General features: G+C 41.6%; 27 protein-coding genes, 2 tRNA genes, 2 rRNA genes, 1 pseudogene and 1 CRISPR repeat array. Of the genes and pseudogenes, 18 read left to right on the plus strand and 14 right to left on the minus strand.

The genetic code is table 11. The features are described 5' to 3' along the window. The first annotated feature begins 552 nt into the window (after positions 1–552). From purL to CZ367_RS07010, 4 genes are all read left to right on the plus strand, one after another. Positions 553–4296 (plus strand): phosphoribosylformylglycinamidine synthase, encoded by a 3744-nt coding sequence (gene purL, locus CZ367_RS06995; RefSeq protein WP_077196209.1) that lies wholly within the window; start codon positions 553–555, stop codon positions 4294–4296. A gap of 92 nt (positions 4297–4388) precedes the next feature. Next, positions 4389–5000: a chromate transporter gene (locus CZ367_RS07000; RefSeq protein WP_077196210.1), complete on the plus strand. Its 612-nt coding sequence runs from the start codon at positions 4389–4391 to the stop codon at positions 4998–5000. Beyond that, positions 4997–5572, plus strand: coding sequence for a chromate transporter (locus tag CZ367_RS07005; RefSeq protein ID WP_077196211.1), 576 nt, complete (start codon positions 4997–4999; stop codon positions 5570–5572). Before CZ367_RS07000 ends, CZ367_RS07005 begins: the two co-directional genes overlap by 4 nt. 877 nt (positions 5573–6449) lie before the next feature. Continuing rightward, positions 6450–7073, plus strand: a complete 624-nt coding sequence (locus tag CZ367_RS07010) for a hypothetical protein (RefSeq protein ID WP_077196212.1) — start codon at positions 6450–6452, stop codon at positions 7071–7073. 128 nt (positions 7074–7201) lie between these two features. On the opposite strand, the gene CZ367_RS07015 is transcribed toward CZ367_RS07010, so the two are convergent. The 4 genes from CZ367_RS07015 to CZ367_RS07030 all read right to left on the minus strand — a co-directional run bounded on the left by CZ367_RS07015 (position 7202) and on the right by CZ367_RS07030 (position 16037). Beyond that, entirely contained in the window at positions 7202–9052 is a 1851-nt protein-coding gene (locus tag CZ367_RS07015) for a glycoside hydrolase family 13 protein (RefSeq protein WP_077196213.1), read from the minus strand. 19 nt (positions 9053–9071) lie between these two features. Next, positions 9072–10985 (minus strand): type I pullulanase, encoded by a 1914-nt coding sequence (pulA, locus tag CZ367_RS07020; RefSeq protein ID WP_077197389.1) that lies wholly within the window; start codon positions 10983–10985, stop codon positions 9072–9074. 87 nt (positions 10986–11072) lie between these two features. Continuing rightward, positions 11073–13268: a glycoside hydrolase family 97 protein gene (locus CZ367_RS07025; protein ID WP_077196214.1), complete on the minus strand. Its 2196-nt coding sequence runs from the start codon at positions 13266–13268 to the stop codon at positions 11073–11075. Positions 13269–13343: 75 nt separating this feature from the next. Next, positions 13344–16037: a 4-alpha-glucanotransferase gene (locus tag CZ367_RS07030; RefSeq protein ID WP_077196215.1), complete on the minus strand. Its 2694-nt coding sequence runs from the start codon at positions 16035–16037 to the stop codon at positions 13344–13346. Between the two features lie 715 nt (positions 16038–16752). Between CZ367_RS07030 and CZ367_RS07040 the strand changes: the two genes are divergently transcribed. The 8 genes from CZ367_RS07040 to CZ367_RS07065 all read left to right on the plus strand — a co-directional run bounded on the left by CZ367_RS07040 (position 16753) and on the right by CZ367_RS07065 (position 23226). Then, positions 16753–17937: a phosphatase PAP2 family protein gene (locus CZ367_RS07040; RefSeq protein WP_144006022.1), complete on the plus strand. Its 1185-nt coding sequence runs from the start codon at positions 16753–16755 to the stop codon at positions 17935–17937. Further along, on the plus strand, positions 17876–18058 hold the full coding sequence (locus tag CZ367_RS15395; protein WP_154669300.1) for a hypothetical protein: 183 nt from the start codon (positions 17876–17878) through the stop codon (positions 18056–18058). The genes CZ367_RS07040 and CZ367_RS15395 overlap by 62 nt, the downstream gene beginning before the upstream one ends. 118 nt (positions 18059–18176) lie before the next feature. Next, positions 18177–19061, plus strand: coding sequence for a YicC/YloC family endoribonuclease (locus CZ367_RS07045; protein WP_077196218.1), 885 nt, complete (start codon positions 18177–18179; stop codon positions 19059–19061). A 57-nt stretch (positions 19062–19118) separates the two neighbouring features. Further along, positions 19119–19691, plus strand: a complete 573-nt coding sequence (gene gmk / locus CZ367_RS07050; RefSeq protein ID WP_077196219.1) for a guanylate kinase — start codon at positions 19119–19121, stop codon at positions 19689–19691. A 245-nt stretch (positions 19692–19936) separates the two neighbouring features. Beyond that, positions 19937–20659 carry a nicotinate (nicotinamide) nucleotide adenylyltransferase gene (gene nadD, locus CZ367_RS07055; RefSeq protein ID WP_077196220.1) on the plus strand — a complete coding sequence of 241 codons (723 nt, stop codon included), beginning with the start codon at positions 19937–19939 and terminating at the stop codon, positions 20657–20659. Between the two features lie 119 nt (positions 20660–20778). After that, positions 20779–20997 (plus strand): hypothetical protein, encoded by a 219-nt coding sequence (locus CZ367_RS14920; protein WP_144005949.1) that lies wholly within the window; start codon positions 20779–20781, stop codon positions 20995–20997. Positions 20998–21101: 104 nt separating this feature from the next. Then, positions 21102–21803 (plus strand): response regulator, encoded by a 702-nt coding sequence (locus tag CZ367_RS07060; RefSeq protein ID WP_077196221.1) that lies wholly within the window; start codon positions 21102–21104, stop codon positions 21801–21803. Positions 21804–21813: 10 nt separating this feature from the next. Further along, complete coding sequence (locus CZ367_RS07065) at positions 21814–23226, plus strand: sensor histidine kinase (protein WP_084793491.1); 1413 nt, start codon at positions 21814–21816, stop codon at positions 23224–23226. A 544-nt stretch (positions 23227–23770) separates the two neighbouring features. Here the strand turns inward: CZ367_RS07065 and CZ367_RS07075 are convergent. The 10 genes from CZ367_RS07075 to cas12a all read right to left on the minus strand — a co-directional run bounded on the left by CZ367_RS07075 (position 23771) and on the right by cas12a (position 38519). Then, positions 23771–26017 carry an inorganic phosphate transporter gene (locus CZ367_RS07075; protein ID WP_077196224.1) on the minus strand — a complete coding sequence of 749 codons (2247 nt, stop codon included), beginning with the start codon at positions 26015–26017 and terminating at the stop codon, positions 23771–23773. Between the two features lie 497 nt (positions 26018–26514). Further along, positions 26515–27378 carry an OmpA/MotB family protein gene (locus CZ367_RS07080; protein ID WP_077196225.1) on the minus strand — a complete coding sequence of 288 codons (864 nt, stop codon included), beginning with the start codon at positions 27376–27378 and terminating at the stop codon, positions 26515–26517. 538 nt (positions 27379–27916) lie between these two features. Beyond that, the gene (tnpC, locus tag CZ367_RS16225) at positions 27917–30196 is read right to left on the minus strand and encodes an IS66 family transposase (protein WP_077196226.1); all 2280 of its coding nucleotides are present in this window, start codon (positions 30194–30196) and stop codon (positions 27917–27919) included. A gap of 63 nt (positions 30197–30259) precedes the next feature. Next, positions 30260–30604, minus strand: coding sequence for an IS66 family insertion sequence element accessory protein TnpB (gene tnpB, locus CZ367_RS07090; protein WP_077196227.1), 345 nt, complete (start codon positions 30602–30604; stop codon positions 30260–30262). Positions 30605–30721: 117 nt separating this feature from the next. Further along, positions 30722–31401: direct repeats of the CRISPR family, unit length 36 nt; unit sequence ATCTACACAAGTAGAAATTAATTAAGTCTTATAGAC. A gap of 187 nt (positions 31402–31588) precedes the next feature. Then, positions 31589–31861 (minus strand): CRISPR-associated endonuclease Cas2, encoded by a 273-nt coding sequence (gene cas2 / locus CZ367_RS07095; protein WP_077196228.1) that lies wholly within the window; start codon positions 31859–31861, stop codon positions 31589–31591. A 3-nt stretch (positions 31862–31864) separates the two neighbouring features. Further along, a complete protein-coding gene (gene cas1, locus CZ367_RS07100; protein WP_077196229.1) occupies positions 31865–32845 on the minus strand; it encodes a type V CRISPR-associated endonuclease Cas1 in 981 nt (326 codons plus the stop codon). After that, positions 32832–33188, minus strand: coding sequence for a type V CRISPR-associated protein Cas4 (gene cas4 / locus CZ367_RS07105; RefSeq protein ID WP_317041824.1), 357 nt, complete (start codon positions 33186–33188; stop codon positions 32832–32834). Before cas4 (CZ367_RS07105) ends, cas1 begins: the two co-directional genes overlap by 14 nt. Before the next feature lie 12 nt (positions 33189–33200). Then, positions 33201–34148, minus strand: coding sequence for an IS30 family transposase (locus CZ367_RS07110; RefSeq protein WP_077195399.1), 948 nt, complete (start codon positions 34146–34148; stop codon positions 33201–33203). Between the two features lie 162 nt (positions 34149–34310). Next, positions 34311–34553 carry a type V CRISPR-associated protein Cas4 gene (gene cas4 / locus CZ367_RS07115; protein WP_077196230.1) on the minus strand — a complete coding sequence of 81 codons (243 nt, stop codon included), beginning with the start codon at positions 34551–34553 and terminating at the stop codon, positions 34311–34313. A 3-nt stretch (positions 34554–34556) separates the two neighbouring features. After that, a complete protein-coding gene (gene cas12a, locus CZ367_RS07120; protein WP_161942329.1) occupies positions 34557–38519 on the minus strand; it encodes a type V CRISPR-associated protein Cas12a/Cpf1 in 3963 nt (1320 codons plus the stop codon). Between the two features lie 213 nt (positions 38520–38732). Between cas12a and CZ367_RS16745 the strand changes: the two are divergent. The 6 genes and pseudogenes from CZ367_RS16745 to CZ367_RS16645 form a co-directional block, all read left to right on the plus strand. After that, a pseudogene (locus CZ367_RS16745) lies at positions 38733–39587 on the plus strand (hypothetical protein). Between the two features lie 601 nt (positions 39588–40188). Beyond that, a 16S ribosomal RNA gene (locus CZ367_RS07140) occupies positions 40189–41719 on the plus strand. A gap of 169 nt (positions 41720–41888) precedes the next feature. Beyond that, positions 41889–41962 (plus strand) — tRNA-Ile (locus CZ367_RS07145). Between the two features lie 284 nt (positions 41963–42246). After that, positions 42247–42320, plus strand: a tRNA-Ala gene (locus tag CZ367_RS07150). A 209-nt stretch (positions 42321–42529) separates the two neighbouring features. Continuing rightward, a 23S ribosomal RNA gene (locus CZ367_RS07155) occupies positions 42530–45015 on the plus strand. Together the 16S and 23S rRNA genes with 2 tRNA genes alongside form the textbook arrangement of a ribosomal RNA operon. Further along, a partial coding sequence (locus CZ367_RS16645) for an IS66 family transposase (RefSeq protein WP_202613118.1) occupies positions 45004–45131 on the plus strand: 128 nt, incomplete at its 3' end. The genes CZ367_RS07155 and CZ367_RS16645, both read left to right, overlap by 12 nt.

Below are 45131 nucleotides of genomic sequence, written 5' to 3' on the forward strand. Positions count from 1 at the left end.
TCATTGGTTTCGCTCTGTTTTATAAAATCACCTTAAACCCAAATCGTCATTAAGATTTAACAATGATGCAGACAAACATTTATTGGCTTTGCAAGATGCTATAAATGTATAAAACATTTTGTTCTGTTTTTCCTATACCCAACAAACGTTTTCTTAACATCAATCTTTCGCCTGCAAAACATATATGTTTGACAAGGTCAAAGTTCAACTTTGGGAGGGTGAAACATATATGTTTGAGGAGGTAAAACATATATGTTTTGGAAGTGGTTTGTAAATGGTTTGTTGTCAATGAGTTACGGATTACATTTTTAATGCTTTGCTTTTGGCAATGATTGTTCTATTTGTCGGTTGTGAAAGACGTAATCAATTGTTCCAACCGATGAGCGTTAATAATTTATTTATAGCATATAGGGTACGCCTAACAGACCAAAGGAGAAAGATACATTTGAAAATAAATAGAGAAAGCACTGTCTTTTTTTTGTGTTTTCCACGAATTAGTGTATCTTTGCACTTTAATAATATACACCTAATTATTTAAGAAAGAACATCAAAATGATTCTATTTTTCTTAGGCTTAAGCAACACTGTGATTGCGACTGAGATAGACCATCAGCCCAATCAAGAGGAAATAAGTAAGCTATGTTGGCTCTATGGAGACGCTAAACTAATAGACGATAAGCAATTGTCGGGTTATTACATAGGTCCACGCCGTGAAATGATAACACCTTGGAGTACAAATGCCGTTGAGATAACTCAGAATATGGGTCTTAACGGCATTTTGCGTATAGAGGAGTACTTCCCATCTAAGTCGATGGAAGACAATCCTGACAGAATGATATTCCGTAACTATGACGGATTAGACCAAGATGTTTTCACTGTTTCCCACGAGCCTGATGCTATCAAGTTGGTTGACAATCTGGAGCAGTTCAACGAGCAGGAAGGATTGGCACTTTCGCCTGAAGAAATGGAATATCTCCACTCGGTGGAGAAAGCAAATGGACGCCCATTGACCGACTCTGAAGTCTTCGGCTTTGCTCAAATCAATTCAGAACACTGCCGCCATAAGATTTTCGGTGGCGAGTTTGTTATCGATGGCAAGGTAATGGAGAGCAGTCTCTTTGCTATGATTAAGAAAACAACCAAGGAAAACCCAGGGAAAATTCTTTCTGCATACAAAGACAATGTGGCTTTTGCACAAGGTCCAGAGATAGAACAGTTTGCTCCAAAAGACCAAACTACGGCAGACTATTTCCAAGTGAAGCCTATCGAAAGCGTTATTTCACTGAAGGCTGAAACTCATAACTTCCCTACAACCGTTGAACCGTTCAATGGTGCAGCTACAGGAACAGGTGGCGAAATTCGCGACCGTATGGGTGGCGGTGTAGGTTCGTGGCCTATTGCAGGTACAGCGGTTTATATGACGGCTTACCCAAGATTGAAAAACGATAGCAACGAAAGCCCTGTTTTCCGCGACTGGGAAGACATATTGCCTGTGCGTGAGTGGCTTTACCAAACTCCTCAACAAATTCTTACCAAGGCATCGAACGGCGCAAGCGACTTCGGAAACAAGTTTGGACAGCCATTGATTACAGGCTCTGTTCTTACTTTTGAACACCAAGAAAACAACGAGAAGTATGCTTACGACAAAGTGATTATGCTTGCGGGTGGCGTAGGTTATGGTGCTAAGCGCGACTGCTTGAAGAAAGAGCCACAAAAGGGCAATAAGGTTGTTGTGGTTGGTGGCGATAACTACCGCATTGGGTTGGGTGGCGGTTCTGTGTCGTCAGTAGATACAGGTCGCTATTCTAATGGTATTGAGCTCAATGCTATCCAACGTGCTAACCCTGAAATGCAGAAGCGTGCTTACAATTTGGTGCGTGCTTTGGTGGAAGAAGACAACAATCCAGTGGTATCAATTCACGACCACGGCTCTGCAGGACACCTCAATTGCTTGAGCGAGTTGGTGGAAGAATGTGGCGGAACAATAGATATGGCAGCCTTGCCTATCGGTGATAAAACCCTCAGTGCTAAGGAAATCATTGCCAACGAGTCGCAAGAACGTATGGGATTGCTTATCGATGAAAAGCATCTTGACCGTGTTCAGAAGATTGCCGAACGTGAGCGTGCACCAATGTATGTAGTGGGTGAAACCACAGGCGATGCACACTTCTCTTTTGTTCAGAAAGATGGCGTGAAGCCATTCGACCTTGATGTGGCACAAATGTTTGGACATTCGCCAAAGACAATAATGAAAGATGAAACCGTTGTGCGCAAGTACGAAGATGTGTCATACGATATTAATAAGGTAGAGGAATACACCCAACGTGTACTTCAGTTGGAGGCTGTGGCTTGTAAGGACTGGTTGACAAACAAGGTAGACCGCTCTGTTACGGGTAAAGTGGCACGCCAACAATGCCAAGGCGAGTTGCAATTGCCATTGTCCGATTGTGGTGTGGTTGCTTTAGACTACCGTGGTTACAAGGGTATAGCTACTGCTTTAGGTCACGCACCTCAAGCTGGATTGGCTTCACCTGAGGCTGGTGCGGTACTTTCAGTTGCAGAATCGTTGACCAACATTGTTTGGGCACCATTAGTAGATGGAATGGACAGCCTTAGTTTGTCAGCCAACTGGATGTGGCCTTGCCGTTCACAAAAGGGCGAAGATGCACGTTTGTATAGTGCAGTCAAGGCTTTGTCTGACTTCTGCTGCGCTATTGGCGTTAATGTACCTACGGGTAAGGACTCGCTTTCATTGACCCAACAATATCCTAATGGTGAGAAAATCATTTCTCCAGGTACAGTTATTGTTTCCAGTGGTGGAGAGGTGAGCAACGTTAGACAGACCGTTTCGCCCGTATTGATCAACGATGAGGCTTCATACATCTATCACATCGACTTCAGCTTTGACGAACAACGCCTTGGCGGTTCGGCATTTGCTCAGAGTTTGGGCAAGGTTGGCTCTGATGTACCTACTGTGAAAGACCCTCAATACTTCTGCGAGTGTTTTGATGCGATACAGACTTTAATTCGTGAAGGGTACATTATGGCAGGTCACGACATCTCGGCAGGCGGTATGATGACCACCCTTTTGGAAATGTGCTTTGCAAATACAAAGGGCGGTATGGCTATCGATTTGAGCCGAATGGGCGGTAATGACACCGTAAAGAAGCTATTTGCTGAAAACCCTGGTGTTATCATTCAGGTGTCAGCACAGCACAATAGTGAAGTGAAAGCCTTCTTAGAAGACAGCTTCATTGGGTTTGCTTGTCTCGGACAACCTATTTCCGATAAGCGTACGCTCGTAATAGAGGACGGCAAGTTTAAGCAATCGTTCGATATAGATGCACTGCGTGAAGCTTGGTACGAAACCTCTTACCTCCTTGACCGCAAGCAGAGCTTTGGCGGAATGGCAGCTGAACGCCACAACAACTATAAGGTACAACCTGTGGAAATGAAGTTTAATGCTGACTTCAAGGGCACGTTAACACAATACGGCTTGAACCCTAATCGCTGGAAGAACAGCGATAGCGAGGCAAAGGCTACAGTTCCTAAGGCTGCAATCATCCGTGAAAAGGGTACAAACGGCGAACGTGAAATGGCTTACAGCTTGTACCTTGCAGGCTTTGAGGTGAAAGATGTTACGATGACCGACCTTATTTCGGGTCGTGAGACCTTAGACGACATCAATATGATAGTGTTCTGTGGCGGCTTCTCTAACTCGGATGTACTCGGTTCGGCTAAGGGTTGGGCAGGTGCTTTCTTGTACAATCCAAAGGCAAAGGAAGCATTGGACAAGTTCTACGCTCGCAAAGACACCCTCTCATTGGGTATCTGCAACGGCTGTCAGTTGATGGTAGAGCTGAACCTCATCAATCCTGAACACGAACAGCGTGCACATTTGGCACACAACAACAGCCACAAGTTTGAGAGCAACTTCCTTTCGCTCGCTATTCCAGAGAACAATAGCGTAATGTTTGGTTCGCTTTCAGGCAACAAATTGGGTATTTGGGTAGCTCACGGAGAAGGAAAGTTCGTGCTTCCACAAGCCGAAAACACCTACAATGTTATAGCTAAATACAACTACGACGCATACCCTGGCAACCCTAATGGTTCAGACTACAATGTGGCAGGTATCTGTTCAGCAGACGGCAGACACCTTGCTATGATGCCCCACTTGGAACGTGCAATCTTCCCTTGGCAGAACGCTTGGTATCCGTTAGACAGACGCAACGAAGAAGTTACGCCTTGGATTGAAGCCTTTGTCAATGCTCGAAAGTGGGTAGAAGAAAGATTATAAGACGATAACTATAAAAGAGTTGTGGTGCAAAGCCTCGAAGCTAAGTACCTCAACTCTTTTTTTTATGGGTATAAACGCCCTTATGTTAGACGATGATAGATAAAGATAAAGACTCCTATTCAGGAAATAATAGCAAAAGCGCATTGAATAACGACCTCGCCATATATTGGGAATCATTCAAAGTATTCTTCAAGATTGGTGCATTTACCTTAGGCGGTGGCTACGCTATGATACCTATTATAGAAAGCGAAGTGGTAGACAAAAAGCAATGGATACCCAAAGACCAGTTTCTCGACCTTATTGCTGTGGCGCAAAGTTGCCCTGGCGTTTTCGCTGTAAACATTAGCATTTTCCTCGGTTACAAACTACGTAAGGTGAAAGGCGCATTGTGTACCTGTTTAGGAGCGGTACTACCATCGTTTCTTACCATTCTTGCCATAGCCCTGTTTTTCCACCAGTTTATGGAAATAGGGTGGGTGGCAGCAATGTTTCGTGGCATACGTCCTGCCGTGGTAGCCCTCATCGCTGTACCCACATTCAACCTTGCTAAGAGTGCCAAGATAAATCTTGCCAACTGCTGGATACCTATTATTACAGCACTGTTGATAGCCGTCTTGGGTGTCAACCCTATTTATATATTGTTGGCAGCAGGCATTGGCGGATTTGCGTATGGTAAATATCTAAAACCAACGGAGGAACTATGATTTACTTAGAATTATTCTACACCTTTTTTATAATAGGTCTTTTCGGATTTGGGGGTGGATATGGAATGCTCTCGCTGATACAAACCGAAACTGTAATCAATCATCATTGGCTTTCGTCAGCAGAGTTTACCAACATTGTTGCCATATCGCAGATGACCCCTGGCCCTATCGGCATCAACTCTGCCACCTATTGTGGCTATACAACTGTTCACAATGCAGGCTATAGCGGAGCAATGGCAGTGTTGGGAAGCGCCACAGCAACGTTTGCCCTTGTGTTACCTTCGCTCATCTTGATGTTGCTTATCAGCAAACTGTTCTTAAAGTATATGAATACCCCTGTGGTGCAATCCATTTTTGGCGGACTACGTCCTGTGGTAGTAGGTTTGCTTGCAGCGGCAACATTACTGCTGTGTAATGCCGAAAACTTTTCATCTCCTGATGTCAATATGTGGCAATTCTGCATTAGCATCTTTCTATTTGTTGCAACCTTTATCGGCACAATGTGGCTCAAAATCAACCCCATTCGTATGATTTGTTATGCAGCTGTGGCAGGATTGGTATTGCTCTATTAGGCACGAGCGATAAAACCTAATAGCGGAAAAATAGACCAATGGGGAATGATACTTGTTTTTATAAATTCAACTCCGCAATCTATTGATAATAAGCTATTTATAAGCGTGTTGTGAAACATATATGTTTTACCCTCCCAAACATATATGTTTTACCCTCCCAAAGTTCAACTTTGACAACCCCAAACATATATGTTTTGCAACGTCAAAGCAGAACTATTGATTGTAAAAAGTTATCTTAGGAAAAATAGAACAATAACTATAGTTTTGTATTATACCTAAAAACTTGGCGAAAAACTATCCTTACAAGCCCCATTATAACATTAAACCCAAATCGGTCGTTAGACTTCTTCGAGATTTGCGAGCTTATTTTGAGCTATTTTTGGTTGTTTTTGAAGACGTTTAGCGAGCTAAACAACTGAAAAAAACAAACGAAAAGAGCCAAAATAAGGTGCAAAGACGAAGAAAAGCATAACGTCTAAACGCTTTAAAAAGCCTTTGCGGGCTAACAACCGATTTGGGTTAATATAAAACACGTTGCGCAATAAAGTAAAATAGCACAGTTAATGTTGTAAAACACATTGCTTATTCAGACGATACATCGTCTTCAATATTTGTAAACACTATACTATAAAATATAAAGTTGCGGTACATCATTATCAAAACTTTATAATTTGTAACTGATTGGTAGTCTTGAAAAAGATTACCAATTGTTGTATAAAAATACAGCAAGTAATCATAAAAATGCCTTGTGTAAGATTTTTTAGCATCAAAGTGTTAAATTTATGTCTGTTTATTTATTATTTCGTACGGTAAATATTTCTTTGTTTAACGACAAATGATTAAATTTGCATATTCAATCATAAACCATAGTTATATTATGTTCAATTCAATAATTTACAAAAACAAGACAAGCTATCTCTTAGCTTTTGTTCTTCTTATCTTTCTCTCTGCTTGTAGCAAAGATGAAGAGAGCATTATTGACTATACCCCTAAAGAGGTTGGAAAAGATAAGATAGTAGACTGTGGAGATAAGATTTCGGCGATAACCGACTTCTCTAAAGTCTACAAAGTATCGGTTGAACAGGTGCAAGACTATGTAAAAGAACGCGACATAGTGGTAGTTTGCGAATATGGAAACGAAACTTCTAACTCCACAGAGGTAGCGGTAGCTACTTGTAGAGCAGAAGGAGTTGACATCCTTTTAATCTCTGATGGCGGTGGTGGACTTCCTCCAAGGGCAAGTAATGTACCATTACTGATGGTTGATACCAATGCAGACAATACCAAAATAAAGCTAAAATACAATCGTTTCTTCTTCGAACGCTTGTTAGGCGTATCCCTAAAATCAATAAATTATGCTCCTTATCACGTCTTTGTAGATGGCAAGTATGTAACGAGTTGTTCTACATTGGAGAAGGTTGCGAAGGTGTTGAAGGAATATAAAAGGAAAAAACAACCAAAAATAACTCAAAATAAGCGCGCAAATCTCGAAGAAGTCTAACGACCGATTTGGGATTAATGGGAAAGAGATGAGAAATGGTTGATGCGATAACTATTTGCTGTAAGTAAGGCAAACTGTGCGCATCAACCATTTTTCTGTATATAAGGAATGTGTTCTTGTGTGCTAGCTTAGAACTCTAACACCATTGTTTGACGAGGCGAAAGGGTAAGGTCGGTTGATAGGTCAATGGTCTTATCTGTGGTGATGTCAATGGCTTTCGTTGAGTTGCCAATTACTTCGGCATAGCGTTTTACGTCCATTTTGCCCATTTTATTTCGCCCATTGAGAATGGTAAGCACCGTTTTGCCTTTGTGTTGCCGAGCTAAAACGTAAATGCCGTGATAAGGAATAAACTGGGTTTGCTTGCCTTGGGTTATCACCTCGTTGCCTTGTCGCCAATGGAGGAGACGTGAAGTGAAGCGGAACATTGCGTTTTCGTCAGCTGTACGACCTTCTGGGGTAAACTTGTTCACTGCATCGTCTGCAAAACCTCCCGGGAAATCTTTACGCACATTGCCATCAGTTACTTCTTTTGTGCCGTTCATCAAGATTTCTGTACCATAATACAGCTGTGGTGTACGGTTCATTGTGAGCAGAAGAGCAAGTGCCTGTTTCAGAGCTAAGGTGTCTTTGCCGTTGCCAAGGAAGCGGTCGGTATCGTGATTTTCGATGAAAGCCATCACATTTGATGGGTTGGTGTAGAGGTAATCGAAGCACAACGAGGTATAAATACGGTTCAAACCTTTCCACCAATCGTCTGTTTCTTCATTTTTTGCCATCGAAAGGCGGTCGAAAAAAGCAAAATCCATTACGGTTTTGAGGTAGCTATTCTCGTCAGATAGTTTGCTATCCTTTTGCCAAGCAGCGGTATAAGCAGGCTCTGTAACCCACGTTTCGCCTACGGTGTTGAAGTTAGGGTACTCGGTATCGAGGCGTTTCATCCATTGTGCCATTGCCTTGCGGTCGGCATAAGGATAGGTATCCATACGAATGCCATCGATGCCTACTGTCTCTATCCACCAAATAGAGTTCTGAATGAGGTACTGCATTACGTGTGGGTTGCGCTGATTGAGGTCGGGCATTGAGCTAACAAACCAGCCGTCTACCGTTTCAGCCATATCTACCTTGCTTGCGTAAGGGTCGAGTACAGGGGTGAGCTTATAAGACGTTTGCAATCCATAGTTAGGGTTGTTAAACCAGTTCTTTGAAGGCACGTCCTTGTTCCATGCGTGATAATCGCCACAGTGGTTGAAAATCATATCCATTACCACCTTCATTCCTCGCTGATGGCACGCAGCGATAAGGGCTTTGTAGTCGTCGTTTGTTCCGAAGCGTGGGTCTACACGATAGTAATCGGTGGTGGCATAGCCGTGATAGGTGCTGTGCTTGCCTCCATCGGCAGGGCGGTCGTTCTCCAGAACAGGGGTAAACCAAAGAGCAGTAACGCCTAAATCGGTGAAGTAGTCAAGGTGTTGCATAATGCCAGCAATGTCGCCTCCGTGTCGCAAACTTGGTTCGTTGCGGTTGCAGAGTTGGTCTTGCATACCTTTGATAACATCGTTCTTAGGGTTGCCATTGGCAAAACGGTCGGGCATAAGCATATAAAGCACATCCGAATTGTCGAACCCTTTGCGGTCTTCGCCACGCATAGCACGGTTGAGCAGACTATACTTTACGGTTGTCTTTTGCTTTCCTACCTTGAAATCAATGTTCATTGTACCTGCTTGGGCATCTTTCAAGTTGAGATAGATGAGCAGATAGTTGGGCGAATCCAAACGTACAAGCGAGTCGATACGAACACCTTGGTAATTAATATTGACTTCGGCATCGCGAATGTTTTCGCCATAAGCCATCAACTGCAACGAAACGTCTTTCATACCCACATACCAAGTGGTAGGTTCGAGCTTCTTAACTTCAATCTTGGCACTCGCACAAAGTGCAATAAGGCAAAGCGAGAGCAATAAGGTTATCCTTTTCATTGGTTTTTATATCTAATTTTTAATCGTGTAAAATCAAAGCGTTTTGTCCGTCAATCATAACTTCTCCGCCTTCCATCTCGCCCAATCCAGCCTCATTGGCTTCACCATTATTGGCAACAATGGTATATTTACCTTGTGGCAGATTGATAGTGCGGAGGTCTCTATTGCCATTGAGAATGACGTAAATATTGTTCCACTTGTCACCACCTGCGTGGTTCTTCAGCTTAAAGGCTACCACACAATCCTGCACAGGTAGAAATTCGAGGTGCTTTCGCACAAGGTCGGCATTGCCAAGACGGAATGCAGGGTGCTGCTTACGAATGTTGATGAGTCCTTTGTAGTAAGCAAAGACTTGTGGATAGACATTTAAGTTGTTCCAATCCAAATGATTGATTTCGTCAGGCGAGTTGAAAGAGTTGTGTACCCCTTTCTTATCACGGAGCATTTCTTCGCCAGAGAGCATAAAAGGTATGCCTTGTGAGGTGAAAACGGCTGTTTGTGCAAGGAGATTTAAGCGAATAATGGCTTCTGTATCGTAGGTCGCTTCGGGGATAGAGGCTTTGATGCGGTCGACAAGACACATATCGTCGTGGCAGCTAACATACGAAATCATCTGTGTAGGCTGGGTTGCCCAAGGCTCTTTAGCGTAGTTTACCTTTGTATAATCTACTTGTGGGTGAGCTATCATACCTGTAATTCCCGCCTTGATGCTTTCTTCAAAACCTGCAATACCACCGAGGAAAGCTGCTTGTTTGTCGTCAGAGAATGGCCCACGGAGGGCATCACGAAGTTCGTCAGAGAAGGCTGCAATACCTGGCATTTGTTTTACATTAGCCTTGAGTGCGAGTTTTTCGGTAGGATAAGCGCACGAGCCAGCACTCCAACCTTCGCCATAGATGAACACATTTGGGTCGATAGCACTGATTTCTTTGCGAATAAGGTTCATTGTTTCTATATCGTGAACGCCCATAAGGTCGACACGGAAGCCATCAATGTGGTATTCGTTCACCCAATATTTCATACTTTCGAGCATAAACTGTCTCATCAATGGGTGTTCTGATGCAGTTTCGTTGCCACAACCAGAGCCGTTACTGGGCTTTCCGTCGGCAGTATAACGATAGTAAGCCTTAGGGTATGTGCGTTCAAAATTGCTTCCTGCAATATCAAACGTATGATTGTAAACTACGTCAAGAATAACTCTGATACCTGCTTTATGGAGAGCTTGCACCATTTGCTTGAACTCTAAAATACGTTGGCTTGGGAGTGCGGCATTAGTTGCATAGCTTCCTTCAGGTACGTTGTAGTTCAATGGGTCGTAACCCCAATTGTATTGAGGAGTTGAAGTGTTGGTTTCGTCTACCGAAGCATAATCGTAAGAGGGCAAAATATGGACAGCATTGATGCCAAGGCTCTTTAAATGTTGGATAGCCTTTGGCTCGGTTAATGCAAGAAACTTGCCCTTGTTCACAAGTTCTGATGAGGCATCAATAGAGAAATCACGATGGTGCATCTCGTAGATAATGAGGTCGGCAGGGCTTTTTAAGGTTAGTCGGCTATCGTTTTCCCAACCTTTGGGATTTGTGGTTTGCATATCTATCACTGCTCCACGTTGTCCGTTGATACCAACAGCTTTAGCAAATACTCCTGGGGTTTCTCCCTTTCCTATGTCGAAGGTGTAAAACTTGCCTTTCAAATCTCCGCTCACGGTAGTTTCCCACACGTTGTTTGCGGTTTTTTTCATCTTCATTTTCTTTTCTACCTTTCCACCTTTTCCTGCATTATAAATGCGTAAAAGCGGCTTAGTTGGTGCGTTTAACTTGAAGACAGTGCTATTGGGCGTGTATTGCACCTCGTTAAATTGAGTCTGCGCAAGTGCTGTTTGTGACATTAGAAATGCTCCAAACGCAAGTGCTGAATAATATTTGGGTTTCATAAGCATATAGGTTTTTATATGTGAAAGGGTGAGGAATGGGCAGTCTTTTCTATACTTACCGTTCCCCACCCGTTATCTTTTTATACGTTACTTCTGAACTTTTATTGCAGGATTGATGCTTTCTACTGCCTTTAAGCTGATAGCAAAACCTCCACCAGGTGCCATTGTAAGTTTCAAGATATCGCCTTTCTTCACTCTCTTATGTGTAATCTTGTATGCCTTTGGATTGGTCTTGTAATCAGCATTCTTTGTATCGGCATAGATTGTGCAGTCGTATATACAACCATCAAGAAGGAAGTCGAGCTTGATATTGCTCCTGTGTCCGTTTTCGTCACATTTACCTCCGATGTACCAATCATTTGAGTTCTTGTCCTGACGAGCCACTGTGATGTAGTCGGCAGGCTCTGCTTCCAAGTAAATACTTTGACTCCAATCGCAAGGAACGTCCTTTATGAACTGGAAAGCATCGTAATATTTCTTGTAATTTTCAGGCAAATCGGCTGCCATTTGCAACGGACTATACATTGTAACATAGAGTGCCAATTGTCCTACAAGCGTGGTATGTACGATGTTAGGGTTATCGCTCCAAGTGTTCAATTGGGTTTCAAGAATACCAGGGGTGTAGTCCATAGGTCCACCTTGTAGTCGTGTAAACGGCAAAATAACAGTATGGTCGGGCTTACTGCCGCCAAATGCTTCATATTCTGTGCCACGTGCACTTTCGTTACCTATCATATTTGGATATGTACGACACAATCCTGTTGGGCGAACTGCCTCGTGTGCATTCACCATAATATGATGTTTCGCCGCTTCTTCTATAACGTGCATATAATGGTTGTTCAATGTTTGCGAAAAGTGATATTCACCTCTTGGGATTATATCGCCCACATAGCCCGTCTTAACAGCATCGTATCCGTACTTATTCATCAAGTTGAAAGCCTTTTCAAGGTGACGTTCGTAGTTCTGAGTACTTGATGATGTTTCGTGATGCATCATCAATTTCACGCCTTTTTCGTGTGCATACTTGTTCAAATATGCTATATCGAAATCTGGATATGGCGTCACGAAGTCGAAAACATAATCCTTTGAGTGTCCAATCCAGTCTTCCCACCCTATGTTCCATCCTTCTACAAGCACTTGGTCAATACCATTTTCAGCTGCAAAGTCGATGTATTTCTTCACGTTTGCAGTCGTTGCGCCGTGCTTACCATTAGGTTTTGCTTTGCTGTAATCGGTTTCACCAAGTTTTACAGATGGAAATTCATCTGTGTAATTCCAACTGTTCTTACCTGCAATCATCTCCCACCAAACGCCAATATACTTGGTTGGGTGAATCCAACTTGTATCTTCTATTTTGCAAGGTTCGTTCAAATTAAGAATTAAGTTGCTTGAAAGCATCTCACGAGCATCATCGCTCACAAGAATAGTACGCCAAGGAGACTGACAAGGGGTCTGCATATAGCCTTTCATACCTGTAGCATCAGGTGTCAACCAACTCTCAAACACCATATATTTATCGTCTAAATTGAGGTGCATCGTTGGATAATTCACACACGCAGCTTCGTGTAGATTGATGTAAAGCCCGTCGTTTGTCTTCATCTGCAATGCAGTTTGAACCCCCGTTTCAGAAAATACTGCCACTGAAGAATTGCCCCAATTCACTGCATCGTGAAACTTTGAGCGTATTTCAGACAATTTGCTCTCCTGTGTCTCTTGCTCTTGTGTGTCGTAATCACCAGGCAACCACCACGCTTTATGGTCTCCAGCCATTGCAAACTGTGTATGTTCTTCTTTGATAATGAAATAATTGAGTTCCTTCTGTTGTGGAAACTCATAGCGGAAACCCACTCCATCATCATAAACACGGAAGCGTACAATCATTTCACGATTGGTTTTAGGTTGCTTTAACGTAACTGCCAACTCGTTGTAATGGTTTCTTATCGCTGCAGATTCACCCCAAACAGGTTTCCAAGTTTCATCGAAAGTTGTTGTCTTATCATCTGCCAACACAAAGCCGTCCATCAAATCGGTTTCGCCCATTCCCTTGCTGGCGTGCTTGCTCTTAGCCAATTCCAAACCAAGGAACGACTTTTTCACAACGTCCTTATCTTTATAAGCCACACGATAACAAGGTTTGCCATTCTGAATACTAAATGCTAAACACACTTTACCTTGTGGAGAATTGACAGACTTAATAACATTTGGCATACCATTTTGCATTTCTTGCGCCACTGCTATTACGGAGCAAACAAGCAAGAAAGCTATCAACTTTATTCTCTTCATAATACCTGTTTTCTATACCTTGATATATACGAGCAGTGGGACACAGCCTCGCTGCGCCCCATTGCCCAATGTTGTTTATCGTCCAGACTGAGAAATCAAATCTGTTATATTGTTGTTAAAATCTACATTATCCATCAACTGTTCTATGCTAACGTGCATTCGGTATCGCCAATAATGTTTTGGATTAGCCGGAATATTAATTCGCTCGGCATCGGCATCAGCCAATCGCAAACGCTCGTCAATGCTCATCCAATCCTGAATGCCCAATACGCAAAGCATACTTGGAGAGGTAAGATGTCTGTTGACAACCTCTCGTGCCAACCACCCCGGTAATGGGTGCGGAGCAGGACCACCTTGATGCAACATACTATTGAAGTAGTCTTGTGTTCTATCCCAATCCTCGTCCCACCACTGGCGCAACGTTGCCATATCGTGGGTAGAGATAGTGCTCACACTGCGATAAGGATTAGTGTTCAAATGTCCGAACTTCACCTTTGGGTCTTTCGGCATACTCTGTATTTCAAGGCTCAATATCTTTAGCTCGTTCATCACCCAAGCCACACAGTCGGGTACCATTCCCAAGTCTTCAGCACACACCAACATACGTGTGGCATTGACAAGTTTAGGAAGTTTCTTCATTGCTTCTTGATACCAGAACTGATTGTTGCGGCGATAGAAATAGTCGTTATAAAGACGATTGAAGATAGCTTTATCGCTGTCGTACAAGCTCTCGTAAATGAAATCCATCTGAACCGTGATGCGTGGGTGGAACTTGTTAGGGTCTTTATGGTCGCGAACAAAGAGTACATCACTAATCAAGGCATACAAGCCGTCACGTATCCAAATGTCTTTCTCGGTTGTTCGTCCCTCAAACACGGCTTCCACCTTACGTTGCGTATCATATTCAGGGCGCATACGATAACGGTCGCCCCACGTACGTTCAAGATAGGTGTTGCGCACTTCGTCAGCGTGTTCACGGAAAATGCGTTCTAACACCCAATCGGTGATGAAAGGTTCGGTGAACAATTCTTCTTGCCAGTGCAATCCGTAACCTTCTATCTCCTCACGACTCATTCCCAATGATGGTGAGAACTGTCCTAACAAGCCGTGAACCGAATGTACAGGAATTTCCCAAATACGGAAGAAACCCAACACGTGGTCGATGCGGTAAGCATCAAAATAGTTTGCCATATTTTGGAAGCGACGTATCCACCATTGGCAACCATCTTTTACCATCTCATCCCAATTGTATGTAGGGAAGCCCCAGTTCTGTCCGTTCACAGAGAAGTCGTCAGGAGGTGCGCCCGCTTGACCATTGAGATTGAAATAACGTGGTTCGGTCCACACATCGCAGCCGTAACGATTTACGCCGATAGGTATATCGCCCTTTAGAATTACACGTTTGGCAGTAGCATACTCGTGTACCGCCTTGAGCTGACTACTGAGAACGTATTGTACGTAGTAGTAGAACGCCACGTCCTTGTAAGCCTTTGTACGTGGCGAAGTCAGTGCAGCACGTTCAGCCTCGTCCCATTGGTTGTGGTCTGCCCACTTTGAGAAATCAGCAGTGCCATTCACCTCACGCAAGTAGCTATATTGAGCGTAAGGTACAAGCCAACTTTGGTTTTCTATGAAGAAGTTTTTGAATGCACTACTTGCCATAGCACCCTTACCTTCCTGTTCGAACAAGAGGCGGAGATATTCGTTTTTAGCTTCATTCACACGTTCGTAGTCTATTTGCGACAAGGCATTAAGCTCTTTACGCAAAGCCTCAAACTTGTCTCTCTGTGCCTTATCCTTCAATGCTGGCAAACTATTGAGGTCAGCATATTGAGGGTGAAGGGCAAAGATAGAGATGCACGAATAAGGATAAGAGTCTGTCCACGTGTGTGTGATAGTGGTGTCGTTGATAGGCAATATCTGTAAAATGCGCTGACGGGTATGGCTAACCCAGTCTACCATCTTTTTCAAATCGCCAAAGTCGCCCACACCAAAGCTCTCATTTGAACGCAACGAAAATACAGGAACAAGCGTACCAGCCACACGCACAGGAGGTAATGTGAAGTAGACTTCAGAGAGCTCGTAAACTACCACATCGCCTTCGTCCATAATGGGCAACTCTATGGTGCGGTTGTTGCTGTTTTCCCATATAGGTAAATATTCTTTTTCTGTATTTTCTATTAAGAATTTGAATTCCAACTTTCTATCAGCCAACTTTGCAGCGTCAATGCACACCGCCCACTCGTTCACACCTTGCTGCACCATTTTTAGTGCCTTGCTTTCTTTCCATGCACCCATCAATGGGTCGCTACCAGCTATGCAAAGCGTATCGCCTTTGCTCAGCTGCGGTGCTTGCACCTTTATGCAAACACACTTGCTGTACATACGTGCAGAAGGTTTATCAACCTTAGTGCCTGCTACACAGTCGGTAATGGCTGCTGTGTACAAATAAGCATTTTCGGGAATGTTGCGCCAGTGGTCGAACACCTTGTACGAGCGTGCCTCTTTGGCATTGAATACAAGGCGGTGTGGAACTACTGTCCATTCCGTCATCTGTTCGGTGTCGCCTACGTGAATGCTGTAATAATACTCCAACTGTGTCCCTGGCTTCACTTCTTTGTCGATGTCTACCATCCAATGAAGTCCGTCTACAGTGTGCATACGGTATTGAGCTGTGTCAGTTTCACTACCACGTTGTCCTGTTACAATATTAAGGACGAAATCTTGTCCATAATAGGTCTGATATTCTATGCAAAATTCTATCTTCATAGAGCTTATTAGTAATTTTTCCTCAAAGATAAGCATAAAAAAGTAATGCTACACTATAAATAGAGATGATTTATATCAATTATTGCGCAAACGTTTACATTTTATTGCAATATTCATTTATAACTACTTGTTTAACGATAAAATATCAAACGTTTTAGGTAGAAAAATAGGTTATGCGCAAATAGTTTCGCTAAATTCGATTTGTCTTAAGGCTTTGATACAATGCTTTAGGAAATAGGGGATTATTGTTCTATTTTTCCTCACTCCATCTTTCCAATCTAATACATCAATCTTTGAAAAGCAAAACATATATGTTTGGGGTTGTCAAAGTTGAACTTTGGGAGGGTAAAACATATATGTTTTGGGTGGTAAAACATATATGTTTTGGAGGTAAAATATAACTCTTTGAAAACCAATGAATTAAGTAGGGATTTAAAAAGGATAATGAAAAAACGGTGATTGTTCTTTATTTCTGTTGCTAAAATTTGCCCTCGTACAAATAAATGTGTAATTTTGCGCTCCGAAAAGGCGAATTGCACCTTGGCATATATATAATAAGGTGAACCAATACGCATAACGAATAAAACTAATGCAGATATATAGTATCTTTCGAAACATAGCCCTTGCAAGCGCATTGATAATTGGGAGTGAGGTTAAAGCACAAAGCGAATATGTTGTGGACAGCCTCAATAGCGAAGGTAATACAACCTACGTTATGGACAGTTTGCAGTTAATGCCCGATACAACGGAAAGAAAAGAAGCGGACAATCCCGTCTTGGAAAAACTTTCTAACAATAAGTTTGCACGAATAGCTTATACCAGTGCACCGCTTATAGCAATGGGACTTATTGTGAAAGGCCAAAATAAGCATTTTAGAAGTTTAAGGAACGACTATTTGCCTAAGTTCCGCCGACACGTAGACGACTATCTGCAATATGCACCAGCAGCAGTGTTGTTGGGTATGAAGTCGGCTGGTGTAGAAAGCCGAAGCAGTTGGGGGCGTATGCTAACCTCTGATGCTTTTTCGGCTGCATTGATGGCAGGAATGGTCAACTCGTTGAAATTTACCACAAAAGTAAGACGCCCAGACGGTACAGACCGACATTCGTACCCTTCGGGGCACACTGCCACCGCTTTTATGACAGCTACGATGCTCACTAAGGAGTATGGTCATAAAAGTCCGTGGATAGGAATTGGCGCATACGGAGTGGCGTCGGCTACGGGGTTGATGCGTATGGCAAACAACAAACATTGGTTGAGCGACGTGCTGACAGGGGCTGGAATAGGCATTTTGTCAGCAGAGGTGGGTTACTATTTTGCTGACTTGATTTTTAAAAATCGTGGTTTGCGACCTACTAACGAGATGGAAGTTTTTCGCAAGTATGATAAGCCATCGTTCTTAAGTTTGAATTTTGAAATTAGTATTCCCATCAGCAACTATGAAATAAACGAAAACTCTGAATTAAAAACTTCATCGGGTAGCATTGTATCGGTAGAGGGTGCTCACTTCTTCAGTCCATACATAGGTGTTGGCGGACGACTGTCGGCAATGCGCACTGCTATCATTGTAGACGAAAAGATAGCCGAGGACGATTCGTTTGATGCGCTGAAAATGGGTGTAGGTGCATACTTCTCTTATCCGCTATCAAGTCGTTGGCTCATAGGGAGTAAGATTTTGGCACAATACGTACATTATCCCGACTTACAGCTTACAAGTTATGTTATTGACTCGCGCAGTAGCGCAGGACTTGGAACAGGACTATCGGTAACGTTTAAAGCACGCCAACGCTATGGATTTCGCCTATTGGTAGATTACGATCTACTACCCTATCACAGCAGTGGCAGCCGTAAATATATGCACTCGCTCACATTGGGAACGGCATTTCTTATCAATTTTTAACCCAAATCGGTCGTCAGACCAGTCCGACTTGTCCGACCCGTCCGACTTGTCAGACTTGTCCGACCCGTCCGACCCGTCCGACAAGTCTGACCAGTCTAATGACAGATTTGGGTTTAAATAATAATAGCACCTAAAGTGCAAACAGAATGAAAGTGGCAATATCCTTAGTATTTCACTATTACTTTGGTATTGTCACACCTTTTTTGTACATTTGCAGTGGTTAAAAAAGTTATTAGCTAATGATACTATCAATGACAGGCTACGGCAAAGCTGTGGTAACCTATAAAGAAAAGAAAATCAACGTTGAAATAAAATCGCTGAACAGTAAGAATTTAGACCTCTCAGCTCGTATTGCTCCGCTCTATCGAGAGAAGGAAATGGAGATACGACAACTTATTTCGCAACGTGTAGAACGAGGAAAGGTAGACTTTTCACTATGGGTGGAGAAGGATACACTCTTAGATGCAACGCCTATCAATACACAGTTGGTAGAAAATTACTACCACCAAATAAAGGCTATTTCGGAACAAACGGGGATAGAAGAACCTAAAGGCAGCGAATGGTACAAGATATTGTTGCGCTTGCCTGATGTTACCACAAAAACCGAAGTGGACGTGTTGGAGGAAGAGGAATGGAAGTATGCCCTCGAAGCCATAGAAGAGGCGGTGGCTCGACTTATAGCGTTTCGCACGCAAGAAGGTGCGGCATTGGAACGTAAATTCAATGAAAAGGTGGACAATATTGAACGTTTGCTTAAAGAAATTGAACCTTACGAGGAGAGTCGTGTGCCTAAGATAAAAGAACGCATCATAGAAGGATTGAAGCAAATTCCAACTATCGATTACGATAAGAATCGTTTGGAACAGGAACTCATTTACTATATAGAGAAATTGGATATAAGCGAGGAGAGGCAACGATTGACCAACCACCTGAACTACTTCCGTGAGACAATGGCAGAGACTGCACACGGCGTGGGCAAGAAGTTGGGTTTTATAGCACAAGAGATGGGACGCGAAATCAACACAACTGGCTCGAAGAGCAACCAAGCAGAGATGCAAAACATTGTTGTGATGATGAAAGACGAGTTGGAACAGATAAAGGAACAGGTGCTGAACGTGCTCTAAGAAGGGCTGAAACGTTGTAAACAGGCACACTATTTCTCAACTAAAACAAACAAACGAATGAACGGAAAATTGATTATCTTTTCAGCTCCATCGGGCGCAGGCAAAAGCACGATTGTGCAATGGTTGATGAAAGAACACCCAGAACTGCAATTGGCTTTCTCTATCAGTTGCACCACACGTGCACCAAGAGGTACAGAGCAGCATGGGGTGGAATACATCTTCCTTTCGCCAAACGAATTTAAAGATAAGATAAAGGCTGACGAATTTTTGGAATACGAAGAAGTTTACGAAGACCGTTTTTATGGTACGCTGAAGTCGCAGGTCGAAACGCAGGTGGCTAAAGGGCAGAACGTAATCTTTGATGTTGATGTAAAAGGCGGTTGCAACGTCAAAAACTTTTACGGCGAAAAGGCTTTAAGCCTCTTCATACAGCCTCCTTCGATTGCCGAACTTAGAAAGCGATTGGAAGGAAGACAAACTGATACAGCGGAAGCTATAGAAAACAGAATAGCAAAAGCTGAATACGAACTTACCTTTGCACCAAAATTCGACCATATCATAGTGAACGATGATTTGGAAAAGGCTAAGGCGGAAGCCTACGAAGTGATACGCAATTTTATTGAAAAATAAACTATAATGCCTCGTTCAACCTGTGTTGGGCGAGGCTTCTTTAACCCAAATCGGTCATTAGACCAGTTTAGGTGCTTACTTTATTATTTTTGAAACTTATGAGATGTCTTTTGTCTTATTTTGACTTTATTTTACCTATATCTGCAGTCACATAGCCCGCTATGCTCCTTTGATATATGCAAAATAAATCTCAAAATAATCGCAAAATACATTCTCATTCTAACGACCGATTTGGGTTTAATAATATGAACATCGGAATATACGGCGGCTCATTCAATCCTATACATAATGGACACATTGCATTGGCAGAGACATTCCTCCAACAAGCAATGTTGGACGAGGTGTGGTTTATGGTGTCGCCCCAAAATCCTTTTAAGATTAACGACAAACTCTTAGACGATAAGTTGCGTTTGCAGCTTGTTAGAAAAGTATTAGAAGGGTATCAACACTTTGTAGCGTCCGACTATGAGTTCCAGTTGCCCAAGCCTTCGTACACGTGGGATACACTTCAAAGTCTTTCTCGTTCGTTCCCCACTCATCAATTCACCCTCCTTATAGGTGGCGACAATTGGGCTTCGTTCCACAAATGGTATCACGCTGAAGACCTCTTAACCCATTACAACATTGCCATATTTCCACGCAAAGGAACTGAAAAGTTATCAACTGTGCGTGGAACTTCATTGAAAGCAGATAAAAGTTCAGTGTACACCGCTGAAGGTTCGTCGCACACCGTTGGAACTTCATCGCACACCGCTGAAAGATCATCGCACGCTGCTGAAACTCCATTGAACACGAATGAAACTCCATTGAACATTCTTCAATGCAAGCCAAAACATATAACTTTTCTTGATGCTCCACTCATCAATATTAGCAGTACGGAGATAAGAAATAGGATTGCACAAGGCTTAAACATCGACCATTTAGTGCCAAAAAATATTGTGAAAGATGTAGAAAGATACTATCGATAACTTCTCTTATTGAGCTGTAACCTTTTTGGAATTAGACAATGATGTATAATATTGTAATACGTCTGTAATCAAGGTGTTATGGCTCTGTGTTTTATAGCTTGGTATAAATCGGTATTGTCTTGTTCTTTCACTATGCCGCTGAATGTATTTTATGCCAACATACCTTATTTAACCCAAATCGGTCGTTAGACTGGTCTGACTTGTCTGACACGTCTGACTGGTCTGACTGGTCTGACTGGTCTAACGACCGATTTGGGTTAAAGCAACATAATGAGTTGTGTATTATTTTTGTGAATAGCAAGATAGGCGATGTGTATTCTTTTACTTGTAAGTCCTAAGCCTTGAGGTGCAATGTTTTATTCATAGCTTTTTAACAATAAATACATACTATAATAAGAAAGAAATTCATAATTTTGCAGAAATTCTTAATTTGTAGAAAGGTATGGAAAATACGAATGGCCGTATTCTCATTGTTGACGATGAGGAAGATATTTGTGAGATATTGAAGTTTAATCTTGAAACCGAAGGCTACACCATAGATGTAGCTCATTCGGCTGAAGAAGCATTAATGCTCCCCCTAAAGTGCTATCAGCTTGTGCTGTTGGATGTGATGATGGGCGAAATATCTGGCTTTGAAATGGCAAAACGAGTAAAGGCAGACGAGGCTACACGCCATATCCCAATCATCTTCCTTACAGCGCGTGACACGGAGAATGATACCATTACGGGATTTAATCTTGGTGCCGACGACTATATAGCTAAACCTTTTTCCATTCGTGAGGTTATTTTGCGCGTACGAGCAGTGCTGAAACGTACCCAAAACCTTGTCCCAATAGCGACAGAAACTGCTGTTAACATTATAAATTACGAGGGGTTGGAGCTGAATTTAGATAAGAAGTTGGTGCATATCGATGGGGTAGAGGTGGCTTTTACCAAGACAGAATTTGAGTTGCTTCAGTTGTTGATGGAGAACAAAGGTAGAGTGTTCTCTCGTCAAGAACTGTTGGATCGCATTTGGTCGAAAGATGTTTTGGTGTTAGAACGTACGGTAGATGTTTACATCACACGACTTCGGAAAAAGGTAGACGCTTATGCCCAATGTATTGCTACACGCTTGGGTTATGGCTATTATTTCAAGGTTTAAGAACTAAATTATGCGTAAACTTTCTATTGGGCATAAGCTTTACATTAGCATTATGTCGGTATTTCTTGTCTTTGCTGTTGCTTTTATTGTGTTTCAACAGCAACGTGAAAAGCAATTCAAGATAGACACATTGGAGCTGAGGCTGCAAATGTTTAATGCTCGAATGGCAGACTTCTTGGCCGACGAACCCTTTTCAGAACACCGAGTGGATAGTTTTTTACGTAAGTCTACCAATGGTGGCATGCGCATAACCCTGGTGCGCCCCGATGGGAAGGTGATGTATGATAATGTAAAGAAAGACTATGAGCATTTTGCTAATCATCGCAACCGTGACGAAATCAGACTTTCGCTTGCCAAGGGCAAAGCTTCGGTGGTAGACAGACGAAGCAAAACCTTGCATCAACCTTTCTTTTATTCGGCTACTTATTATCCTCAACAACACCTTGTTATACGTTCGGCCTTGCCTTATAACAACGATTTGGCACTTCAGCTTAAAGCCGACCAACACTATATTTGGGTTTCGCTCATCGGATTAATGATGCTTACACTCATTATCTATCGTTTTGTGAGTAGATTGGATAAGAATATTTCTAATCTTAAAACCTTTGCATCGCGAGCTGACCATAACGAAAGCCTTGATACAGACGACCTTCTTACCTTTCCTGATGACGAGTTGGGCGAGATAGCAGAACGTATCATAAAGATTTATACACGACTGAAAAACACAAAAAAGCAACAAGATATTCTGAAAAAGGAGCTGACACAGAACATAGCACACGAACTGAAAACCCCTGTGGCTTCTATTCAAGGTTATGTAGAAACCATTCTCAACAATCCACGCATTACGGAAGACGATAAGCACACCTTTCTACAGCGTTGCTATGCACAAACCGAACGCCTTTCGGCCTTGCTTGCCGACATTTCTATGCTCAACAGAATGGACGATGGGGCACAAATGATGGAAAACGAACGTGTAGATATTAACGAATTGATAGCTACCATTGAGGCTGAAATAACACAACAATTGGCACAGCACGATATGCGTTTCGAGTGTAGTTTGCCCGATGGTATGTACGTTATGGGTGTGCGCTCGCTGCTTTATAGTGTATTTCGCAATCTTGCTGATAATGCTATTGCTTACGCTGGAGCTCATACCACAATTACGCTTACAGCCGAGAGGGTGGGCGAGGACTTTTGTTTTGTCTTTGCCGACAATGGCGTAGGGGTGAGTTATGAGCATTTGCCACGCATCTTTGAACGCTTTTACAGAATAGATAAAGGGCGCAGTCGTAAGCTCGGAGGTACAGGCTTGGGACTTGCCATTGTAAAGAATGCTGTGCTTCATCACGGTGGCAATATCCAAGTGATGGCTAACGACCCTACAGGACTTAAATTTGTTTTCACCCTTGGTGCAAGCACTTAACCTATGATAAGAAAAAAGACATCTCCTAAGTTTTGCAAATAGGAAAAATCATCTAAACTAACCTATCGGTAGAATTATCTTTATTTTTTTAGCCACTATACCTATTATTACCTTATTTGATGGGTAATGTATTTGTCGTTTATCTTTTTCTATTCTTTCGTTTTACTTTGGGTTAAATACGCACGAAATTAATTCCGTCAATTGGTAAAACTAATCTAATGAACTGATTTGCATTTAGCTGCTTTATATAAAGTGATTGGGGAGAACTGTTGGTCAAATCGTCTTTGTTATCCTGAACTCGACTTGGCAAACAATCTACCCAATCCATCATTATCCCAAATCGGTCGTTAGAATGAGAATGTATTTTGCGATTATTTTGAGATTTATTTTGCATATATCAAAGGAGCATAGCGGGCTATGTGACTGCCGATATAGGTAAAATAAAGCCAAAATAAGACAAAAGACATCTCATAAGTTTCAAAAATAATAAAGTAAGCACCTAAACTGGTCTAATAACCGATTTGGGATTATTCCGAAGTTAATATTATCGTTCTGTAAACTTCTTAGCTGCTCGCAGTTGGTGACGCATATTGCTAATGAACTGTTGAGTTTCTTGCAAAAGATTAAGATACACCACCGAAACTTGGAAGTCTGAATTGCCGTGAGCACGCTGCATACGGTCAATATGTCGTTTGCGCACTACTGAGAGTTCTCCTTTCAGTAGGTCTGCATCTGCCAATACATCGCGATAGGTCTCATAACGATTGGTAGAGATAAGCTTTTCGGTCAGCTTCATCAGCTCGCTCACCTTTTGTTGAATAGGCGTAAACTCGTCAATAAGCACTTGTGGCATAGGGTTGAAACTATTGCTTACGTGTTCGCGCATAGGCTCAAGCATACGACGAAGACAATAAATAAATTGCTGATTACTATTTGCGCCAATATGCAACCACGTGTTGCGCTCAATGGCAATGCCTACAGGACAGCGCTTTAAGGCAATCATCTCTTGCTTACGCAACTTCTTTAGCACGTTGCCCTCTAAATACAATTCTTTCGTACTTTTCTTTAATTTACGCAAATTCTCGTCCTTAAAGCCATCAACAATTGCATTAAACTGGTCGAGAGCAAAGCGGCATACGTAGGCTTGCGTGCGTGATACTTGGCGTTGAAGCATATCCCAAACCAAGTCGGCATCACGTGTTCGCATCATCAATTGGAAGGTTGAGTCGCTACCTACTTCAGCCATCTTCTTCTTGTACTTGCGCTCAGAACGGATAAGGAGGAATACCACTAATGCCATAAATCCTATTTGAACTGCAATACCACCAAAGAACATAATCAAACAAATAATGCCACACGCAATAAAGGACGCACCAGCAGTAATAAACCATCCACCGATAACCGATAAAACACCCGTAACACGGAACACAGCACTCTCACGACCCCAAGCCCTGTCTGCAAGGCTTGAACCCATAGCCACCATAAATGTAACATAGGTGGTTGATAATGGCAACTTTAGGTTTGTTCCGATAGTGATGAGCATTGAAGCTAAAACAAGATTAACCGCAGCACGAACCACATCAAAAGCCACGTCTTGCGACTCATCTTTTGCCTTTTCACGAAATCTATTATCAACCCATTTTGCCACACTTGTAGGCACTAAACTTGAGAAAGAACTACCCATATTTTGCGAAAGACGCACAATAGCACGTGCCGCACTCGAACTACCAAACATCTCATCACCTTCGTCTTGGCGGCTAAGGTCAACACTTGTCTTGATAACATTCTGTGCTTTCTTTGATGTAGCCATAGCTATTATCATTATACCACCTGCTCCCAAGAGCCAAGAAGGGGTAGTTGATGCGCTTTCCATCAATGAGGTCATCATAAAGTTTGCAGGTGTCGCACCGTTAGCGTGGGCAATAAAGTCGTTATAAGAGGCTAATCCTGCCAATGGAACACCAATAAAATTGACCAAATCATTGCCTGCAAAAGCCATTGCAAGTGCAAATGTACCCATCAAAACAACAAACTTAAAGATGTTGATACGCAGTATATGCAATATCTCCATTGCAATTGTTGAAACCACAAAGGTTGCCAATAGCAGTGTTTTAATGTTATTGTCAATGAATAGGCTTGCATCCTTAGGGATATAAGGACTCTTGCCTATGCCTTTCATAAATATGAAATAAGAGAGTGCAGTGAAAGCTATTCCACCAAAAAGGGCTATGGTATAACGTGAATGAGCTTTATAATTGAAAGTGAAAACGATGCGCGAAAGCCACATCACAATGGTACCAAAAACAAAGGCTATGGCCACCGAAACGAAGATTGCAATGATTACTTTGAGGGCTTGTTCGGTATTCATAAGGTTAGAAAACACCAGCCCGTCTGTGCTTGCCATCTTAACACAAGCGATAACAAACGTACCTCCTAAGAGTTCGAAGACCAACGATACTGTGGTGGAGGTTGGCATACCGAGCGTGTTAAATACATCAAGAACAATCACATCTGTAACCATTACAGCCAAGAAGATGGTCATTACTTCTTCAAAGGAGTACTGATTAGGTGTCATAATACCATGTCGAGCCACGTCCATCATTCCCGATGAGAGCACTGCACCTAAACCTATGCCTATAGAAGCAATAATTACAACGGTGCGATACGAGGCTACACGTGCTCCAACAGCCGACTGAAGAAAGTTTACAGCGTCATTGCTCACCCCCACAAAGAGGTCGAACACTGCTAAACAAAGCAGAAAGACGACAATACAAAGATACATTGTTTCCATTTCTTATTCTTAATGATTTATTATTGTTGCTTGCGCAATAGAGGGCGTCCGACTTATGTTTCTTTTTCTTGAGGTATAGCTAAAGTCTCTGCTTGCTCTGCTTTTTCTGGCTGCAAAGGTATTTTCCTTTTATTACAGCGTTATGAAATCAATGTTACAATTATGTTACAAACACAAAATCCCCTCAACGTAAACATAAGAACGTTGAGGGGATTGTCTTTTAACCCAAATCGGTCGTTAGAATGAGAATGTATTTTGCGATTATGTTGAGATTTATTTTGCATATATCAAAGGAGCATAGCGGGCTATGCGACTGCAGATATAGGTAAAATAAAGCCAAAATAATCCAAAAGACATCTCATAAGTTTCAAAAATAATAAAGTTAGCACCTAAACTGGTCTAATGACCGATTGGGGTTAAAGTATTATTCTTCTAAGTGAAAATGATGGAAGCTTTTTCTTTTAAAACTTTCCTTTCCTTTCACTATTTATGCCTTTTTACTGCTTAGCATCTTCTGTTTCAGGTGCTTTACCTATCAAGTCCATAAACTGATCGAGCTTAGGAGTGATGATAATCTGTGTACGGCGGTTGCGTTGTTTGCCAAGCTCTGTATCGTTCTTAGCCAATGGATTGTACTCGCCACGACCACCTGCTGTGAGGCGTTTAGGGTCTACACCGAAGCGGTTTTGCAAGTATTGAACTACTGAAGATGCACGTAAACAAGAGAGATCCCAGTTGTTACGGATGTTTTTCATCTTGTCGCTCTGTGCATTTACAGGAACGTTGTCGGTGTTACCCTCAATGAGTACATCGTAATCCTTGTAGTCCATAATGATTTTAGCTATCTTTGACAAGGTTTCTTCAGCACGGTCATTGATTTCGTATGAACCGCTTTGATAAAGCATATTATCAGCCAAAGAGATGTAAACAACGCCCTTCAACACTTGAACATCGACCTCTTTCAACTCCTCACGACTCAAACTACGTGTGAGATTGTTGGTAAGAACCAAGTTCAGCGAGTCGCTCTTGGTCTTCACCTCTACAAGGTGACGAATGTATTGGTTGCTCTCATTGATTTGGTCAACGAGCTTTGCAATATTAATATTGTTAGAGTTTGCGTTGTTCAAACTCTTGTCCAAACTACCTTGCAATGCTGCTGCGCTTGCCTTAGCTTGAGCCAATTGATCTTCAAGACTCTTTATGCGCGCATTATTTGCTGCGATAGTTTCTTTAGCGTTTTGATACTCACTGCTCAAACGTTGGTTTTCTGTCTGACAGTTTTGTAAATCTTTCTTGCTTGCACATCCTGTTATCAAAAAGCTGCCAGCAATTAAGGTTAAAATTAAAAGGTTCTTCTTCATATTATTATTGATTTTAATGATTTCTAAAGTTATATTGTTTTATCGTAATAGGTTGTGCTATCGTATACAATACAAGCTTGCTTGTGAATTGCCGAATGCAACCATCTTATGCAAAGATATAGATAAGACGTTGAATAAATAAAAAAGTAAAACGTGTTTAGCGAATTTTAAGTCACTTTTAACAATATTATTGTAAAACAGACTATAAATTAATACGTTAGCTACTCGATCCTCAAAAAGGCGACATCGCATTTTTGAGGGTCGACTAATTAAGTCTTATAGATGTGAAGGGACAGCTAAACAAAGGTAATGATCTGCACAAGTAGAAATTAATTAAGTCTTATAGACCCTCTCTAAGGAAAGCATGATATTCTTTCATCTACACAAGTAGAAATTAATTAAGTCTTATAGACGACGGGGTTTGTCACTCTTCAAAGATTATCTACACAAGTAGAAATTAATGTAAGCATCCAATATTAGCCGCCTTTCACACCAACAAATAACCCTTATATGTCTGGCAGCATATAAGGGTTATTTGTTATTTGAAGTTTGAAGGTAGCATTTTCGTGAGTTCCTCCTCCGTCATGTCTGGCAGGGGCCTTGAAAGAACTTCCTTCATCCATTTGTATGGCTCTATGTCTGCTTCCCTGCAACACGCCATAAAGGTATAGAAGATGGCATTGTTCTCCGCTCCCTCATTGTTACCACAGAACAGGTAGTTCTTTCTTCCAAGCGTGATGGGTCTGATGGCCTGTTCCATGAGGTTGTTGTCTATGTTGAAGCGTCCGTCCTGCACATACCTGCCAATGCGTATCCATACGGCGAAGGCATAACGCAGTGCCTTCTCCATAGCTTCGCCTGGGGTGTACTGTTTGTGTACATCCAACATATAGGTCTCCAAATACTTAAGAATAGGGTAAGCTTTAGCCTTTCGTTCTGTCTCCACTTCCTCGGGGGGTGCTTTCTTGTGTTTGAGGTTTTCCTCCAACTCATAAAGCGTGGCTATCGTTTCGATGATATGGGCGGCGTTCTTATCGTCAGCCGCCAGATGTTCGAACTTACGTCTCACGTGTGCCATACATCCTAACAGCACGATGCCCTGAACGTTCTCAAACCTGCTGTAGACCTCATACCCATCAGACTGTATGGCACCCTGGTAGCCCTTGAAGAGTTCATCTGCCACAGCGCCCGACCGCGACCCGTCCTTCCAATGGAAGAACACACCCTGGGAGTGCATGGCGTCACGCACACCCCACAGGTATCCCTTGCGCGTCTTTCCCTTGCGGTCGGCAACCTGTACGCTGGTCTCGTCAACTTGAAGATAAGGACTTTGCAGGATCTGTCTTACTTGAAGTTTGTAAAGTGGATAAAGTGCATCGGCGGCATCGTGAACCCAGCTATTGACGGTTGAGGTGGGGATGTTCACGCCCAGTTCCTTCCATCTTTCACATTGCCTATACTCGGGCTGGTGATAGGCGAACTTGGCGGTGATGATCTCGGCGAGCAGGGAAGCGTCGGCAAAACAATCCACCGCTTGCTTTTTCAAGNGCATATAGGTCTCCAAATACTTAAGAATAGGGTAAGCTTTAGCCTTTCGTTCTGTCTCCACTTCCTCGGGTGGTGCTTTCTTGTGTTTGAGGTTTTCCTCCAACTCATAAAGCGTGGCTATCGTTTCGATGATATGGGCGGCGTTCTTATCGTCAGCCGCCAGATGTTCGAACTTACGTCTCACGTGTGCCATACATCCTAACAGCACGATGCCCTGAACGTTCTCAAACCTGCTGTAGACCTCATACCCATCAGACTGTATGGCACCCTGGTAGCCCTTGAAGAGTTCATCTGCCACAGCGCCCGACCGCGACCCGTCCTTCCAATGGAAGAACACACCCTGGGAGTGCATGGCGTCACGCACGCCCCACAGGTATCCCTTGCGCGTCTTTCCCTTGCGGTCGGCAACCTGTACGCTGGTCTCGTCAACTTGAAGATAAGGACTTTGCAGGATCTGTCTTACTTGAAGTTTGTAAAGTGGATAAAGTGCATCGGCGGCATCGTGAACCCAGCTGTTGACGGTTGAGGTGGGGATGTTCACGCCCAGTTCCTTCCATCTTTCACATTGCCTATACTCGGGCTGGTGATAGGCGAACTTGGCGGTGATGATTTCGGCGAGCAGGGAAGCGTCGGCAAAACAATCCACCGCTTGCTTTTTCAAGGGGGCTTCCAGGATGTCGACCTTCGCATCCGTTGGCCGGGCTTCCTTCAGGCGGCAGATGACACGATCTTCTACCCTGACATAAAAGGATGAGGGACGCAGACACAGATGCTCACTTCTGTCATGTCCGATGATGACCATGCGCTCAGCGTCATAACCCTCTGGATATATCTCCGTCACCTGTCGCTCTATATTCTCGGGAACATAGGAGGCGTAGGCCCTACCCTTTCTGGAAGGACGGCTCACACGGCGTGATGACCTGCGTTGTCCGGCCTGCTGTTTTATCTCCTTGATGATGGGAAGGGCTTCCACCTGAGCCAGGGAACCCTCTTTGGCCCACTGCTCGTCAAAAAGCGTACCCGCCCAGCCGCTTGCACTCTCAGGCAGGCGTTTCTCGCTGCGCCTGCCAAATACCATACGCTCAAGTTCAAGAATGCGACGGGACTTTCGTTCCAGTTCAGCATCCTTAATCTTAAGCTCAGCCTCCTTATCCTTAAGCTCAGCATCCTTGTTCTTAAGCTCAGCATCCCTTTGCTCAAGAAGTTTAACAACAGCTTCCCGAGTGAGAGAATGGTAGTCAGATGTCATTGTACTATAAGGCATATCCATCACATTATCAGTTCTTTATACGATGTAAAGTTACGAAAAATATCTGACACTGGCAAGAAAATACTAAGATTTATTGTATCTTTTTCTTCGGTAGCAATTAGGATTTATACCTTCAATATAGAGTACCAATTCGTCCCAGCGAAGTTCATAAAATCCAGTTCTCGCCCGTATGATTTTAGGACTCAGGCAACCCTGTGCCATCTGTTTATGATACACGACAAAACCACAGCGTTCCCAGTGCAGCAATTTAATTCGGTTACGGGATCGATTGTAGAAAACGTAGACAACACCATCAGAAGGATTGAAGTCATTGCTGCGTACCAATTGGGACAGGCGAAGAATACCCTGACGCATGTCCACAGGAGTGCAACAAACCCGAAAAACATTTGTTTCGTTGAGTACAAACATAAGTTTTTCGGGCAAAGGTAGTAAAGCAAGAATGTTACACAAAGGCGGCTAATATTGGATGCTTACAAATTAATTAAGTCTTATAGACGTGGCTTTTTGGAAGATAAAGGACATTGCATCTACACAAGTAGAAATTAATTAAGTCTTATAGACTCGCAGAATTGGCTACATTGGTGATGATTGATCTACACAAGTAGAAATTAATTAAGTCTTATAGACATGGAACTGCAATCACTTCCTTACCAGAATCTACACAAGTAGAAATTAATTAAGTCTTATAGACAATAGAACAAGCAGCACAAGAGTACACAATCTACACAAGTAGAAATTAATTAAGTCTTATAGACAGGTAACCGTTTTCACGGAGCCACTTATCTACACAAGTAGAAATTAATTAAGTCTTATAGACGACTCAAGCTTCCGACCTTCATCGCAAGATCTACACAAGTAGAAATTAATTAAGTCTTATAGACACAGACGCACATATCCTCGTTTGCGAGTTATCTACACAAGTAGAAATTAATTAAGTCTTATAGACTCATCAACTACACAGCCGACATCACACAGCATCTACACAAGTAGAAATTAATTAAGTCTTATAGACCAATGGCACGATGTGAAAGAAGAACTGCATCTACACAAGTAGAAATTAATTAAGTCTTATAGACTTTAGAAAACGGTTATAAAGACTTATTATATCTACACAAGTAGAAATTAATTAAGTCTTATAGACCAATAGGATGTGATATAACAGACTTATTATCTACACAAGTAGAAATTAATTAAGTCTTATAGACTCTATTATGTTGCAAATATACAATATTTCCTTTATTTACGCAAAAGAAGAATGAAAAATCAAAGGTATCTTTTACCCCCATCACATTTTTACAACCCTAACAAGATTAATATAAGTTATTATATATCAATACATTAAAAGGGAAAATAGAAATTCTAACTCATTGCATAGAGACTTATATTTGTTTTTCACAAATATACAATATCTTTATCACGATGAATGGCATTGCCATATTTCTTAAGCTTTACGCCTGCAACATCAAAGATTATCACACTATCATCACCTCCGAACTTAGCAGCAAATTCGGATTCAATCTTTAAAATTAAATTTTCACATACCCTATTCGTATGATTTACTTCATAAACAGAATATTGTAAGCGTATTGCCCCATGCTTGCAAAGCATCTTGCTAAAGGTACTGCGCAACTTGTCGTTTTTGATATCATAACTGATTACTAACATTGGCTATCTGATAAATTGAGGATAATTTTCAACCGATTTCATTCGCATAAAGCACCTATAATATGCTTGCACGTACAGATATATTTCTTTTTTATATGGAATCAATGCATCAAAGAATACTTTATGATATTTCGAAGAAAGCGTTCGTTTAAGAATATATTCACCTTGCTTTACTTCAAAATCGTCTGACGAAAATTGCTTGCGATGGAATGAAGTTCTCACTGTGCGATCCACGATACACCGAAAAGGTTCTACTAAATCGCATACCAATGATTTTCTTTTGAACCAAAGACGATGGTAAACCCCAACATATACATCAAATCCAAACATTCGCAGAAAACATTCTATATAATTGAACAACAAGGTGTAACCAATATCGAGCGTTGCATTCAAAGCATCACATTTAGTTCGTGGACGCCTTACACTCCAGTCTAAATCTTGAAAGAAAGCTGAGAAATATATTTTAGCAGCCAAACCTTCTACTCCCATCAATTTTTCATATTCATCGGTATCTTTTACCTTATCTAAGAGTCTTGAACACTCGGTTATTGATGTAACTGTAAGTACGTCTTTCCTTCGGGTATCTTTCAGTATCTTAATCTGATTTTGTATTTTATTGGTAACAAGACATTTGGCTATAGTCAAATTGTTTTTATCAAAATCATATTGGCGTTGATGGAGCAGAAAGTTCGCTTCTGCCATATTCGCCCAAAAGAATACAGGACGAAAGTTAGGCTTCATAACCACTAATGACACACCAAACTTTTGACATTTTTCTATCAATGGTGTTGTTATTTTAATGTGTCCAATGACAAAGAGTGCCAATACCTTTTGGAAAGGTATCTTCGTCAAAGTTTTCATTTTATGGGTTTGCTCCACTTTTTCTTCAACAAGAAGCTCCCCACTTGAAACTCTTAAAGTTCTTTCCGCAATACAATTCAACACAAATATTGTGCGATATTCTATGTCTTTAGATGTAAACATTTTCAAAGTCGGTCTTATCGCAAAGATTGCTATAAATGCAATGTCTGCACTTGTTTGGATTAATATCTATTTCATCAACAGGGTTGAAATTATGGAATTGTCGAATAAACCTACCAAACTCTTCTATATCTTTTTCGGTTGGCATAGCAACAGGAATCATCTTATTAGTAGATTGCTCATAAAAAGACAAAGCCGCTACTTCATATCCCATCTCTTGTAAACAAAACATTTGCCCCCATAGCTGATATATGTGTCCTTGGTAAATCTGCTTAAGTTGATATTTCCGCTCTATTAACATCTTTTCTTTTTTACGATAAACATCTATCTTTCGTGAATTCAACAAGCAAGTGCAAATTTACTTAATTAGTTCGTAAAAGCACTCATATGGTGTTCTAAATTCTAATTTCTTTCTTGGTCTCATGTTAATTTTCTTTGAATACTTTGTTATTTGTTGATGACTGACATGTTCAAACGTTTCTTTTTTTGGCACGTATTGTCTAATCAGTCCGTTAGCATTTTCTATAGCCCCTTTCTGCCATGAAGCGTATGGGTCAGCAAAATAGACGGTGACACCAAGGCTTTTGCTTATCATTTCATGGCAAGCGAATTCTGTGCCGTTGTCCGTTGTAATAGACTTGACATACTCTTTGAATGGAGATAGCAAATGTATTACAGTGCGTGCTAACTCCTTGGCATTCTTTCCCTTTTTAAGTTTTCTCATAAATAGCATATTTGTACTGCGTTCTATCAGTGTCACAATAGCACCATGATTTCCTCTTCCAACAATTGTATCCATCTCGAAGTCCCCAAAGCGTTTTCCGTCAACTTCAGTAGGTCTCTCGCTGATACTTGTTCTATTGGGTATGGATATACGTCTGCTACCAACAGGCTTGGCACGATGCTTTAGCTTGTGACGACAGTGTTTATATAGTGTTCCACCTTTTGCCTTGTCCTTACGTATCGTACGATATATGGTTTCATGGCTAATACGTTTACCTTCCTTAGCCAACACGCCAGATATTTGTTCAGGAGACCATTGTTCTGTAATAAGAAGACGTATCGCTTCATCCATAACATCCTTTTTGATTGAATGATTGCCTGGCTTTTTTCGCTTTGTGAGAGCTGCATTTGCTTGGGCAGTTTCCCAATTATACTGTCCTTTGGTCCCACTATTACGTTTTATTTCACGAGATACTGTACTTGGACATACTTTTATCGCTTTCGCAATATCTTTTAATTTAATTCCATTTTGGAGTAGCACAGAAATTGTGTACCTTTGCTCCGAGGTTAATTGTTTGTACATAACAATGCAAAATTAATTAATCTTTGGGAGACAGAGGTCTCCCTTTTTTATTTTTTAAGCATTGCTTGTTGATTTTCCACTCATGGGGGCTGCTCGCCCCCAAACCCCTCGGTGTTTTCTGGTATAGATTATTAAGCTAAACCTACACCTGAAATTGCAGTTCTATGTTGAACTTGTGTTTCCCATTAGATGATAACGTTCCGAATATACCTGTAAGGAAAGAATAACATCAGCTTTAGTAGATGATGTTTTATTATCGGTGGCTTGATGCGACAATGTTCCTCTCACTTGCGGTTTTGCGTGATAAATATCTTTGTCCGCCTCCATATATACATTGTGTAGATAGATGGAGTACGGACAAAAGATATAATCATTGAGTGCGGATATTGGTATATATTCTTGCACCCTCTACTTCAAATAAGGCTTCTCTTGTGCAAACTTAAGCCACTCTTGGTTTGACAACTTAGATATTTTATCTTTCTTATCCTTTATCTGCCTAACAACCCACAAGCCTTTTCGTGCAATGTTGTACGCTCCGTTGGCATCGGCATCAAGTGGCAACTCCTTACAGCCATCATTGCTGTTAAAGAATTTTCCGTCAGCATTTGCAATTGGCGAGACGATATAGTCGTTTCCTTTATCATCGCTGTTGCGCAGCTGTAATGTCAATTGCAACAGTTTTATCAATGCATCAAAGAATTTTCTGTTATCTATTTTTAGAATTTCTTCTTTAAGATTGCCATCACGATAATCAATATCGTATTTATCAAAAAGCTTTTTAAATTCTTCGGTCAATTCCACTTCTTCATAGTTCCAATAGTTCTTATCTTTCTTATGCTTAATACGATTTCCAAATGTACAGATAGTCCAACGTGTCTGCGCACCCTTCATTCGTATTTTAAACTTGTCATAGTTGGTTTCAAATTCAAAATAACCTTTGTCGTTATAGCTAATATTGTCAAATGCTCCAAAAAAATCTTGTGCTTCCTTTATCGTCATTGCCTTAGGGCGCAATAAGTCGGTAAATCCTGTTACAGGGTCTATTTTGCTTGTATTCCATGCAGGGACATAGAATAGGAAGCCATTTTGTTTATCACTATTACTCTTCGTAATCGATGAAGCGAGTTGATATGCTTTCAGAATTCCTCCTAACTCGTTGTAAGGTCTCTTCTTGTCTACTAAATAGCTGAGCTTATCTACCAAACTTTTTTCAAATTGTTGATAAACAGCTTTTTCAATCTTCTGTCCACGGGTAACAAACATTTCTCCAAGGTCTTCTAAAGCGATGATGGCATTGTATTTCAGCATTAGTTGTGCTATCTGATGTACTGCCTGACTTAGATACCCTTTCTTCAAGTCCTTTATACCTTCTACTGCTTCCCAATTCTGTCTGTTTGCCTTTCTCTCCTTTTCTCTTTTATCCAATAAGTCGTGATAATCAGTTTCTAAATCATTATTCCGAATAATATTCAAAGAGTCTTGCTCAACGATATTTCCCTTCATATCAATAACCGAATAATAAAGCAAATTGCGTTCGCCACGGTCTATACCAATGATGTGGAGGTCGTCAGCTTTGCGAATATATTCAGTGGCTGAAGAGTTTAACTGTGCAGAGTCTTTTGCTGCTTTATAATTTTGGACAATAGAAAGATGGAACAAAAACTTATTTTCCATATATCTCCTATTTTTATAAATATCATAGGTGAATAGGCTTACTTTGTCTTTGTTTGCAACATTCCTACATTTTATAGCTTCATTTGCAGGGTGAGTAGGCTTGTTTCCATCTAAACTTTTTGCTCTATAGAATATAGCTCCCGAGCCTAAATCTAAATTATCTTGATTGCCCGACATAAGTGCTTTAAAAAGCATCGTATGTAAGTTCTCAGCACCTCGCTTTTTACGCAGATTTGCCGAAAAGGTTTTAGCAAAAGACAAATCCTTGTTGGATATTTGGAAGAGACACAAAGGCTTATCCTTATCTCCCATTTCCTTTTCTAACTCTACATTTGAAACAGGGAAATAGATAAATGTTTTTTGCTTACAAATTTCATCAATAACAGCCTGAACCTCGGTAAAGATTTGATAATCTTTCTTGATTAAGTCGTGGAACTCTTCTTTATTTTTCAGGCATGAGATAGTTTTAAGCAAATTACCAATAACTTCCTTATTTACGCTTTGGAAACTCTTAAAACTTAGTATGCCATTATAACTATCGATACTTACTTTCTTGATTTTCTCCAATAAGGAACTAGGAGTTACTTTATCATCATCTGAGATATTAGGATATTTGCTGATGCTTTCGATTATTGATTTTTTTATATTTGTCTGTTTTATTTGTTCTATATATGCTATAATGACTTTGTTAAGCCGCTTTTTGTCTTCTTTATAACTATTTTCTCCTTCATAAGCACTTCCATAAATGGTGTTGGCTTTAGGTTGATAGTAGTCTAATCGCTCATAATCACCAATAACAGCTTCATTTTTTCTAAACAGTTGCGTTTTAGAAGATATACCTAAAAAATAATCATACTCGCCAATTTCATTTTTCTTGCGAAAAAGATAGCCTCCAAATTGTGTTCCACTATTCGATTTCTCTGTTTTACTATCTACCCAGCCTGTCATAAGTTTAGGCTTATTAAAACATAATCTTATCTTGTCTTTCGAATATGGCTTTTGGGTAAGCCTATTTCTCACTTTATTATACAATAAAGTAAGTTCCTCAAACTTTTCGTAAAGGGGTAAGAAATCACCATAAAAGACTAAATCTCTATCAGCCTCCTCGCCTGTTCCTAATAATGGCTTTATAAAGTGTTGAAATTGCTTAGTAGCATCAAGCAACTCTTTGATGAGTTTAGAGTTTTCGTCCTTTTTAAATATGTCTTTAGCGGTTTCTTGATACTTAGTACCTAACAATTTCTCTGCAGCTGATAGTTTCGTCTTAATATTTTCTATTAAGTCGTTACTACCAAAATCGCCTTTTCGCATTAAAGAGAAATAGTCTTCCACCTTTCGAGGCATATTACCTGAATTGCTATTAAATTCAGATACGTAATTTTCAACCAATTCGTTTATTTCTTGGATACTCAGGCTATCTATTGCTTTAACTTTCTTATCTATATATTCTTCATACTTCTCGAAACTTTTCCTTCCTTGCTTAGTTTCTTTCTTGAACTTTGCACGTAATGCGTTTGCTATTAGCTCATAATTATTAAATGTTTGCAGTTCTGCATTTGCATCTATCGCTTCATCGATACTAAAGTTTCTATAAACATTTTGCGACAAGGAAGACAACGCTTCGTTATTTCTGATAAAAATACCATTCAGGTTATACTTGTCAAGAGAACTCAATAAAGTTGCCAATGGGGTTAAAACATTATTCTCAAACCCATCTTCAATATAAAACCCTTTAAGAGCCTTAATTACTTCGCTATCATTTTTGAACATATCGGGCAACCAAGACAAAGCTTCTCTATCGCTCAATATTTGCTTCTTTAAAGAAATAAAGAATGGCAGTCGTCTATCTTTATGTTTTTGATTATACAAATTAATATGCTCATTCAGTCCTTGTATTTCTTGCTTATCCTCCTTTACAATTTTACCTATCACAGCATTGTAATTATCTATCCCCTTCTGAGTTAGAGTATTATTGAAATACTCTAACGAAAAGACTTCGTCCAAAGATGAGCCAGCAACATACAATTTGTAATTTTCAAATATCTCCGATAAAGTTTTTGCATCAAACTGCTCTTTGAGTTTTTCAAATATGTATATATTTTTTATAAAGATTGGAAGGTTATCGTGTACCAAACGATAAGCAATAGAAGTAGATTTTTCTTCATCAGAATAGAAATTTTCTCTATTTGTTTCAAATCCGCTAAAATATGAAGTAAATTTAGAAAAGTGCTGAACATTCTCATCAGCTTTAAAAACATTTTCGATTAAATTTTTTATTGCTAATAATTTCTTTTGAGGGCTCTTCAGAAATGCTTGACTAATAGCTTCACGCATAGCTCTCTGAATAGAAGTACATTTATTTCTTAACGCAGTTTTCTTTACTTCTTCTTCATCACTTTTACAATCTTTTTTGAATGCTTTCAATTCATTATAGCAATCAAAATATTGCTTTAATAAATCATTAGATATAGAAAAAGAAGACAAGGTCTCTTCGATAAAAATCTTGTGTTTCTTATCAATCTCCTTCTTTACATACGAAACATTATCTGCACGCACTTTGTCCTTTTCAAGAAAACTTCCAGAAGCAAATATCTTTCCCTCTTCAAGGAGTTCACAAGTTTTGCCTATTGGCTTTAACTCAAATCTCAATGTTTTATTCAACTGAAATAAATTGGTAAATTCTTGGTAATTTTCCATAACTTTCATTTTTTACAAAATTATATCTTAAAGATTATTTTCAATTGCTTTATCTTTGTCTTATCACAACACGGATAATCCCTTATTTCCGCAGCGTTTTTGCTTGCAAGAAATGCAAGTGCCTGATACATAAAAGTATTCAAACACTTGCGTATGTCAGAAAATTCACTTATCTTAGTGCCACTAAACATATAAAACAATAAACCAACTGACATAACAAAAATAGCAATAAAATCTGACAAAATAACCTCTTTTGGTGGAATTTTTCACGTAATGGATGTTTTTTCCAAACTTGGACTCAATCAAGTCATTGATTCCTCGCTTGGTCAGCGTGGCAGTACAGGTACGGCATTCCAATATAGTGATATTATTTCATCGCTGTTTTATAGCTATTTGTGCGGTGCTGATTGCTTAGAAGATATTAACACGCTCGTTGCTCAGTTTTCATTATCTCCCAAATGTACACTTCCTGGGGCAGACACCGTTGGTCGTGGTTTAAAAGAACTTAAGGAAGCAAATGTGGTTTACACTTGTGATAAATCCAAGCACGCCTATAAGTTCAATAAGGCTGAGAAATTAAACCAACGATTTCGTTAAGCCAGACGAAGCATGCAAATGAGCAAAGCGAAATTTGTACATGCTCGTGGCGAGAAATCGCACTTTGAAAAAGAACTTCTTCTGACGATGGTTAAGCATCTTGGCTTAATACACGAAGGAAGCAGCGTTGATTTAGACTTTGACCACCAGTTTATTCTTGCACACAAATACGATGCAACATATTCTTATAAAGGCGATTACGGTTACTTCCCAGGTTGGGCACACCTACCTTTTTCCTTTCTTGAGCAGAACACCGTCTTTATGCTCGTTACAGCAATGTTGAAGAACTTCTACCTTTTTCTCATTGATAAATTGTCTCAACAAATAGAACCTCTAAAGAAAAGCAGTCGTTTGAAGAAGTTCATATTACACTTCATCAACGTACCTGCCAAATGGATTAAGACAGGAAGGAGATACGTCTTAAACCTATACACACCCAAAAAGTATTATATCAAGATTTTTAAAGAATAGCTTCAAACTCTTTGCTGAATTTTATCTTCCCCATTCCCTATGGGTAAGGGAACTTGTGCCCAATAACCAACCTATTTGTGGTAGGTTGAGCAAAAAATGACAAATCGCCCTTTCTCGTAGGGTTAAATGAGACGCAAGCAAGTTTTGAAACAAACAAGGAAATTGTTTGCGGAAATAAAGATATATATAAAAAGGTGTAGTATTTTCTATTCGTTGATTTAAATCAATCTTTATCTAAAAAGTAATCTTTTTTGAGATTTTCTTTTAAAAACATTTGGAGGTTTGATAAAAATGCTCTAACTTTGCACTCGCTTTTGAGAAATACGCCACACGGCACTTCTCTTGAGAGCGAAAAGAAAAGAGTTCTTTGAATAGATTTACATAGACAGAAAATAGTAGTACAAGAAGCGTCTACTGAATTAATTTTTGGTAGATGGGTAAAAGAAACGAACCGTTCAATTCTGAAGTTGCTTTATTGTGGCTTCATTTTGAAATTAATAGGTGTTTAAACTTGATACTTCGAATTTAGGATATTCGTTCTGAACAGATTCAACTTATCGCTTTTTTCTTTTTAAGGATAGAGTGATATAAAATACATTTTACAATGGAGAGTTTGATCCTGGCTCAGGATGAACGCTAGCTATAGGCTTAACACATGCAAGTCGAGGGGAAACGGCATAGAAAGCTTGCTTTTTATGGACGTCGACCGGCGCACGGGTGAGTATCGCGTATCCAACCTGCCCTTTACTTGGGGATAACCCGTTGAAAGACGGACTAATACCCAATATAATCCTTTGATGGCATCTGACGAGGATGAAAGATTTATCGGTATTGGATGGGGATGCGTCTGATTAGCTTGTTGGTGAGGTAACGGCTCACCAAGGCTTCGATCAGTAGGGGTTCTGAGAGGAAGGTCCCCCACATTGGAACTGAGACACGGTCCAAACTCCTACGGGAGGCAGCAGTGAGGAATATTGGTCAATGGACGAGAGTCTGAACCAGCCAAGTAGCGTGCAGGATGACGGCCCTATGGGTTGTAAACTGCTTTTGTTGGGGAATAACTGACATTACGTGTAATGTTTTGCATGTACCCTTCGAATAAGGACCGGCTAATTCCGTGCCAGCAGCCGCGGTAATACGGAAGGTCCAGGCGTTATCCGGATTTATTGGGTTTAAAGGGAGTGTAGGCGGTTTTTTAAGCGTGTTGTGAAATGTAGATGCTCAACATCTGAATTGCAGCGCGAACTGGAAGACTTGAGTGCACACAACGTAGGCGGAATTCATGGTGTAGCGGTGAAATGCTTAGATATTATGAAGAACTCCGATTGCGAAGGCAGCTTACGGGAGTGTAACTGACGCTTAAGCTCGAAGGTGCGGGTATCGAACAGGATTAGATACCCTGGTAGTCCGCACAGTAAACGATGGATGCCCGCTGTTAGCACCTGGTGTTAGCGGCTAAGCGAAAGCATTAAGCATCCCACCTGGGGAGTACGCCGGCAACGGTGAAACTCAAAGGAATTGACGGGGGCCCGCACAAGCGGAGGAACATGTGGTTTAATTCGATGATACGCGAGGAACCTTACCCGGGCTTGAATTGCCAGCGCACGATACAGAGATGTTGAGGTCCTTCGGGACGCTGGTGAAGGTGCTGCATGGTTGTCGTCAGCTCGTGCCGTGAGGTGTCGGCTTAAGTGCCATAACGAGCGCAACCCCTTTTCTTAGTTGCCATCAGGTAATGCTGGGCACTCTAGGGATACTGCCACCGTAAGGTGTGAGGAAGGTGGGGATGACGTCAAATCAGCACGGCCCTTACGTCCGGGGCTACACACGTGTTACAATGGCCGGTACAGAATGTTGGTTGTGCGTAAGTACGATCTAATCTTTAAAGCCGGTCCCAGTTCGGACTGAGGTCTGCAACCCGACCTCACGAAGCTGGATTCGCTAGTAATCGCGCATCAGCCATGGCGCGGTGAATACGTTCCCGGGCCTTGTACACACCGCCCGTCAAGCCATGAAAGCCGGGGGTGCCTGAAGTTCGTAACCGCAAGGAGCGACCTAGGGCAAAACTGGTAATTGGGGCTAAGTCGTAACAAGGTAGCCGTACCGGAAGGTGCGGCTGGAACACCTCCTTTCTGGAGTAACGTTTATCCTTGAGGTATTGCTAAGAGTATGAACATTTTATGATTTCATTATTTGATATTGAATTTGTTTGTTTCTCTTCTTGTACTCATAATTCTGTTTCTATTAGATATAAGCGAATAAAGGAAGCCAAGGTAGAAGCCGTAGGGCTTTACCCAACTCAGTCCTATAGCTCAGTTGGTTAGAGCGCCACACTGATAATGTGGAGGTCGGCAGTTCAAGTCTGCCTGGGACTACACATCGCTGAAAGCAATGTGTAAAAGGCATATTCAAGTCTGCCTGGGACTACACATCGCTGAAAGCAATGTGGAGGTCGGCAGTTCAAGTCTGCCTGGGACTACACATCGCTGAAAGCAATGTGTAAAAGGCAGTTCAAGTCTGCCTGGGACTACACATCGTTGAAAGCAATGTGTAAAAGGCATGTTCAAGTCTGCCTGGGACTACTTCTTAAAATAAAGATTACACCTTATATAATATATACAAGCTGTATTCTTTTTCAATTATTCACTTACAATCCCTTGGGGGATTAGCTCAGCTGGCTAGAGCACCTGCCTTGCACGCAGGGGGTCAACGGTTCGAATCCGTTATTCTCCACTTCGTTGATGCGACCTTTTTAGGTCAACACTCGACAGAGTTCTTTGACATATTGACACAAGCAAAAACTGTAAAGTAAAACTACAAAGTTCAAGATTTCTTTTTTAAGAAGTCTTATTTAATATGATTTCGAAATACAGCTGAAAGTATGAGCATCATTATGCATCGGTAGCAATGCTGATGTATCAATGGCGAATAGAAAGTAATTAAGGGCGAATGGCGGATGCCTTGGCTCATGGAGGCGATGAAGGACGTGATAAGCTGCGATAAGCTTCGGGTAAGTGCAAATAACTTTTGATCCGAGGATTTCCGAATGGGACAACCTAACATATTGAAGGTATGTTATTCATAATTTATTTATGAAGGCTAACGCAGGGAACTGAAACATCTTAGTACCTGTAGGAAGAGAAAATAATTTAATGATTCCCCCAGTAGTGGCGAGCGACCGGGGAAGAGCCCAAACCACAGACGTAGCAATGCGTCTTTGGGGTTGTAGGACCACGTTGTGGTACTTAGCGAGTGAGGAGAAATGTTTGGAAAGACATTCCATAGTGGGTGATAGACCCGTATCCGAAGCTTAATAAGACTTAGTGGTATCCTGAGTAACGCGGAACACGTGTAATTCTGCGCGAATCTGCCGGGACCATCCGGTAAGGCTAAATACTCCCATGAGACCGATAGTGAATTAGTACCGTGAGGGAAAGGTGAAAAGCACTCCTATTAGGAGAGTGAAATAGTTCCTGAAACCATTCGCCTACAAGCGGTCGGAGCATTATTTTAATGTGACGGCGTGCCTTTTGCATAATGAACCTACGAGTTACCATGTCTGGCAAGGTTAAGAGTTTCATTCTCCGAGCCGTAGTGAAAGCGAGCCTGAATAGGGCGTTTAGTCAGATGGGGTAGACGCGAAACCAAGTGATCTACACTTGACCAGGTTGAAGTTCCGGTAACACGGAATGGAGGACCGCACGGATAAGCGTTGAAAAGCTTCCCGATGAGTTGAGTGTAGGAGTGAAAGGCCAATCAAACTTGGAGATAGCTCGTACTCCCCGAAAGGCATTTAGGTGCCGCGTGCAATGTTCTCCATAAGAGGTAGAGCGACCGATAGGTCAAGAGGGCTTCACCGCCTATCGAGACCTGACGAACTCCGAATGCTTATGGACAGTAGTTGCGCAGTAAGGGGGCGGGTGCTAAGGTCCGTCCCCGAGAGGAGAAGAATCCTGACCGCCATCTAAGGTCCCCAAATTCTGTACTAAGTTAGTCTAACGAAGTCTGGTCCCCGTGACAGCTAGGATGTTGGCTTGGAAGCAGCCATTCATTCAAAGAGTGCGTAACAGCTCACTAGTCGAGGGTCCGGGCATGGATAATAATCGGGTATAAGTCAGATACCGAAGATGCGGGATAGTATTGTATATAAAAAGTATCGGTAGGGGAGCATTCCATGTGCGTTGAATGGTGTATGTAAATTATCCTGGAGCGTATGGAAAAGCAAATGTAGGTATAAGTAACGATAAAGAGGTGAGATTCCTCCTCGCCGTAAGACTAAGGTTTCCCAGGCGATGCCAATCAGCCTGGGGTTAGTCGGGTCCTAAGTTTCAGCCGAATGGCGATAGCGATGGCAGACACGGTTAATATTCCGTGACTTGCGTATTCAGTGATGTGGAGACGGAGTCGTGACACTGTCGCGCCCTGACGGAAATGGGCGTTAAAAGTTTTAGGTATTGATAGGTGTAGGCAAATCCGCACCTTGAGCTGATGACTAATAGTACAGCATCCTCTTCGGAGGGAGCTGATAGCACAGGTAATCATACTTCCAAGAAAATCCGCTAAACTTAATGTTTACGCAACCCGTACCGCAAACGGACACACGTAGTCGGGTAGAATATACTAAGGCGTTGAGAGATTCATGGTTAAGGAACTAGGCAAATTGACCCCGTAACTTCGGGATAAGGGGTCCTCATATTTAACTATATGAGGCGCAGAGAATCGGTCCAGGCAACTGTTTAACAAAAACACAGGGCTGTGCAAACTCGAAAGATGACGTATACAGTCTGACACCTGCCCGGTGCTGGAAGGTTAAGAGGAGAGCTTAGGCTTACGCCGAAGGTTTGAATTGAAGCCCCAGTAAACGGCGGCCGTAACTATAACGGTCCTAAGGTAGCGAAATTCCTTGTCGGGTAAGTTCCGACCTGCACGAATGGTGTAATGATCTGGACGCTGTCTCAACCATGAGCTCAGTGAAATTGTAGTATCGGTGAAGATGCCGATTACCCGCGATGGGACGAAAAGACCCCGTGAACCTTTACTACAGCTTAGCATTGATCTTGGTCATCCGATGTGTAGGATAGGCCGGAGGCTTTGAAGCGGGCACGCCAGTGTTTGTGGAGCCTTCCTTGAAATACGGCCCTTTGGCTGTCTGAGGTCTAACTCGATATTTTCGAGGACATTGTTTGGTGGGTAGTTTGACTGGGGTGGTCGCCTCCAAAAGCGTAACGGAGGCTTCCAAAGGTGCCCTCAGGTCGATTGGTAACCGACCTTATAGAGTGCAATGGCATAAGGGCGCTTGACTGGGAGGCAGACATGCCGAGCAGGCAGGAAACTGGGGCATAGTGATCCGGTNCGTGACGCCATGCACTCCCAGGGTGTATTCTTCCATTGGAAGGACGGGTCGCGGTCGGGCGCTGTGGCAGATGAACTCTTCAAGGGCTACCAGGGTGCCATACAGTCTGATGGGTATGAGGTCTACAGCAGGTTTGAGAACGTTCAGGGCATCGTGCTGTTAGGATGTATGGCACACGTGAGACGTAAGTT

This window comes from Prevotella ihumii (assembly GCF_900155655.1).
Classification (GTDB): Bacteria; Bacteroidota; Bacteroidia; order Bacteroidales; family Bacteroidaceae; genus Prevotella; species Prevotella ihumii.

Bases quoted from the DNA above. Each gene is read 5' to 3' on its own strand.
- purL (WP_077196209.1), top strand. From the start codon at position 553: ATGATTCTATTTTTCTTAGGCTTAAGCAACACTGTGATTGCGACTGAG.
- CZ367_RS07000 (WP_077196210.1), top strand. From the start codon at position 4,389: ATGATAGATAAAGATAAAGACTCCTATTCAGGAAATAATAGCAAAAGC.
- CZ367_RS07005 (WP_077196211.1), top strand. From the start codon at position 4,997: ATGATTTACTTAGAATTATTCTACACCTTTTTTATAATAGGTCTTTTC.
- CZ367_RS07010 (WP_077196212.1), top strand. From the start codon at position 6,450: ATGTTCAATTCAATAATTTACAAAAACAAGACAAGCTATCTCTTAGCT.
- CZ367_RS07015 (WP_077196213.1), bottom strand. From the start codon at position 9,052: ATGAAAAGGATAACCTTATTGCTCTCGCTTTGCCTTATTGCACTTTGT.
- pulA (WP_077197389.1), bottom strand. From the start codon at position 10,985: ATGAAACCCAAATATTATTCAGCACTTGCGTTTGGAGCATTTCTAATG.
- CZ367_RS07025 (WP_077196214.1), bottom strand. From the start codon at position 13,268: ATGAAGAGAATAAAGTTGATAGCTTTCTTGCTTGTTTGCTCCGTAATA.
- CZ367_RS07030 (WP_077196215.1), bottom strand. From the start codon at position 16,037: ATGAAGATAGAATTTTGCATAGAATATCAGACCTATTATGGACAAGAT.
- CZ367_RS07040 (WP_144006022.1), top strand. From the start codon at position 16,753: ATGGACAGTTTGCAGTTAATGCCCGATACAACGGAAAGAAAAGAAGCG.
- CZ367_RS07045 (WP_077196218.1), top strand. From the start codon at position 18,177: ATGATACTATCAATGACAGGCTACGGCAAAGCTGTGGTAACCTATAAA.
- gmk (WP_077196219.1), top strand. From the start codon at position 19,119: ATGAACGGAAAATTGATTATCTTTTCAGCTCCATCGGGCGCAGGCAAA.
- nadD (WP_077196220.1), top strand. From the start codon at position 19,937: ATGAACATCGGAATATACGGCGGCTCATTCAATCCTATACATAATGGA.
- CZ367_RS07060 (WP_077196221.1), top strand. From the start codon at position 21,102: ATGGAAAATACGAATGGCCGTATTCTCATTGTTGACGATGAGGAAGAT.
- CZ367_RS07065 (WP_084793491.1), top strand. From the start codon at position 21,814: ATGCGTAAACTTTCTATTGGGCATAAGCTTTACATTAGCATTATGTCG.
- CZ367_RS07075 (WP_077196224.1), bottom strand. From the start codon at position 26,017: ATGGAAACAATGTATCTTTGTATTGTCGTCTTTCTGCTTTGTTTAGCA.
- CZ367_RS07080 (WP_077196225.1), bottom strand. From the start codon at position 27,378: ATGAAGAAGAACCTTTTAATTTTAACCTTAATTGCTGGCAGCTTTTTG.
- tnpB (WP_077196227.1), bottom strand. From the start codon at position 30,604: ATGTTTGTACTCAACGAAACAAATGTTTTTCGGGTTTGTTGCACTCCT.
- cas2 (WP_077196228.1), bottom strand. From the start codon at position 31,861: ATGTTAGTAATCAGTTATGATATCAAAAACGACAAGTTGCGCAGTACC.
- cas1 (WP_077196229.1), bottom strand. From the start codon at position 32,845: ATGTTTACATCTAAAGACATAGAATATCGCACAATATTTGTGTTGAAT.
- CZ367_RS07110 (WP_077195399.1), bottom strand. From the start codon at position 34,148: ATGTACAAACAATTAACCTCGGAGCAAAGGTACACAATTTCTGTGCTA.
- cas12a (WP_161942329.1), bottom strand. From the start codon at position 38,519: ATGGAAAATTACCAAGAATTTACCAATTTATTTCAGTTGAATAAAACA.